The sequence below is a fragment of the Yoonia maritima genome (assembly GCF_003003285.1).
Lineage (GTDB): Bacteria > Pseudomonadota > Alphaproteobacteria > Rhodobacterales > Rhodobacteraceae > Yoonia > Yoonia maritima.
The window spans coordinates 1-55,681 of record NZ_PVTP01000014.1; the positions used below are offsets into that span (position 1 = coordinate 1).

At 51.6% G+C, this 55,681-nt stretch carries 60 protein-coding genes and 1 pseudogene; 37 read left to right on the forward strand and 24 right to left on the reverse strand.

The window, feature by feature from the left end:
* Positions 1–96: 96 nt before the first annotated feature.
* From CLV80_RS16265 to CLV80_RS16285, 6 genes and pseudogenes are all read right to left on the reverse strand, one after another.
* A pseudogene (locus CLV80_RS16265) lies at positions 97–1,245 on the reverse strand (PHP domain-containing protein); the annotation flags it as partial.
* Positions 1,242–2,336 carry a Y-family DNA polymerase gene (locus CLV80_RS16270; protein ID WP_446001704.1) on the reverse strand — a complete coding sequence of 365 codons (1,095 nt, stop codon included), beginning with the start codon at positions 2,334–2,336 and terminating at the stop codon, positions 1,242–1,244. The gene CLV80_RS16270 and the pseudogene CLV80_RS16265, both read right to left, overlap by 4 nt.
* Positions 2,306–2,644 carry a Y-family DNA polymerase gene (locus CLV80_RS18860; RefSeq protein ID WP_446001706.1) on the reverse strand — a complete coding sequence of 113 codons (339 nt, stop codon included), beginning with the start codon at positions 2,642–2,644 and terminating at the stop codon, positions 2,306–2,308. The genes CLV80_RS16270 and CLV80_RS18860 overlap by 31 nt, the downstream gene beginning before the upstream one ends.
* Before the next feature lie 31 nt (positions 2,645–2,675).
* Positions 2,676–3,269 (reverse strand): ImuA family protein, encoded by a 594-nt coding sequence (locus tag CLV80_RS16275; protein ID WP_311135535.1) that lies wholly within the window; start codon positions 3,267–3,269, stop codon positions 2,676–2,678.
* A 39-nt stretch (positions 3,270–3,308) separates the two neighbouring features.
* A complete protein-coding gene (locus CLV80_RS16280; RefSeq protein WP_106359003.1) occupies positions 3,309–4,550 on the reverse strand; it encodes a saccharopine dehydrogenase family protein in 1,242 nt (413 codons plus the stop codon).
* 27 nt (positions 4,551–4,577) lie between these two features.
* Entirely contained in the window at positions 4,578–5,672 is a 1,095-nt protein-coding gene (locus CLV80_RS16285) for a carboxynorspermidine decarboxylase (RefSeq protein ID WP_106359098.1), read from the reverse strand.
* A gap of 284 nt (positions 5,673–5,956) precedes the next feature.
* Between CLV80_RS16285 and CLV80_RS16290 the strand changes: the two genes are divergently transcribed.
* From CLV80_RS16290 to CLV80_RS16300, 3 genes are read left to right on the forward strand one after another with little or no spacing between them, the layout of a single operon-like run.
* Positions 5,957–6,940: a TRAP transporter substrate-binding protein gene (locus tag CLV80_RS16290; protein WP_106359004.1), complete on the forward strand. Its 984-nt coding sequence runs from the start codon at positions 5,957–5,959 to the stop codon at positions 6,938–6,940.
* Between the two features lie 50 nt (positions 6,941–6,990).
* Positions 6,991–7,497, forward strand: a complete 507-nt coding sequence (locus CLV80_RS16295; RefSeq protein WP_106359005.1) for a TRAP transporter small permease — start codon at positions 6,991–6,993, stop codon at positions 7,495–7,497.
* Positions 7,498–7,502: 5 nt separating this feature from the next.
* A complete protein-coding gene (locus CLV80_RS16300; RefSeq protein ID WP_106359006.1) occupies positions 7,503–8,807 on the forward strand; it encodes a TRAP transporter large permease in 1,305 nt (434 codons plus the stop codon).
* Positions 8,808–8,853: 46 nt separating this feature from the next.
* Here CLV80_RS16300 and CLV80_RS16305 read toward each other — a convergent pair whose 3' ends face one another.
* Positions 8,854–9,690, reverse strand: a complete 837-nt coding sequence (locus CLV80_RS16305; protein WP_106359007.1) for a GNAT family N-acetyltransferase — start codon at positions 9,688–9,690, stop codon at positions 8,854–8,856.
* A complete protein-coding gene (locus CLV80_RS16310; RefSeq protein ID WP_106359008.1) occupies positions 9,687–10,373 on the reverse strand; it encodes a GntR family transcriptional regulator in 687 nt (228 codons plus the stop codon). Before CLV80_RS16310 ends, CLV80_RS16305 begins: the two co-directional genes overlap by 4 nt.
* A 237-nt stretch (positions 10,374–10,610) precedes the next feature.
* Between CLV80_RS16310 and CLV80_RS16315 the strand changes: the two genes are divergently transcribed.
* The 6 genes from CLV80_RS16315 (at position 10,611) to CLV80_RS16340 (ending at position 15,890) form a co-directional block, all read left to right on the forward strand.
* Positions 10,611–11,585, forward strand: coding sequence for an ABC transporter ATP-binding protein (locus CLV80_RS16315; protein WP_106359009.1), 975 nt, complete (start codon positions 10,611–10,613; stop codon positions 11,583–11,585).
* A gap of 24 nt (positions 11,586–11,609) precedes the next feature.
* Positions 11,610–12,875: an ABC transporter substrate-binding protein gene (locus CLV80_RS16320; RefSeq protein ID WP_207766606.1), complete on the forward strand. Its 1,266-nt coding sequence runs from the start codon at positions 11,610–11,612 to the stop codon at positions 12,873–12,875.
* A 62-nt stretch (positions 12,876–12,937) separates the two neighbouring features.
* The gene (locus tag CLV80_RS16325) at positions 12,938–13,786 is read left to right on the forward strand and encodes an ABC transporter permease (protein WP_106359011.1); all 849 of its coding nucleotides are present in this window, start codon (positions 12,938–12,940) and stop codon (positions 13,784–13,786) included.
* Position 13,787: 1 nt separating this feature from the next.
* Entirely contained in the window at positions 13,788–14,624 is an 837-nt protein-coding gene (locus tag CLV80_RS16330) for an ABC transporter permease (protein ID WP_106359012.1), read from the forward strand.
* Positions 14,624–15,310 (forward strand): aspartate/glutamate racemase family protein, encoded by a 687-nt coding sequence (locus CLV80_RS16335; RefSeq protein WP_106359013.1) that lies wholly within the window; start codon positions 14,624–14,626, stop codon positions 15,308–15,310. Before CLV80_RS16330 ends, CLV80_RS16335 begins: the two co-directional genes overlap by 1 nt.
* A gap of 175 nt (positions 15,311–15,485) precedes the next feature.
* The gene (locus tag CLV80_RS16340; protein ID WP_106359014.1) at positions 15,486–15,890 is read left to right on the forward strand and encodes a hypothetical protein; all 405 of its coding nucleotides are present in this window, start codon (positions 15,486–15,488) and stop codon (positions 15,888–15,890) included.
* A gap of 17 nt (positions 15,891–15,907) precedes the next feature.
* Here the strand turns inward: CLV80_RS16340 and CLV80_RS16345 are convergent, their stop codons facing one another.
* On the reverse strand, positions 15,908–16,255 hold the full coding sequence (locus tag CLV80_RS16345) for a hypothetical protein (RefSeq protein ID WP_106359015.1): 348 nt from the start codon (positions 16,253–16,255) through the stop codon (positions 15,908–15,910).
* Between the two features lie 187 nt (positions 16,256–16,442).
* Here CLV80_RS16345 and CLV80_RS16350 point away from each other — a divergent pair, with 187 nt between their 5' ends.
* From CLV80_RS16350 to CLV80_RS16385, 8 genes are all read left to right on the forward strand, one after another.
* The gene (locus tag CLV80_RS16350; RefSeq protein WP_106359016.1) at positions 16,443–17,066 is read left to right on the forward strand and encodes a 50S ribosomal protein L21; all 624 of its coding nucleotides are present in this window, start codon (positions 16,443–16,445) and stop codon (positions 17,064–17,066) included.
* 12 nt (positions 17,067–17,078) lie between these two features.
* The gene (gene rpmA, locus CLV80_RS16355) at positions 17,079–17,348 is read left to right on the forward strand and encodes a 50S ribosomal protein L27 (RefSeq protein WP_056031912.1); all 270 of its coding nucleotides are present in this window, start codon (positions 17,079–17,081) and stop codon (positions 17,346–17,348) included.
* 127 nt (positions 17,349–17,475) lie between these two features.
* Complete coding sequence (locus tag CLV80_RS16360; protein WP_106359017.1) at positions 17,476–18,015, forward strand: GNAT family N-acetyltransferase; 540 nt, start codon at positions 17,476–17,478, stop codon at positions 18,013–18,015.
* Positions 18,015–18,530 (forward strand): GNAT family N-acetyltransferase, encoded by a 516-nt coding sequence (locus CLV80_RS16365; RefSeq protein WP_106359018.1) that lies wholly within the window; start codon positions 18,015–18,017, stop codon positions 18,528–18,530. The genes CLV80_RS16360 and CLV80_RS16365 overlap by 1 nt, the downstream gene beginning before the upstream one ends.
* On the forward strand, positions 18,523–19,020 hold the full coding sequence (locus CLV80_RS16370; protein WP_106359019.1) for a GNAT family N-acetyltransferase: 498 nt from the start codon (positions 18,523–18,525) through the stop codon (positions 19,018–19,020). Before CLV80_RS16365 ends, CLV80_RS16370 begins: the two co-directional genes overlap by 8 nt.
* A 38-nt stretch (positions 19,021–19,058) precedes the next feature.
* A complete protein-coding gene (gene obgE, locus CLV80_RS16375; RefSeq protein ID WP_106359020.1) occupies positions 19,059–20,105 on the forward strand; it encodes a GTPase ObgE in 1,047 nt (348 codons plus the stop codon).
* The gene (proB, locus tag CLV80_RS16380) at positions 20,093–21,199 is read left to right on the forward strand and encodes a glutamate 5-kinase (RefSeq protein ID WP_106359021.1); all 1,107 of its coding nucleotides are present in this window, start codon (positions 20,093–20,095) and stop codon (positions 21,197–21,199) included. Before obgE ends, proB begins: the two co-directional genes overlap by 13 nt.
* Before the next feature lie 11 nt (positions 21,200–21,210).
* Positions 21,211–22,476: a glutamate-5-semialdehyde dehydrogenase gene (locus CLV80_RS16385; RefSeq protein WP_106359022.1), complete on the forward strand. Its 1,266-nt coding sequence runs from the start codon at positions 21,211–21,213 to the stop codon at positions 22,474–22,476.
* Here the strand turns inward: CLV80_RS16385 and CLV80_RS16390 are convergent.
* On the reverse strand, positions 22,473–23,063 hold the full coding sequence (locus tag CLV80_RS16390) for a histidine phosphotransferase family protein (RefSeq protein ID WP_106359023.1): 591 nt from the start codon (positions 23,061–23,063) through the stop codon (positions 22,473–22,475). The two genes, CLV80_RS16385 and CLV80_RS16390, sit on opposite strands and share 4 nt — an antisense overlap.
* A 29-nt stretch (positions 23,064–23,092) precedes the next feature.
* Here CLV80_RS16390 and CLV80_RS16395 point away from each other — a divergent pair, with 29 nt between their 5' ends.
* The 3 genes from CLV80_RS16395 (at position 23,093) to olsA (ending at position 24,981) form a co-directional block, all read left to right on the forward strand.
* On the forward strand, positions 23,093–23,272 hold the full coding sequence (locus CLV80_RS16395) for a DUF3553 domain-containing protein (RefSeq protein WP_106359024.1): 180 nt from the start codon (positions 23,093–23,095) through the stop codon (positions 23,270–23,272).
* A gap of 100 nt (positions 23,273–23,372) precedes the next feature.
* Complete coding sequence (gene olsB / locus CLV80_RS16400) at positions 23,373–24,149, forward strand: L-ornithine N(alpha)-acyltransferase (protein ID WP_106359025.1); 777 nt, start codon at positions 23,373–23,375, stop codon at positions 24,147–24,149.
* A complete protein-coding gene (gene olsA, locus CLV80_RS16405) occupies positions 24,124–24,981 on the forward strand; it encodes a lyso-ornithine lipid O-acyltransferase (RefSeq protein ID WP_106359026.1) in 858 nt (285 codons plus the stop codon). Before olsB ends, olsA begins: the two co-directional genes overlap by 26 nt.
* Here the strand turns inward: olsA and CLV80_RS16410 are convergent.
* Entirely contained in the window at positions 24,949–25,575 is a 627-nt protein-coding gene (locus CLV80_RS16410; RefSeq protein ID WP_106359027.1) for a thiamine phosphate synthase, read from the reverse strand. The genes olsA and CLV80_RS16410 overlap by 33 nt on opposite strands.
* A 173-nt stretch (positions 25,576–25,748) precedes the next feature.
* On the opposite strand from CLV80_RS16410, the gene CLV80_RS16415 reads away from it, so the two are divergent.
* From CLV80_RS16415 to CLV80_RS16425, 3 genes are all read left to right on the forward strand, one after another.
* Positions 25,749–26,489, forward strand: coding sequence for an RNA methyltransferase (locus CLV80_RS16415; protein ID WP_106359028.1), 741 nt, complete (start codon positions 25,749–25,751; stop codon positions 26,487–26,489).
* Between the two features lie 101 nt (positions 26,490–26,590).
* Positions 26,591–27,724, forward strand: coding sequence for a heme A synthase (gene ctaA, locus CLV80_RS16420; RefSeq protein WP_106359029.1), 1,134 nt, complete (start codon positions 26,591–26,593; stop codon positions 27,722–27,724).
* A gap of 4 nt (positions 27,725–27,728) precedes the next feature.
* On the forward strand, positions 27,729–29,198 hold the full coding sequence (locus CLV80_RS16425; RefSeq protein WP_106359030.1) for a carboxypeptidase M32: 1,470 nt from the start codon (positions 27,729–27,731) through the stop codon (positions 29,196–29,198).
* Positions 29,199–29,314: 116 nt separating this feature from the next.
* Here the strand turns inward: CLV80_RS16425 and CLV80_RS16430 are convergent, their stop codons facing one another.
* A complete protein-coding gene (locus CLV80_RS16430; protein ID WP_106359031.1) occupies positions 29,315–29,542 on the reverse strand; it encodes a DUF1127 domain-containing protein in 228 nt (75 codons plus the stop codon).
* 86 nt (positions 29,543–29,628) lie between these two features.
* Between CLV80_RS16430 and CLV80_RS16435 the strand changes: the two genes are divergently transcribed.
* From CLV80_RS16435 to CLV80_RS16465, 7 genes are all read left to right on the forward strand, one after another.
* The gene (locus CLV80_RS16435; protein WP_106359032.1) at positions 29,629–31,053 is read left to right on the forward strand and encodes an aminotransferase-like domain-containing protein; all 1,425 of its coding nucleotides are present in this window, start codon (positions 29,629–29,631) and stop codon (positions 31,051–31,053) included.
* Between the two features lie 146 nt (positions 31,054–31,199).
* Positions 31,200–31,661 (forward strand): 50S ribosomal protein L13, encoded by a 462-nt coding sequence (gene rplM / locus CLV80_RS16440; protein WP_106359033.1) that lies wholly within the window; start codon positions 31,200–31,202, stop codon positions 31,659–31,661.
* Complete coding sequence (gene rpsI / locus CLV80_RS16445) at positions 31,661–32,149, forward strand: 30S ribosomal protein S9 (protein WP_106359034.1); 489 nt, start codon at positions 31,661–31,663, stop codon at positions 32,147–32,149. Before rplM ends, rpsI begins: the two co-directional genes overlap by 1 nt.
* A 103-nt stretch (positions 32,150–32,252) precedes the next feature.
* A complete protein-coding gene (locus CLV80_RS16450; protein ID WP_106359035.1) occupies positions 32,253–32,879 on the forward strand; it encodes an FMN-binding negative transcriptional regulator in 627 nt (208 codons plus the stop codon).
* A 94-nt stretch (positions 32,880–32,973) separates the two neighbouring features.
* Positions 32,974–33,846: an ABC transporter permease gene (locus tag CLV80_RS16455; RefSeq protein ID WP_106359036.1), complete on the forward strand. Its 873-nt coding sequence runs from the start codon at positions 32,974–32,976 to the stop codon at positions 33,844–33,846.
* The gene (locus CLV80_RS16460; RefSeq protein ID WP_106359037.1) at positions 33,843–34,643 is read left to right on the forward strand and encodes an ABC transporter permease; all 801 of its coding nucleotides are present in this window, start codon (positions 33,843–33,845) and stop codon (positions 34,641–34,643) included. The genes CLV80_RS16455 and CLV80_RS16460 overlap by 4 nt, the downstream gene beginning before the upstream one ends.
* Complete coding sequence (locus CLV80_RS16465) at positions 34,640–35,725, forward strand: ABC transporter ATP-binding protein (protein WP_106359038.1); 1,086 nt, start codon at positions 34,640–34,642, stop codon at positions 35,723–35,725. Before CLV80_RS16460 ends, CLV80_RS16465 begins: the two co-directional genes overlap by 4 nt.
* Positions 35,726–35,728: 3 nt before the next feature.
* Here CLV80_RS16465 and CLV80_RS16470 read toward each other — a convergent pair whose 3' ends face one another.
* The 6 genes from CLV80_RS16470 to CLV80_RS16495 are packed head-to-tail and all read right to left on the reverse strand — an operon-like array spanning position 35,729 to position 40,589.
* Positions 35,729–36,247 carry an acyloxyacyl hydrolase gene (locus CLV80_RS16470; protein WP_106359039.1) on the reverse strand — a complete coding sequence of 173 codons (519 nt, stop codon included), beginning with the start codon at positions 36,245–36,247 and terminating at the stop codon, positions 35,729–35,731.
* An 8-nt stretch (positions 36,248–36,255) separates the two neighbouring features.
* The gene (locus CLV80_RS16475) at positions 36,256–36,873 is read right to left on the reverse strand and encodes a TetR/AcrR family transcriptional regulator (RefSeq protein WP_106359040.1); all 618 of its coding nucleotides are present in this window, start codon (positions 36,871–36,873) and stop codon (positions 36,256–36,258) included.
* Positions 36,866–37,735, reverse strand: a complete 870-nt coding sequence (gene ppk2, locus CLV80_RS16480) for a polyphosphate kinase 2 (RefSeq protein ID WP_207766607.1) — start codon at positions 37,733–37,735, stop codon at positions 36,866–36,868. The genes CLV80_RS16475 and ppk2 overlap by 8 nt, the downstream gene beginning before the upstream one ends.
* A gap of 49 nt (positions 37,736–37,784) precedes the next feature.
* Positions 37,785–38,777: an alpha/beta fold hydrolase gene (locus tag CLV80_RS16485; RefSeq protein ID WP_243394604.1), complete on the reverse strand. Its 993-nt coding sequence runs from the start codon at positions 38,775–38,777 to the stop codon at positions 37,785–37,787.
* Positions 38,758–39,684 carry a homoserine O-acetyltransferase MetA gene (metA, locus tag CLV80_RS16490; protein WP_106359043.1) on the reverse strand — a complete coding sequence of 309 codons (927 nt, stop codon included), beginning with the start codon at positions 39,682–39,684 and terminating at the stop codon, positions 38,758–38,760. The genes CLV80_RS16485 and metA overlap by 20 nt, the downstream gene beginning before the upstream one ends.
* Positions 39,685–39,725: 41 nt before the next feature.
* Positions 39,726–40,589: an ATPase gene (locus CLV80_RS16495; RefSeq protein ID WP_106359044.1), complete on the reverse strand. Its 864-nt coding sequence runs from the start codon at positions 40,587–40,589 to the stop codon at positions 39,726–39,728.
* A gap of 132 nt (positions 40,590–40,721) precedes the next feature.
* On the opposite strand from CLV80_RS16495, the gene CLV80_RS16500 reads away from it, so the two are divergent.
* The gene (locus CLV80_RS16500; protein ID WP_106359045.1) at positions 40,722–41,702 is read left to right on the forward strand and encodes a zinc-binding dehydrogenase; all 981 of its coding nucleotides are present in this window, start codon (positions 40,722–40,724) and stop codon (positions 41,700–41,702) included.
* Positions 41,703–41,718: 16 nt separating this feature from the next.
* Here the strand turns inward: CLV80_RS16500 and mnmA are convergent, their stop codons facing one another.
* A complete protein-coding gene (gene mnmA, locus CLV80_RS16505; RefSeq protein ID WP_106359046.1) occupies positions 41,719–42,858 on the reverse strand; it encodes a tRNA 2-thiouridine(34) synthase MnmA in 1,140 nt (379 codons plus the stop codon).
* Positions 42,859–42,988: 130 nt separating this feature from the next.
* Between mnmA and sciP the strand changes: the two genes are divergently transcribed.
* The 5 genes from sciP to CLV80_RS18755 all read left to right on the forward strand — a co-directional run bounded on the left by sciP (position 42,989) and on the right by CLV80_RS18755 (position 48,647).
* Entirely contained in the window at positions 42,989–43,267 is a 279-nt protein-coding gene (gene sciP / locus CLV80_RS16510) for a CtrA inhibitor SciP (protein WP_106359047.1), read from the forward strand.
* Positions 43,268–43,358: 91 nt separating this feature from the next.
* A complete protein-coding gene (gene ctrA, locus CLV80_RS16515) occupies positions 43,359–44,072 on the forward strand; it encodes a response regulator transcription factor CtrA (protein ID WP_106359048.1) in 714 nt (237 codons plus the stop codon).
* A 128-nt stretch (positions 44,073–44,200) separates the two neighbouring features.
* Entirely contained in the window at positions 44,201–46,348 is a 2,148-nt protein-coding gene (gene ligA / locus CLV80_RS16520; protein ID WP_106359099.1) for an NAD-dependent DNA ligase LigA, read from the forward strand.
* Positions 46,345–48,435 carry an ATP-dependent DNA helicase RecG gene (gene recG, locus CLV80_RS16525; protein ID WP_106359049.1) on the forward strand — a complete coding sequence of 697 codons (2,091 nt, stop codon included), beginning with the start codon at positions 46,345–46,347 and terminating at the stop codon, positions 48,433–48,435. Before ligA ends, recG begins: the two co-directional genes overlap by 4 nt.
* An 89-nt stretch (positions 48,436–48,524) precedes the next feature.
* Positions 48,525–48,647: a hypothetical protein gene (locus CLV80_RS18755; protein ID WP_275425355.1), complete on the forward strand. Its 123-nt coding sequence runs from the start codon at positions 48,525–48,527 to the stop codon at positions 48,645–48,647.
* A 180-nt stretch (positions 48,648–48,827) separates the two neighbouring features.
* Here CLV80_RS18755 and CLV80_RS16530 read toward each other — a convergent pair whose 3' ends face one another.
* Complete coding sequence (locus CLV80_RS16530; RefSeq protein ID WP_106359050.1) at positions 48,828–49,274, reverse strand: iron-sulfur cluster assembly scaffold protein; 447 nt, start codon at positions 49,272–49,274, stop codon at positions 48,828–48,830.
* A gap of 67 nt (positions 49,275–49,341) precedes the next feature.
* Between CLV80_RS16530 and hisI the strand changes: the two genes are divergently transcribed.
* Positions 49,342–49,704: a phosphoribosyl-AMP cyclohydrolase gene (gene hisI, locus CLV80_RS16535; RefSeq protein ID WP_106359051.1), complete on the forward strand. Its 363-nt coding sequence runs from the start codon at positions 49,342–49,344 to the stop codon at positions 49,702–49,704.
* Between the two features lie 25 nt (positions 49,705–49,729).
* On the opposite strand, the gene gluQRS is transcribed toward hisI, so the two are convergent.
* From gluQRS to gyrA, 4 genes are all read right to left on the reverse strand, one after another.
* Complete coding sequence (gene gluQRS / locus CLV80_RS16540) at positions 49,730–50,569, reverse strand: tRNA glutamyl-Q(34) synthetase GluQRS (protein WP_106359052.1); 840 nt, start codon at positions 50,567–50,569, stop codon at positions 49,730–49,732.
* Complete coding sequence (gene trmFO / locus CLV80_RS16545) at positions 50,570–51,913, reverse strand: methylenetetrahydrofolate--tRNA-(uracil(54)-C(5))-methyltransferase (FADH(2)-oxidizing) TrmFO (RefSeq protein WP_106359100.1); 1,344 nt, start codon at positions 51,911–51,913, stop codon at positions 50,570–50,572.
* Positions 51,914–52,000: 87 nt separating this feature from the next.
* Complete coding sequence (locus CLV80_RS16550) at positions 52,001–52,759, reverse strand: hypothetical protein (protein WP_106359053.1); 759 nt, start codon at positions 52,757–52,759, stop codon at positions 52,001–52,003.
* Positions 52,760–52,871: 112 nt separating this feature from the next.
* On the reverse strand, positions 52,872–55,628 hold the full coding sequence (gene gyrA / locus CLV80_RS16555; RefSeq protein WP_106359054.1) for a DNA gyrase subunit A: 2,757 nt from the start codon (positions 55,626–55,628) through the stop codon (positions 52,872–52,874).
* Positions 55,629–55,681: the final 53 nt, after the last annotated feature.

Below are 55,681 nucleotides of genomic sequence, written 5' to 3' on the forward strand. Positions count from 1 at the left end.
CTTTCTCATCTTCCACTCCTCGGTGGCTACGATGAGCAACAAACACTCTCTTAGCAAATTGCACTATTTGAACCCATAAGCGCTGACGTCAGACAGTTCGGAAACAAATCTTTCTACAACCATAGTGATAGTTTCTGGGCTGACATCAGTAATGACAAGAAGATAACACAGGATTGAATTAGCCGCAGAACCACGCCCTTGACATAAAATACCTTTGGATTTTGCAAATTGGACAATGTCTTACACCGTAAGAAAATATGCATAAAACTTAAGTATTTCAAATAATTACAGCTCTTTATTCATCTGCTTTATTGCGTGTTCTGGGGCGCCGTTTGGGTATCGTGACTTAAGGCCAGTCCGCGCCTGCCGCGCCAGTCGTTTTTGCGGTGGTTCGTTATCCGCGATTTCATCTGGGTACTCATAGCTCAGTTCGCTGAGACAAAAGCTGGACTTTGCTGCGATTTCTACTGTGCGACTTAGGGCGGCAGGGTAGCGTTTAAACAAACGCTGCATGTCAGCCTTGCCTTTGAGGCGGCGTTCAGCGTTCGGCAGGGCGCGTGCCCCAATTTGATCTATGGTGATATGTTCGCGCATACAGGTTAACACATCAGCAAGCTGGCGTCGCGATGCATGGTGCATAATCACATCGCCAATCGCGACCATTGGCGCGGCTGTGCGCTGTGCGAGCGCGGCGCAAGCGTCAAAGTAGTGCTGATCACTGCCGTCATAACGTGGGGCTGCACCTAGAAATACGTTGCCCGGAAAGTGCTTTTTCAGTGCGAAAATATCCTGTGTGCTGTCTCGTAATGTCGCTTGCGGCAAAGCGATAAGAGACATGCCTACGCACCCCGTTATCAGATCGTTGATATCCAAAAAACATTTGCCCTTTGGAGCGCGACGTTTGCCCACAGTTAAAAGCCGCGTCAGCCGTGCGTAAGCTGTACGATCATGTGGCAACGCAATCCACTGTGTATGACTGTCGCGTAGGATTAACCTAACACCGATGATCAATTTGGGAAGTTGCGCTGCTTCGCCAAGCTCTCGGCGTAGTTCCTTGAGGGCCGAGAATGCCCGCACGACGCCTGCGAGAGAATTATGGTCGGTGATTGCAATTCCTTTTAAACCAAGAGCCGCCGCACGCGCAATTAGCTCCTCCGGATGTGATGCGCCGCGTAGGAATGTAAAATTTGAGGTCACGCATAATTTAGCATACCCAATATCCAATGAGGCGTTTTGCTGTGTCATGCGAATTCTCCATGTACAAACCAACCGGGTTTTTGCGGGGTGTAAAACAACCAAAGACGCCGCCCTTCGCGGGTTTCAATATGCCAGTAATCTCGGATGCCTGTGTGCCATGTATCGTCTGATAACCACCACTCTGGTGCTATCCGTTCTGGTCCAGTGGCACGTCCAGTCGTTAATGACATGCGCCGCCAGCGAAATTGCACAGGCGGTTGTGGGCCGCCACCTGCGATGGATTCAGGTGTGAAAATACGTAAAGGACGTGGTCGTGTGCCTGGCCATATTTCTTCTGGGTCGCTGTAGGCTGCCGATGCTATTTGAAAGCTGCGTTCGGGGATATGGCTATCTGCTGGTAAAAACCGTTGAATGTTATCCAGTCCGATCCTGTTGCCAATGCGTGTGATAAGATCGTCCAGCCCTTCTGGTCGTGCGGTTGTGTTATATGTGATTTGTTCATGAGGAAGGGGCTCTACCTGAATTGCTTCAAGTCGTATTTGATCAATGCCATAACCCGCATCAACTTCGCTGACACCGCGTTCAAATAGCGGCAACATACGTGCTGCATCGCGCATAGGGACGGCAAGGCGCAACTCAACCTGTTGTGTGCCTTGATCGACGCGGCGTAGGCTAAGCTGCAACATACGTGCGCCCATATACTGCGTTTTGAGCTTGTCACACAGCCGAATTAAAAGACGCTCTGTGCCGGCCATTACGTCTGTGTGTAACCCAATTGGATCAGGTAAGGTCATGCGCACGCCATAGTGGGGGGCGTCTTTAAGTGGTGAAATGTTTTCGTTTTTCTCACCTATTGCTTGATCTAATCTAAGCAGAACTTCGGGGCCAAACCTACGCGCAATTGTCTTACGTGGCAGTGCGGCAAGGTCTGATATTTTTCGCAGTCCTAATCGCTGAAGAGCCGTGTCCACCTTTGTGTTCAAGCGTAGGGCTGCGACTGGTAGCGAAGTAATATCTTCGTCTTGGTTTCCTAATTTGTGTGCTTTGCCACCGTAATGAGACAATGCCCAAGCTGCACCACGGGTGTCCGCCGCGGCAATACGTCCGTCTAACCCCGCTCTTTTAAGGCGGTGACGCATGTCATTGAGTAGGGGTAGTAGCGTTTGCTCCAACGTGCAAGCATCTGCAGAAAACGCTGGTCAGCAGTGGTATTGACGGGGCTACTTTGTAGGTCAGGGCAATAAGCGCGGGCATCCGAAAAAACCATGCCTTTATACAGGCCCTGGGCCTCAGCAGCGTGATTTAAACAATAGATGCGATCGGCTTTTTCACTATGTACGAGCGCAAACGGGCTGCTGTCCTGCACTGAACTGTTTATGGCACGTGCGCGCAACACCCTATCGCTGGGCAGTTTTGGAAACCATACTGATACGACGCGCTTGTGCATCCCAATTTACGATCCAAGTCCCAAGTGTTCCTTATTTGTTCTTTATAATTTCCCACCGCTGAAGAGTCGAGCCTGTAGCTTGTGATGTGGCATTAAAAACAGGGCTACAGCACCAACGTGTCTGCGCCGCGTTACTTCCCATACCTTCGGGCAAGACGCATAATCCCATCGTATTTCCCTCTTTTGCGGCCAGCTGCAGGCGGCGGCCTTCTGTAAGGCCAATAGGCTGTGAGAGCTCAATAACGACTAGCGTAATGCTGCCATCACGCAATGCTTCTTCTGCGGTAGCGAGTGCGTCTAGATGGGTATTGGCCTGTGCAAGCAAAAGACACTGAGGCGGGAAATACTGGGAAAACCCAACAGGGTTAATATGTTCGCTAGCCCATGCCTGACGTATCCACAGTATTGTTTTGTCAGTTGATCGGCACAAATGGCCTGCAAGTGAAAAAGCAAAAGCATGTGCCGCCGGACCGTATGCTTCGTGGGTGCGGCCGTTTTGAAGGGGGAAATAGGAATCAAGGTTACTCATGACGCGATCATAGACAAAAACGGCATCATTGCATTCGGTCAATTTGCCTGAACTGTTATGCTGCTTATCCACTAGGTGCAGGCAAAGCACGATCACCAGCGACGCATATATACGTCGCTGGCTTAGGGCATTTGCTTACGCTTGGTGCCAAGCTCGGTCGCCTTTGGCGTCTTTCACACGTGTTGGTAGCCCGATGTCGTCCAGCAAAGTGAAAAGCGGTTTCGGGTCCAGTTCTTCGACGTTCATCATCACGCCTTGGTCGTAGGTGCCATCTGCGATCAGCATAGCGACTGCCACAGGTGGGACGCCAGCGGTGTATGATATGCCTTGGCTTCCGACTTCGTTGTAGGCGTCTTTGTGATCGGCAACATTATATACAAACACCTCGACCTCTTCGCCGTCTTTGGTGCCCTTAACCAGATCACCGATGCAGGTCTTGCCGGTATAGTTGGGCGCAAGGCTTGATGGATCAGGTAGGACAGCTTTGACCAACTTCAACGGAACAACTTCTAAACCTTCGGCGGTGATGACAGGTTGTTCCGACAGCAACCCAAGGTTCTGAAGCACTGAAAACACATTGATATAGTGGTCGCCAAAACCCATCCAAAACCGAATATCTGCCTGCGGATAATTCGCGGCTAGCGAATGAACTTCGTCATGGCCGGACATATAGGCCTTTTGTTTGCCAACGACGGGCAGGTCCCATTCGCGACCGACTTCGAACATTTTATTCTGCTGCCATGCGCCTTGTTGCCAGCTATAGACCGTGCCGGTGAATTCGCGGAAATTGATTTCGGGATCAAAGTTCGTTGAGAAATATTTGCCGTGGTTACCTGCGTTGATATCGACAATGTCGATGGATGTGACTTCATCCATGAATTCATCAATTGCGAACCGTGCAAACGCATTCACCATTCCCGGATCAAATCCAGCACCTAAGATCGCCGTGATGCCTGCTTTGGCGCAATCATCGCGGCGTTTCCATTCGTAGTTACCGTACCACGGTGGGGTTTCACATATCTTGGTTGGATCTTCGTGAATGGCGGTGTCGATATAGGCCGCGCCCGTTTGAATACAGGCCTCAAGAACGGTCATATTCACAAACGGAGAACCCACGTTGATCACGATCTGTGCGCCTATTTTGGTGATCAATGCGGCAACCGCTGCGCTGTCCATGCCATCCACGCTATGTGCTTGAAATACGCCATCTTGTTTCATCGCGTTCTTATCATGCACGCTTGCGATTATTGCCTCGCACTTTGAAATAGTCCGGCTGGCAATGTGTAATTCGCCCAGCACATCGTTATTTTGCGCGCATTTATGCGCCACGACCTGTGCGACGCCACCAGCGCCAATGATAAGAACATTGCGTTTCATGTATCCAAGAGACCTCTTCTCAGTTTGTTAGGATAGAGCAGCAGCAAAATCGTCGTAGTCGAAATCGCGTACTAGTTTTACGGTTCCATCAAGTTCACGGATCGCGATGCTGGGCATCTTAACACCATTGAACCAATTTTTCTTTACCATCGTGTATCCGGCAGCATCTTGAAACGAAAGCCGATCACCTGATTTAAGCGGTGCATCAAAGCGGAATTCGCCGAAGATATCGCCAGCAAGGCACGATTTCCCACAGATCATCCATTCATGATCACCCGTGTTTGGGGTAATCTTTGCTGGTTCACGGTAGATTAGCAAATCCAACATATGCGCCTCGATTGAACTATCAACAATCGCAAGGTTTTTACCGTTATGCATCGTGTCCAGAACGGTAACTTCTAGCGTAGCGGCACCCGTGATCGCGGCTTCTCCGGGTTCAAGATATACTTGTATATCATAGGTTTGCGCAAAGTTCTTTAACCGGTTTGCCAGTTGATTAATCGGATAATCGTCGCCGGTAAAATGAATGCCACCGCCAAGGCTGACCCAATCCATATTATGGATGATCGTGCCAAAGCGGTCTTCAATCAGGGTAAGCATCGTATCAAAGCGTTCAAAGCTGTCGTTTTCGCAGTTATTGTGGAACATCAGGCCGCTAATTTGATCCGCGACTGCTGCAATATCGGCCGGATCATGTTCGCCCAGACGGCTAAAGGGGCGGGCAGGGTCTGCAAGGTCAAATTCGGATGTCGACACGCCGGGGTTCGCACGCAACCCACGCACATGCCCCTGCGACGCCTTTGAAAACTTGGTAAGTTGTCCGATAGAATTGAAGATGATCTTGTTCGAATAAGCCAACACATCATCAATTTCGTCATCCGCGTAAGCAACTGAATAGGCGTGCGTTTCACCGCTGAATTTTTCATGCCCCAAGCGTACTTCGTATAAAGATGAAGACGTTGATCCGTCCATGTAATCGGCCATGAAGTCGAAGACAGACCATGTCGCAAAGCATTTAAGAGCAAGCAAAGATTTTGCGCCGGATGCGTCGCGCAGCCACGCTATCTTTTCAAGGTTTTGCAACAAACGGGACTTGTCGATCAGATAATACGGTGTCTGCATCTGTGAACCTCTGCGGTAGGCAAGCATTGTAACTGTGCCATTAAATCTATCACGGGGCAGGCGCAAACAAATTGCGGTTTTTCTACGCATCAAGCAGCATAACGAAGTGACGCGATTATGATTTCTGCCTTTGCGAAGTACCTTACACGAAGGCAATTTACATTTTGTCAGCCTAAATAAGCGGCATAAGTCATTGACGCTGCTTTTGTTCTGACAGCTTCTATTGCTGCATACTGCGGCGGGCGAACACAGTTATTTTGAAATTTGAGGAATAGGATCACGCTATGAATGTTTTTTCGAAGATTACACTGACGGCATGCGCGGCAATTTCATTTGCGGCGTCGGCATCCGCCGAGACAACTTGGATTATGGCATCGGGATATCCAGAGGATAGTTTCTTCACTCAAAACATCCGCATGTTCATCGAGGAAGTAGAAGAGGCCAGCAACGGTGAGCTGTCCATTGATCTGCGTTCAAATGGAGAACTGATCAAATTGGACGCAATCCGTCGCGCTGTTCAGGCCGGTCAAATCCAGTTGGGTGAAATTCGGTTTGGGGTCTACGGGAACGAAAGCCCGATGTATGTGCTTGATAGTCTTCCAAATGTCGCGGGCGATTATGAATCGTCGGTACGATTGATGGAGGCACAAAAACCTTGGTTTGATAGCGTTTTCGAAGAAGATGGCATGAAGATCCTCGCTTATCAGCCGTGGCCGGGGCAAGGGTTTTACACAAAGTTCCCAATTGAATCAGTTGAGCAGTTCGATGGCGTAAAAATGCGTATTTATTCCACGTCGACCCAACGGATGGGCGAATTGCTTGGCTTTGACGCAACGATCTTGCCTTATGCAGAGGTGCCGCAAGCGTTTTCAACCGGCCTAATTGATGCACTATTTACTTCGGGCCAGACAGGTAACGATATCCAAGCATGGGATTATGTTTCGGATTTCACTTATACTGGTTCAATGCACAACAAAAACGGTATCATCGTGAACCAACGTGCGCTTGGGGCCTTGCCCGAAGACTTGCAAGCCGCGATCGTTGCCGCCGGTGAAGCCGCGACATTGCGCGGTTACGAGATGAGCCGTATCGCCGGTGAAAATAGCGTCGTAGTCTTGAAAGAACACGGAATGACAGTGGCTGATGCATCGCCAGAATTGCTGCAGGCGCTTGAGGAAATTGGTAAAGTAATGATTGAGGAATGGAGCGCCGAAGCGTCTGAAGACGAGCTTGCCGTTCTTGAAGCCTACCGAGCATCGAGCGAATAATTGACGGTTGGCTGGCGGTATTCTGTCGGCCAAATTTTCAGGATCATTATATGCGGAAAAACCTCAATAGGCTGTACTCTGTTTGCGGTTTTGCCGCGGCATTCTTCTTGGCATCTATCGCTATGGTTACGATTGTTCAGATCGTCGCGCGGCAGTTTCATGTCGCAATAGAAACCACTGAAGTTGCAGGGTTTTGCCTTGCTGCTTCGACCTTTCTTGGACTCGCGTATACTTTTGCGAATGGGGGACATGTGCGCATTAGTCTTGTGTCGCAATTTTTGCCCAAAGGGGCACATCGGATCATTGAATTGTGGTGTTGTTCGATCGGGATCGCAATTTCAGGGTATGCTGCTTGGCAGATGACGCTGTTCACAATTCAATCATTTGATTTCGGCGATCTTAGTCCTGGAATGGTCGCCATGCCGTTGTGGATACCGCAAAGCGGCGTTGCGTTTGGTTTGATCACGTTAACCATTGGTATCGCCGAACAGGCAACGCTGATTTTTGCGGGAAAAACAGCAGGCTATGAGGTGAATGTCGATGGAACAGCAGAGTAACACTGATGGATAGCATCACAATAGCCACTATCGTTCTGATCATAAGCTTGCTTGTATTATTGGGAACTGGCGTGTGGATCGCGTTGTCGTTGCTGTCTGCAGCTTTGATTATGTTTACCTTTTTTGCGCCGCTTGATCCCGGTTCGATCATGTCAGCGACGATGTGGGACGCAAGCTGGGGCTGGGCTTTGACTGCGTTGCCGTTGTTTGTTTGGATGGGCGAAATTCTGATGCGGTCAGGGTTATCATCAAGCCTGTTTCGCGGCTTATCCCCGTGGGTTTCGGGGCTTCCAGGTGGGCTAATGCATGTCAATGTTATCGGTTGTGGCGTTATGGCTGCGGTATCTGGATCGTCGGCGGTCACATGTGCAACGGTCGGCCGAATGAGCATCCCTGAACTGAGCGCACGTAACTATGATAGGCGCATGATGATCGGGTCATTGGCTGGTGCTGGAACATTTGGTCTACTGATCCCACCGTCCATTATCATGATTGTCTATGGCGTGATTGCCCAACAATCAGTTGCCCGTTTATTCATTGCTGGAATTGTCCCCGGGGTGATGTTGATCGTTCTTTTTTCTGGCTATATTGCGATTTGGTCGCGCCTGAATCCCGATAAGCAAGGTGATCAGCCCCCGCGCATACCATTCACCGAAAAGCTACGTGCCTCGAAAAAACTGCTGCCTGTTGTCGCGCTTATCATTGCGATCATCGGGTCGATCTATGGTGGGATTGCGACACCGACCGAAGCGGCATCCATTGGTATCGTTGGCGCACTTATTCTTGCGTTTGTGAATGGCACGATGAGCAAAACAATGTTCATGGATAGTCTGCTGTCTGCGACGCGAATTTCATGCATGATTTCATTTATTATTGCATGCGCTGCCTGTCTTTCGATTGCGGTTGGCTTTGCAGACCTTCCGCGTGCGGCGGCGAATTGGGTAAAACAATTTGACCTTTCAGCCACAGTTCTGATTGTCGTTCTGACATTCTTTTTCTTGATATTGGGCTGTTTTTTGGAAGGCATATCAATTCTCGTGCTATCGAGCTCCGTCGTCTTGCCAATGATCAAAGCTGCCGGCATCGACCCGATTTGGTTCGGTGTTTACGCTGTTATCGTGATCGAATGCGCGCAGATTACGCCACCAGTCGGTTTCAACCTAATCGTTCTAAAGTCAATGACGGGCAGGGGTATTGGGGAAATCGCACTGGCAACATTCCCATTTTTGTGTGTCTTGCTTTTGGCGATTGTTCTAATCGTTGTGTTTCCGCAAATTGTAACGTTCTTACCTGACTTGATGCTAGGTTGAAGTCTAAGCCGCTAGTTACGTGCAGGTAAGCATTGTCCGCTGGGTATTAGCCAAGTTCCATCGTCGCGATTGCAAAAAGGGTCTCGTTCTTTTTGGGGGGCCTGCCGCGATACATGCGCGCCGTCTCAAATGTCGTTTCAAACCCGAATGTGATCAGCCGATCTTTGAACTGCGGTTGCCCGTCCGCCATGTCGATGATGACTTGGTGCGCTGACATCAGTCTTGCTGCTGCCGACACTAATTTTATTGCGATGTCCGAATTGGGCGCAATGACCGGGCCGACTTTATGTCCGCTTTTACACCGGCGTATCGTAGCGAAACCCGTTACAGCGTTATCCGTTTCGTAAACCACGGTCTTTCTTTCATCGGTGTCTTTGGTCCAACCGGAAACGAAGGCTTCACGTGCATACCCATTCGCCGCAACATCCAGCTTGGTAACAATTTCGACGTCCAATTCATAGCTGATTGGCCTTATGCCGTTGAAATCCATCTGCGGCATACAGCCTTGCATTCTTGTGCTCGCCCCAGCAAGAGTAAAGCCAGAGCGGGCATAGTTCGCCTGCTGCTCTTTTACACCATCCAGCCCGACTGTGCGCGGTCCAGCATGCGCCATCGCATATTTCCAAAGACCATACCCAATCCCTTTGCCACGATACATGGGATCACAAAGGTAAAGACCAAGAAATGCCATGTGGTCACTATGGTTTACGACTGAGATTGCGGCAACGATAGCACCGTCTAGTTCGGCGACGAAAAAACCGTGCATGTCAGTTTGGAAAAAAACCAATGCATCATCAATGCCGGGATTCCATCCTTCTGCGGCAGCCCAATCGAGCGTGGTATATATCTCTGCTTGGGTGGATGTCCGGAATATTGGTGTCATGACTTTAGCGCTTCATGCAACGAGGAGGGGGCCGATTTCCGTGAGCGAAGGTCAAGAGATGTAAGTAGGTCGATAAGGTGGCTTTTCATTAACTCTTCGGCTTGGTCGCCGTCTTGATTTCGAAAGGCTTCGATCAACGCGTGATGGGCATGGCTTTCACATAAGGCCGCCCGACGTTCCCAATATAGCGCAATGATTAACGATGAACGCGAAATCAGTTGTGTAATAAATGCTGCGATTGTTTTTTGGTCTGCAATACGGGCAATTTCGATGTGAAAAAGCCCCGATAGGTAAAGCGCGCGACCGCTTTCGCCGTTGTCGATTGCTGTATGTTCAGCATCGATATGGTTTTGCAGTGATAATATGTCTTGCTCTGTCATGCGTTCGGCGGCTGATCGCGCTGTGCGGGGTTCTAGTAGCGACCGCGCTTCAAAAACCTCGATCGCCTCGGCGACGGATGGCTGCGCTACAAATGCACCGCGGTTTCGCTTAAGTTCGATCAGACGGTTGTGCGATAGGCTTTGGAGCGCGGCGCGGATGATTGTCCGACTGACGCCATATACTTCACTCAGCTCGTCTTCGCCCAGTTTCATTCCTGGGATAAGGCGGTGCTCGTGGATCGCGAGTTCGATGGCCTCTGCAACATATTCGGCGGACCCTGATTTGACCTGAGTGTCTTTCATGACTGCATACTCCTCAATTTGATTCTGATCGGGTCTGGTTGGAAGGCCAAGGGGCGGAACGTGTTTATCTGCTGTGATCTAAATTGTATACAATATTGTGATTAAAGTTGCGCACATGATGATCGCGATTGCTGAAAATTTACGCATCCCCATGATGTGAGGGCGTGAGCGTCAAAAAACGCTGCACAGATTTCGATGTTTCGCTGAACGTGAGGGTGCAAACATTTTGGAGCGGCAATGCGCACAGGATATGATCTCGAACTTGTCCATCTGACCAAACGCTACGGGGAAACCGTGGCGGTGCGGGACTTGAACCACATCTTCAATGCAGGGAGTTATGTCTGCCTGTTAGGGCCCTCTGGATGTGGCAAATCTTCGACTTTGCGGATGATTGCGGGCCACGAAAGCGTATCGGATGGCTCTATCGTTCTTGATGGCCTGGATGTGTCGCATTTGCCCCCAGCTAAGCGGGGAACAGCGATGATGTTCCAAAACTACGCGCTGTTTCCGCATCTGTCTGTACGTGACAACGTCGCATTTTCCTTGCGAATGAAGGGCGTTGATAAACCCACGCGTTATGGTCAAGCGAACGAGTTGCTCGAACTTGTTGACATGAGTGACTACGCGGATCGTCTGCCGGATCAGTTGTCTGGTGGGCAGCAGCAGCGGGTGGCGCTGGCACGTGCGTTGATCACTAAGCCGAAGGTCTTGTTGCTGGACGAGCCGCTATCTGCGCTTGACCCGTTTTTGCGGGTTCGCATGCGTGCAGAGCTGAAACGGATACAGCGCGAGCTTGGGATTACATTTATTCACGTCACGCACGGACAGGACGAAGCGCTCGCATTGGCTGATGTCATGGTTGTTATGAATAACGCGGTCATCGAGCAAGCCGGGTCTGCGCGTGATATTTTCAATGCCCCCCGTACCGAATTTGTCGCCCGTTTTATGGGCGGGCACAATGTTATCTCATTGGATGGCAGCAAAGTTGCGTTGCGTGCTGATGCGGTTGCTATGGCTGACCACGGATTGTCAGCCACTGTTACTGGGGTGGAGTTCCAAGGCGCACATGTTGCCATGACTGCCACCACAGAAGGTGGTGAGGAGATCCTCGCCCTCCTGCCGGAAGAGACATTTTATCACTCACCAAAAAATCCAGGCGACGTGGTTTCGCTCGCTTGGGACGAGGGGCGGCTACACCGCCTCCAAGCATAAATCTAACAACAAGGGACAATAGATATGTCTAAAATGCGTTATAGCCGCCGTGCGGTTTTGAAAAACGGGGCTGCGGCCGTCGCTGCGTCGACCTTGCCAGCCCCAATGGTTTGGGCCCAAGAAATCAAAGACATAACACTTCGCCAATTTGGCACAGGCGTGTCGAACCTGAATGACGTTGCCAATAAGGTGAAAGAGGACCTCGGTTTCACGCTCGCGATGACCGCGCTGGATAGTGATAGCGTGACACAGCGCGCCGCGACCCAACCTGACAGCTTTGACATTGCCGATATCGAATATTGGATTTGTAAAAAGGTGTGGCCGACAGGCAATCTGCAAGCGATGGATACGTCAAAAATCGCGAACTACGACAAGATTGTTGGCATCTTTAAGTCTGGAAAACTGACGCCTGAGAGCGAAATCGCGCAGGGTACCGCTCCGCATAGCGTTGGCTTTGTCGATGGTCCCGATGGCAACTCATTTGCCGACGAGGAAACCGGTTGGATGACGCTTATCCCGACGATCTATAACGCAGATACGCTGGGTATTCGCCCAGATCTGATTAATCGTCCGATCAACAACTGGTCCGAACTTTTGAACCCTGAATTCAAGGGTAAGGCTTCGATCCTCGATATTTCTTCAATCGGGATCATGGATATGGCCATGGTTTGTGAATCCATGGGCGAAATCCAGTACGCGGACAAAGGAAACATGACCCGTGAAGAGATCGATAAAACCTTTGCGATCTTCACAGAGGCCAAGCAAAACGGCCAATTCCGCGCATTCTGGAAATCATTCGACGAAAGCGTAAACCTGATGGCCGCAGGAGAGGTCGTAATCCAGTCGATGTGGTCGCCTGCAATCACCGCTGTTAAATCGCGCGGTATTCCATGCGTCTACCAGCCGCTTGAAGAAGGTTACCGCAGCTGGGGTGGTGGCATCGGTCTTTCAAAGTCCCTGTCCGGCATGGAGCTGGACGCGGCTTATGAATACATCAACTGGTACCTTGATGGCTGGGTCGGTGGTTACCTGATGCGTCAGGGCTACTATTCTGCCGTGCCTGAGACGTCGAAAAACCACATGTCTGAAAACGAGTGGGGCTATTGGTTCGAGGGCAAGCAAGCTACCGGCGATATTACGTCTCCGACAGGGGATGTGTTGGCTAAGGCCGGTGAAACCCGCGATGGCGGATCGTTCTATGACCGGATGGGGTCAGTCGCTTGTTGGAATGCCGTGATGGATGAAAACCAATACATGGTCCGCAAATGGAATGAATTCATCGCATCGTGATGAAAACGCTGCGAAGGGTGTTCGCCATCCTTCGCGGCAGCCGTCCTTGATTGAGAGCAGCCATGCATCGAACACTTATAACCTGGCTTCAGGCCGCGCCGCTTGCTGTAATCCTGTTAGGGTTTCTTGTGGCGCCGATCATCATGATCGTCATCGTTAGCTTTTGGGGGGCGACAGAGTTCTCAATTTATCCTGATTTTCAGCTTGAGAACTACAAGTTTTTATTTTCTTCTCCAGTGACTTACAAAGTGTTCTTCGTAACCTTTAAATACGCGTTTATCACTTGGGCCCTTACCCTAACAATTGGTTTCACCGTCGCATATTTTTTGGCTTTCCATATTCGCAGCCAAACCACACAAATCGCGCTTTTTTTACTATGCACCATTCCATTTTGGACATCGAACATCATTCGCATGATTTCGTGGATTCCGTTTTTGGGGCGTAATGGTATCGCCAACCAAACCTTGATTTCATGGGGTGTAATCGATGCACCGCTTGATTGGCTGTTGTACTCGGATTTCTCGGTGATCCTTGCGTTCGTACACCTTTACACGTTGTTCATGGTTGTCCCGATATTCAACACTATGATGCGGATCGACAAATCATTGTTAGAGGCAGCACGCGACGCAGGTGCAAGTGGGTTTCAAACGCTGTGTCATCTGATCATTCCACTGACAAAGCCGGGCATTATGATTGGAAGCATCTTCGTCTTAACACTGGTGATGGGTGATTTTATCACTGTGCGTTTCATGTCCGGATCGCAAAAGGCCAATGTCGGACGGTTGATTTCGAATGACATTGCATTGCTTCAGTATCCTTCCGCCGCTGCGACAGCCGTTGTTTTGTTGTGCACTGTGCTCATCATGATCGCGATCATGTTGCGGTTCGTGAATATTCGAAAGGAATTGTAAGATGGAAAAACGACCACGGTCCTTTTACGTCCTTGCCAGCTTCTTTGGGTTGTTCATTTTGTTCCTTTACGGGCCAACACTGACAATTGCCATTCTATCGTTCCAAGGACCAAAAGGTGGCCTGACATTCCCAATGAATGGCGTGTCATTGCATTGGTTCCGTGATCTTTTTGAACAGCAAGCCGTCGGTGATATTTGGGGGGCATTCCGAAGGTCGCTACTCCTTGGCTTTATGGTCATGATCACAACCGTGGTCGGTTCTGTGATGGCTGGGCTGGCTTTCCGCAAAAGGTTCGCGGGTTCTTCGGTGCTGTTTTATCTTGCGATTACGTCATTGGTGATCCCGTCGATCTTAATATCCTTGGGCGTTGGCTTGATCTTTAACCAACTGGGATTTCGGGTGCACTGGGCCACGTCTGGTTTTGGAAGCCAGCTGACGTGGACATTGCCCTTTGGCCTGTTGATTATGTTTGCGGTATTTAACCGTTTCGACAAAAGCTATGAGGAAGCCGCACGCGATCAAGGGGCGTCATCATGGCAAACGATCCGCTTTGTCGTCGTGCCAATCATTGCGCCGTCTCTGATCGGGGTGGCGCTGTTTGGGTTCACCTTATCCTATGATGAATTCGCGCGTACGCTGCTCACGGCTGGGTCATATAACACTTTGCCACTCGAGATATTTGGCATGACGACCAATGTGACCACACCGGTTATCTACGCTCTTGGCACGCTTACAACGCTATTCTCACTCGGTGTCATTGGCTTCTTTCTTCTGACATTTTGGCTTATTGGTAAGCGCCGTGCCCGATTTGGTTCCGATGCAGGGAAGGGGCTTTGATGAAAATTGCCCTGATGAATCCGAACGCCACGAGCGCGATGACGCAAAGCATGTTGGCAGTAGCACGTGCAGCCGCACCCGCCGGAGTTCAGGTATCAGGCTGGACTAACAGCGATGGTCCGAAGGCGATACAGGGACGCGAAGACGGAGAGGCTGCGATAAAAGGATTGCTTGCAGGTCTTATGTCCGAAGATGTTAAGAACGCTGACCTGATTATTATTGCTTGTTTTGACGATGTTGGGCTGACCGAAATGCGGCGCACCGCCCATTGTCCAGTGATTGCTATTGGTCAAGCTGCCTATACGATGGCCGTACTTATGGGGCATTGCTTTTCCGTGGTCACATCGACTGAAGTATCAATACCGATCATCGAAGAAAATATTGAGGCACTTGGATTTGCCAAAAACTGCAAGTCAATTCGCGCCAGCGGTCTCCCCGTCCTTACGATCGAGCAGGCTTCTGAAGCTACTTGTAATACGCTGTCCAAAGAAATCTTAATAGCGAAACATGAAGACGGAGCCTCTACTGTTATCTTGGGGTGTGCTGGCATGGCAGCATTACACAAAGACCTAGAGGCAAAAACTGGGACGGTCCTTATCGACGGTGTCAGAGCCGGGGTTAACCTTGGAGTGTCTATTATAAAGAACACAATTACATACGAAGTTGAACAAACCTCGATATTGTAAGCGCCTTAATCCTGTATTCAGAAGACTCTGAGGACGTTTTGCAATTCGTGAAGGGATACACACGACGTAATTCAGAATGCTTTGTTGGGGCGCGACAATTTGGTGGCGGCGCGGGTCTTGGATTCTAAAGTACACGTCGTATGGTGGCAGCATAATAAGAAAGAAGGAAAGTGACTTGTCACCATTAAAGACAACCGTGATTGCATTATGTTTGCTTGCAGCCTGTGATCAGACACCTTCGATTGTGGTCGAAGACAATTTACCAGCGGATGATCCGCGTCAGCAGGCGCTTGTGTTGAGTGAATGCGCGATATATTTTGCTGCGGTGACCAAAATCGAAGCTGATGGCGGTGCGGTTGCAGGCAATCCGACCAAAGACTGTCCTGTTGAGGCGCGTGCTCGTGCGGCAGATATCAACCCGATGGTCAGCGTTCCGCCCGTCACTCCAGGATATCCACAGACATTGTATCAGCGTATGATTGCACGAGGCATTCCAGCCGCTATGGCGACAGATATTTCAAAGTCTAAGGCATTTTGGGATCTCGTAGCACAGCGCGATTCAGCTTACGCTAATTTTTAGCGCTCAGGCGTGCACCGTTATGATGCATAAACCATGAGCGCCACAATAAGAGCATCAGGGCTGTTTTGGTAAATACCAATATCAGACTTGAGTTGGATCAATCGGGCAGGGCGATCTCCTGCCCGAATTTGTGCGATATCCATCGCTTCGTTAACAGTTTGCCCACCGCCATTTTGTATGTCGTTCACAATGGCCGGGTGGTTGGTCTTCACAAATATCTCGACTTGGCCGCGTCGCTGATTATAAGCGGCGTTCCCAATCCCAGTGAATATCCCTGAAACTGGCAACATCAGCGGATTACCAATGTGATTGGCATTTGTACTGCATGCGCTAAGCAGACTGAGGGCGATAAGTACGCGGTGCATAGGGTTTTCCACCTTCTTATGGGTTGACTTACAAAGGTATTGGTCAGATAAGCCGCCATCCGTACAAGGGTTTTGTGCGGTGATATGCGAAATTACGCCCAAGTGGGCGCGCTGTTTACAGGCGGCAATAGCCACTAACGCCGGGATGTCCGGGGCCTCAGAGACGCGAAAAACGAAGGAAGATCATATGTTTGCGGTTTTGAAAACCGGCGGCAAGCAATACAAAGTCGCTTCTGGCGACGTGCTCCGCGTAGAAAAGCTGGCAGCTGCTGCTGGCGAAACAGTTCAATTCAACGAGATTCTGATGGTTGGCTCCACTGTGGGCGCACCTTTGGTTGAAGGCGCAGGCGTGCAAGCCGAAGTCATCGACCAGATCAAAGGTCCAAAGACTATCAATTTCGTAAAGCGTCGTCGTAAGCACTCGTCTGCACGCAAAAAAGGCCACCGTCAGCAACTGACACTGGTACGTATTGGTGATATCCTTGAAAAAGGCGCTGATAAGTCTGGTGTAAAAGCTGCTGTAAACGGCGCTGCGCCTGTTGCTGCTGCACCTGCTGCGAAAAAGCCTGCTAAGAAAGCTGCTGCACCTAAAAAGGCTGCTGCGACTACTGGTGGTGACGACCTAACAAAAATCAGCGGTGTTGGTCCCGTGATCGTGAAAAAGTTGCACGCACTTGGCGTGACAACATTTGCACAGATCGCTGCATGGACACCTGAAGAAGTGGCTGACATGGATGAAAAGCTTTCGTTCAAAGGCCGCATCGATCGCGACGAGTGGCTGAAGCAAGCCGCTGAATTCGCTCAAAGCTAAGGAGAGACACCAATGGCACATAAAAAAGCAGGCGGTTCATCCCGTAACGGACGCGACTCAGCTGGTCGTCGTCTTGGCGTTAAGAAATTCGGTGGCGAAGTTGTCATTCCTGGCAACATCATCATGCGTCAGCGTGGCACAAAGATGTGGCCAGGCGCAGGCGTTGGCATGGGTAAGGATCACACGATCTTTGCAACCGTCGAAGGCAACGTACAGTTCCACAAAGGCCTCAAGGGCCGTACCTTTATTTCGGTTCTCCCAGTGGCGGAGGCCGCTGAATAAGCCGATTACCTCAGGTAGCAAATTTCAGGGGATCGGCGATAGCCGGTCCCTTTTTTTATTCATACTCTTGCCACGTTATGATTTTAGACGTGCCTCGGGGTGATCATGTTTTCGAGGAGGGAAAGCTATGATTCATGAAGAGATTACAGTTCAAGATGCAATAACCGCAGAGCGCTTTGTTCTGCGCCCTTGCCGCAAGTCTGATGCAGGCTTGATTGCGATGTACGCTGCCGACGAACGCGTCGCGCGTGGCACGCGTAGCATTCCGCATCCGTTGCCGCCCGGTACCATCGAAGCCATGATTGATCGTGCAGGGCAGCCAGATCGGACAGAGGATATTTGGGTTATCGACGGATCAGCGCAAGGCCATGTAGAGGCTTTGGGTCTGATTAGTCTTGAGCGGATGGACCGCCAGCAATCCGAAATTTTTTATTGGATAGCACCTGCGTTCTGGAACACTGGCTTGGCGTCAGAGGCTGTCCGCGCTCTTATCGCTGCCAACCCGCATAAATCTGAACGTGTGTTTGCCGAAGCCTTTCAAGACAACCCTGGTTCCGCCCGCGTGCTGACGAATTGCGGTTTCGATTATCTTGGTGATGCAGAGGCGTTTTCTGTCGCGCGTAATGCTACGGTTCCCACATGGACATATACGCTTAAGGTAGAGTAATGACCGTCCCAATCTTGCGCACGCAACGGCTTGTCTTGCGTGCGCTTACCTCTAAAGATCTTGAAGATGTGCTGCGATACGCTGGCGATTACGAGATATCTCAGTGGTTGGTTGTGGTGCCGCATCCATACACATGGTCCGATGCCGAAACCTTCCTTCAGATGGATTTGGCAGGCGAACTAGGTAATCTTTGGGTTATCACAAAAGATGACGCGTTTATTGGTGTCGTTTCAACCGGTAAAGGCCTTGGCTACTGGCTTGTACCGTCGTGTTGGGGGCAGGGGATTATGACCGAAGCTGTGCATTCGGTCCTCAGTTTTCATTTCTCGGATTCTGAAGAAACCGAGATCAATTCCAGCTATTTCGTTGGGAACCATGGTTCGCGTCGTGTTTTGGAAAAGCTCGGATTTGTGGATGTTGGGGCAAAGGTTCAATTCTCTGTCTCGCGCGGTGCAAATGTTGATTCCCGAGTTGTGAAATTGAGCCGCGCACGGTGGGGCCAGATGAATGGATAATCTAACATATCGCGATCTGCGCTCTGAGGACACGGATGCATTGCATGCGATTGTCAGTGACTGGGACGTCGTCCGTCAAATGGGAAGCTGGCCTTGGCCGCCGCAGTATCGCTTTACTGAATCGCGTTGTACCACTTATAAAGGTGTTGGGTTCGTTTGGGGGTTATTTGCTCCTAAACTCATTGGAATGGTTGCGGTCACTGAGGGCGAGCTTGGGTATCTTCTTGCCCGCGAATATTGGGGGCGGGGTATCGTGACCGCGATGGCACGTACTGCGATTAATCACGGGTTTCGCGAGCCTGTACTACAAGAAATTACCGCGAGTATTTGGGGCGACAATGCTGGATCAAGGCGGGTCTTAACGAAACTTGGGTTTACCAAGACGGCGGATGGTATCGAACATGCTCTTGCCCGTGGTGAAGACACGTCGTCACACTATTATAGTCTATCGCGCGATGTCTGGCACCGCTTGAGGTGTGACGCACAATAGACTATCGGCACATCTGAACAGCGCGGAAAGCAAAACCTATGAAATTTCTTGATCTCGCAAAGGTCTATATACGATCCGGCGCCGGTGGTGGTGGCTGTATTTCTTTCCGCCGTGAAAAATTCATTGAATACGGTGGCCCAGACGGTGGTGACGGCGGTAACGGCGGTGATGTGATCGTCGAGGCTGTCGACGGCCTGAACACGCTGATCGACTTTCGTTATCAGCAGCATTTCTTTGCGGGCAATGGCCAGCACGGTATGGGCAGTCAGCGGACTGGTAAAGACGGTGATGACAAGGTTTTACGTGTTCCTGTTGGTACTGAAATCATCGACGAAGACGAAGAAACCGTTATTGCCGACCTGACTGAGGTAGGCCAACGCATTATTATCGCCAAAGGTGGTAATGGTGGCTGGGGTAACTTGCACTTTAAGTCTGCCACGAACCAAGCCCCGCGTCGGTCGAACCCCGGCCAAGAATCCATTGAGCGAACAATCTGGCTGCGGCTCAAACTGATCGCTGACGTTGGTTTGCTGGGGATGCCTAATGCGGGTAAGTCGACATTCCTTTCGGCGACGTCTAATGCGCGCCCCAAAGTGGCCGATTACCCGTTTACGACATTGATCCCAAACCTTGGTGTTGTTGGAATTGATGAAGTCGAATTCGTTGTTGCCGATATCCCCGGTTTGATTGCCGGTGCATCCGAAGGACGTGGTTTGGGCGATACGTTCCTAAGCCATGTTGAACGCTGCGCGGTATTGTTGCATTTGATTGATGGCACTTCGGGTGATCCAGCTGGTGACCTGACGACGATTATTGGCGAACTCGAAGCCTATGGCGGTGAATTGGCTGAAAAGCCTCGGATTACGGTTCTGAACAAGATCGACGCGCTAGACGACGAAGAACGTGCGTTCTTGAAAGAAGAGATTGAGGCCGTTGCCGCCGGTCCTGTGTTGCTGATGTCTGGTGTAAGCCGCGAAGGTATTCCCGAAGTTCTGCGCGCCTTGCGTTCAGAAATCGACGATAACCGTCTGCGCCATCGAAAAGCTGCGGAGGAAGCGGAAGAGGACGCCCCATGGCAGCCTTAACCGAAGCAAAGCGGCTTGTTGTTAAAATCGGATCTGCATTGCTGGTTGATGCAGATACCGGTGCGCTGCGGGATAAATGGCTAACGTCATTGGCTTCTGATGTGGCGCGTATTCGTGCACGTGGCACAGATGTTGTGTTGGTGTCGTCAGGTTCAATCGCTTTAGGTCGTGGCGTGTTAGGATTGCCTGCCGCCGCACTACCACTAGAGCAATCACAAGCTGCGGCAGCAGTCGGCCAAATTCGCCTTGCACGCGCCTATGAAGAGGCGCTCGCGCTTCACGGCATTATCGCAGGGCAAGTGCTTGTTACTCTTGAAGATTCTCATGATCGCCGTCGCTATTTGAATAGCCGGGCGACGATGGAAACCATGCTTTCGCTAGGCGTAACACCCATCGTGAACGAGAACGATACGATTGCGACGGACGAAATTCGATACGGTGACAATGACCGGTTGGCTGCTCAGGTCGCTGTAACGATTGGTGCTGATCAGCTAATACTTTTGTCCGATGTCGATGGTTTGTATACCGCCAATCCGCGCCTTAACGTCGACGCGAACCACATTGATATTGTTCAAAAAATAACGCCTGAAATTGAAGATATGGCGGGTGACGTCGGCTCTGGTCTTTCTAAGGGAGGTATGATTACAAAGATCATGGCGGCCCGTATGGCGACTGAGGCAGGTTGCGCTATGGCCATTGCCTTAGGGACCGAAACCAGTCCGCTGGCTGCATTAGAAAATGGTGCGCGTACGACTTGGTTCTCCGCACAAACAGATCCGCAAGCGGCCCGCAAGCGTTGGATCGCTTCGATGAAGGCGGCTGGTACGATCAGCATAGATGATGGTGCAAAGACAGCGTTGAAGCGCGGAAATAGTCTATTACCTGCGGGTGTTACACAAGTGTCCGGGCGTTTTGGACGTGGGGATGTTGTGGCAATTATGGATGCGCAGGGCGTGCAATTGGGGCAGGGTTTGACCCGCTACACAGCAGCAGAAGCACGCCAGATAATGGGCTGCCGGTCAGGTGAAATTTCAGCAGTATTAGGCTATGAAGGTCGATCTGCATTGGTGCACCGTGATGATATGGTGCTTTAAGAGGTCTAAAAATGAACGAGCAAACGCAAATCGCGACGATGATGACCGAAATTGGCGCGGCTGCCCGCGCTGCGGCTACCGTGCTTGCAACTGCTCCGGCGGCGTCGAAAGAAAAGGCGCTGAATGCCGCTGCAGATGCCGTTTGGGATCAGCGTGATGTAATTATTGCGGCGAACAAACAGGACATGGCTTTTGGGGCGGACAAAGGGCTGTCGCCATCTATGATGGATCGTTTGATGTTGAACGAAGATCGGATTGCAGGAATTGTGTCTGGCTTGCGTGCGATTGCTGGCCAAGATGATCCTATCGGTGCCGTCACCGAAGAATGGACCCAGCCGACTGGTCTGAACATTAAACGTGTGCGTACCCCGATTGGAGTGATCGGTGTGATTTATGAAAGCCGTCCGAATGTGACGGCAGATGCTGGTGCACTTTGCTTGAAATCTGGCAATGCCGTGGTGTTGCGCGGCGGCTCTGAAAGCTTTCATTCAAGCCAAGCGATTCATGCCTGTCTGGTTGCTGGGCTTAAGGCCGCTGGTCTGCCAGAGGCGTCAATTCAATTGATCCCAACACGCGACCGCGCTGCCGTCTCTGCAATGATTCAAGCGACAGATTATATCGATGTGATCGTACCGCGCGGTGGTAAGGGGCTTGTTGGATTAGTTCAGCGCGAGGCCCGCGTGCCGGTGTTCGCCCACCTAGAAGGTATTTGCCACATCTACGTTGATGCAAGCGCCGACTTAGCAAAAGCACGTGCGGTTTTGATTAATGCTAAAACACGTCGGACTGGGATTTGTGGATCGGCGGAATGTTTATTGGTCGATCAGGCGTTTTTCGACAAACACGGGGATGTTTTAACCCGCGACCTTTTGGATGCTGGGGTTGAGGTGCGCGCGTCTGGTACGCTCGCTGAAACAGCAGGCACAGTTCAGGCAAAGCCTGATGACTTTGGACATGAGTTCTTGGACATGATTATCGCGGCGAAAACCGTGGATGGCATCAATGGTGCGATTGCACACATCCGCGAATTCGGTTCAAATCACACGGATGCGATCATTGCAGAAGATGATAGTGTCGCCGATCAGTTTTTCCGTGACCTTGATAGCGCGATCTTGATGCGCAATGCGTCGACCCAATTTGCGGATGGCGGTGAATTTGGAATGGGTGCTGAGATTGGGATTGCGACTGGCAAACTGCATGCACGTGGTCCTGTTGGTGCAGTACAGCTAACCAGCTTCAAATACCTTGTGACAGGTGACGGAACGGTGCGTAGCTAAAACTGCGCGTTGAGCATGGTATCGCCAGCGGTGAAAGTAAGCTGGCGATCTGCCTCAGCAAGGGCCGTTGGCAACAGCGCAAATTGGACCTGCGCGGCAGTGTGAACAAGGTTGGTATTGGGGGCGGTAATACTACCCCATAGATCGGCGTCAAAGTTCACGCGTTTTGCACGAGCTTCAAAGAACCAAGCATCCCCGTCCTGCTTGATGACCACGTCACCGCCAACAGGAAGCGCAGTTTCAAAGCAAAGCAAGACCAACAGCGCTGATCGCACACAGCGTCGTTGCTGATCACCTTGGATATCCCAATGAAAAGTGTTGCGACCCCCTTGCGATATTGCTGCGAGAATGCTGCGTATCTCGGTGCTGCTGATGCGTTGGCCATCGGCCGCAGCACCAAATGCAATTCTGAATAATCTGATTCGAGCGTTGGCATTTTCTACGCTGTCGTTAATCAACGACATTTCGGGAGCTGTGTTGCCGCTGGTTAACGTCAAAAGTTCAACCCCATTGCCGATTGCCCCAATAGGGCTGATAAGGTCGTGGCAAATACGTGAACCCACAAGTGCGGCCAGATCTGGTTGCATGGCGCGGTCTCCTTTTGGAGGGAAGTTGAATGATAGGCATGAATGCCATTTTAGAACCGGGAATGTTGGTACGTAATCCTACCCAGCCAGATTGGGGCGTGGGGCAGGTACAGTCAAACGTTGGCGGGAAAATTACGGTAAACTTTCGTGAAGAAGGCAAGGTTGTGATTGATGGGGCACGACTGGGTCTCATCTTGGTTGATCAATAGTTAAAGTCCGTTGTTTAGACGTATCGTCACAATGGTTGTCAAATCGTTAATGCCGCAGTAGAAACCGCGATCTAAGCCAGAGGCTCTGACACAGATATATATGTCTTACCACGCACCACAGTTTCAGATTTCGTTGGCTCAGTCTCATGATGACATCCAAGCTGCGCAGCGTCTGCGCTACGACGTGTTCGTGCGTGAATTGGGGGGTGGCGGTGATATGGTGGATCATGACGCCCAGCTTGAAAAAGATAGCTTTGACCTTTTTGCAGTCCATCTATTGCTACGTGATCTTGCGCGCCCGGCAGAAGATCAGGTTGTCGGAGTTTATCGTTTGTTGACCGAAGACCGGGCTGTAGATGCAGGCCAGTTTTACTGCGAAGATGAATTTGATCTGTCTGTGCTAAAGGCAAGCGGCAAGCGATTGCTCGAATTGGGTCGATCGTGTTTGCACCCAGATTATCGTGGCGGAACGGCGATGATGCATCTGTGGTGCGCGCTTGCGGATTACGTGCACCGCGAGAAGATTGATGTCATGTTTGGCGCCGCATCATTTCACGGCACCGATACGCAGGCTTTGGCGGGACCGCTGAGCTTGCTCTATCATCGGCATCTCGCGCCAACCGAATTACGCGTCACAGCAACAGGACCCAATGCCGCGTTGATGAATCTGCTGCCGGAAGATCAGATCGACCGGGTTTTAGCGATGCGTGATACACCGGCATTGATCAAAGCGTATTTGCGACTTGGCGGGGCTGTCGGCGATGGCGCGTTTGTTGATCATGCATTCAATACCATCGATATTTGTTTGATTTTGGCAGCAGATAGGGTCTCTACTTTGCAGAGCAATTTCTATGCTAAAGGCAATTCCCGTGTCTAACGCATGGACAAGCACTGATATGCCGCCCCGATTACATATCGGCTGGGCAGGATGGCTGCGGGTTATTGCCCGTGCCGTGCCGTTGATCGTTTTGGTATTTGGTGGATTGGTTGTGTTACTGTTTGTCCGGCTGATTGAACGCCCCATTTGTGGGTTAGGTCGGCCTGTGACCCCATATATTACGCAATTCGTGTGTCGTGGTGCATTTGTTTTGCTTGGCATCCGGTTCAACAGTGTTGGTATCCCCATGAAAAACGGAGGCGCAGTGGTCGCGAACCATGCGTCATGGCTTGATATTTTTGCGCTGAATGCGCGCAAACGGATCTATTTCGTTGCAAAGAAAGAAGTGTCGGCCTGGCCCGGCATTGGTTGGCTTGCGCGGGCAACAGGGACGTTGTTTATTAAACGGTCGCGTACTGCCGCTGCAGAGCAGGTCGCAATGTTCAAAGAACGCCTTGCCGTCGGGCACAGGTTGTTGTTTTTTCCCGAGGGCACATCGACAGATGGACTGCAGGTTTTACCATTTAAACCGACGCTATTTGCGGCATTCTTTGACCCAGCCCTACGTGATCAATTGTCGGTGCAAGCTGTAACTGTCATCTATCATGCCCCAACCGGAGAAGACGCGCGGTTTTACGGCTGGTGGGGGGATATGGATTTTGGCCCACATTTGCTATCGACATTGGCTGCAAAACATCAAGGTGGTGTGACTGTTGTCTACCACCCGCCAGTTCAGCTTAGCGATTTCGAAGACCGTAAGGCTTTGGCTAAAACGCTGGAAAATACGGTGCGCGCGGGTCTAGACCGCCATAGCAAGACGCAGATCGGATAGGGCCTTCGCCGGATTTTCTGAACGCCAGATTTCTTCTCCGATACCAAAGAAATCTGTGTGCGGCGCAAGCGCGCGAATAAGTTCAATATCCAATGCGCCTTCTGCGACGACCGGTACTTCGATCATCATTGACCACCATTCGAACAAATCAAGACCTGCTTGTTCACCTGCGCCCAGCGTGGATTTTCCAATGGGGCCAAAGCTAACGTAATCAGCACCCATTTCTCCGGCAGACATCCCTTCGTGGCTGGATGTGCCACAGAACGTGCCGACGATCGCGTCTTCGCCCAGTTCTTTGCGCGTCTTGATGACTGATTTGGCCGCGTCCAGCAGGTGTATGCCATCAAGGCCAAGCCGTTCAACCATCATAATATGGCTATCGATCACAAGCGCCACATCACGGGCATGTGTGACTTCGCGAAGGGCGTCGGCGGCTTTACCGATCCGAGTTTCATCTTTCGTGCCAATCGCAAGGCGTACACAGGCAACTTCGGTGCTATCGAGGCATGCCGCAAGTTGGTCTGGGTAGGTTGACAGATCGAACTCTGATGGGGTGATCAGGTAGATTTGTGGCTGTTCAACGGCGTCTGACATGGGCGTGTGTTCCGAATTAATCTTGGTTCATGGCGTTCTAGCTGGGTTTGTGACGCTTGGCTATGGCTTCGGTTAGGCTCTCAGTCATAATCAACGCACGCCCAAGCCATAGGGTTTCCTTGCGTTGCGATACGCGCCGTCGTATCACGCCAGCCGATATCAAAGGAAGTCCGATGCCAAGCTCTGATCCGCAACCTGCTTTTGTCTTGATCCGCCCACAGATGGGTGAAAACATTGGTGCGGCAGCGCGCGCAATGTGGAATTTTGGGCTGGACCGCATGCGGATCGTTGACCCACGTGATGGATGGCCAAATCAAAAAGCCGTTGTCATGGCCAGCGGTGCGGGACGATTGCTTGATGAGGCGCAGTTGTTTGAGGATACACCGAGCGCCATTGGTGACTGCGATTTCGTATATGCGACAACTGCGCGCCCGCGTGATTTAACAAAGCCGATTTTCACACCCGAGGCTGCCATGAAAGATGCGCGCGCACGTATTGCTGCGGGCGGTAAGGTCGCAGTGTTGTTTGGTCCGGAACGTGCGGGCATGGAAAACGACGATATTGCGCGGGCGAATGCAATTATTTCAGTGCCTGTTAATCCAGAATTCGCCTCACTGAACCTTGCGCAATGTGTATTGTTAACGGGTTATGAATGGCGCCGCGAGGCAGTACCAACTGACGATGTGACCAATTCCGCAGTTGGTGAATGGGCTGAGCAGGTCGAGATTGAAAAGCTGAGCGAACACTATGAGCAACGTCTTGACGATGCGGGGTTCTTTTACCCAGAACATAAGGCCGCGAGCATGAAGGTGAACCTGCGTAACCTTTGGTCGCGTATGCCGCTGACGCGTGCTGATGTGCAGATGCTACATGGTGTTATGCGCCAAATGGTGCGCTGGAAAGAACGGGGGTAGGTGGATCAAGATCCACCCTACGTGGTCTTGCGGCATCCTGCCGCTTGCAGAGGCCATGTCACAGCCCTAGTTTCCAATTCAAGACATATCCGGAGGCCATAATGGCAACAAAGCGTTCAATTTTCGAAGAAGTCGGAGATACCCCAAAGCAAGTCGCAGCGCCGGGGGCGATTGATCGCGCCGGGCAGGGTGCGCGTGGCGGCGTTCGCGCGTGGTTGTTAGCCCTTTTGGTGATGGTCGTCGTTATGATTGCCGTTGGCGGTTTGACCCGTCTGACGGATAGTGGCCTATCAATTACTGAATGGAAGCCCGTCACAGGGGCCGTGCCACCGATGGGCGAGGCCGCTTGGGCGGAAGAATTCGCAAAGTATCAGCAAATTCCCGAATACCAGTTGCAAAACAAGGGCATGTCGCTTTCCGAGTTCAAATCTATCTACTGGTGGGAATGGGGGCATCGCCAGCTTGGTCGTTTGATAGGGTTGGTATGGGCTGTCGGTTTCGTAGTCTTTGTTGCGATGCGCAAGGTCCCGACCGGTTGGACTAGGCGCTTGTTCGGTATTGGTGCCTTGATTGGTGTGCAGGGTGCAATTGGCTGGTGGATGGTGTCTTCGGGCCTTGGTGAAGGCATGTTGGACGTCGCATCATATCGATTGGCAACCCATCTAGGGTTGGCGTTTGTCATTGTCGGAATGATCTTCGTTTATGCGTTACTGTTGGGGCGTTCGCAGTCTGATTTGCTGCAAGCCCGTCGAAGTGCCGACTTAGGTATGGTGCGCCTGTCGACGTTTCTTGTTGGGTTGGCGTTTATCCAGATTATCCTTGGCGCGCTGGTTGCGGGTATCGATGCCGGCCGGGGATACCCTGACTGGCCGCTTATGGCGGGTGGTTTTCTTCCGCCAAATCCACTGGACATTACACCAATATGGCGCAACTTTTTCGAAAATGACGGTCTGGTTCAGTTCATGCACCGCATGGCTGGGTACACGTTATTTGCTTATGGCCTGTTCGTGTTCTTACGCGCGCGCAAATCCGCGAACCGTAAAATTCGGGCGGCATTCCATGGCGTATTTGGGATGATGTTTCTGCAAATGGTTTTAGGCATCTTTACCGTTATTTATTCAGCGCCGTGGCATATTGCCATTGTACACCAGATCGGTGCTGTCGCCCTTTGGGCGCTGATCCTCCGTGGCCGTTTCTTGGCGCAATATCCAATTTCTCAATCTGTCCGAGGCTGACAACATGACCGCATATGATGACTTGATGCAATTCCAACGTGAGACAGAAGCCTTGGGGCAAGTCGCAGGTCGTCTCGGTTGGGATCAAGAAACAATGATGCCGGAAGGTGCGACGCCGCAACGCGCCGAAGAACATGGCGCGATGGCGAATGTTTTACATGCGCGCCGGATTGATCCACGTGTTGGCGATTGGCTGGCAGCCGCTGAAGCGCTTGATGATGTTTCTGCTGCTAATTTGCGTCATATTCAACGAAACTTTGAACGCACGACCAAAGTCCCAGCTAAGTTGGCTGCAGAGCTGGCAAAAACGACATCGCTTGCACATCGGACTTGGGCGCAGTGCCGTGCAGATGAAAATGTCACAGGTTTTTTGCCCGTGCTGCAAAAAGTTGTCGATTTACGCAAGGAAGAAGCGGCAGCCGTTGCGGGGAATGCAGATCCATATGACGCGCTTTTGGATGACTATGAAGCGGGTGCAACAGGCGCCAGCATTGGCGCGATGTTTGACGCGCTTCGTCCGCGATTGGTTGCGTTACGTGCTGCGATTCTCGATAGCGACGCACCCCAAGAGCTGTCAGGCAATTTTGACGAGGCCGCGCAGCTAGCACTGTCGGAAAAGCTAGCGCTTGCCTTTGGATATACGCTGAATAATGGGCGCATTGATAAGGCGGTGCATCCATTTTCGTCGGGTTCTGGAATGGATGTACGGATTACGACACGTACGAATCCCACAGACCCGTTCAATTGTTTTTATTCAACAATCCACGAAGTCGGTCACGCGGCCTATGAACAGGGGATTGATGGTCAACATCTGTTAACGCCATTGGGCGCGGGCGTCTCGATGGGCGTTCATGAAAGTCAAAGCCGTATTTACGAAAACCAATTGGGGCGCAGTCGTGCGTTTACCGGTTGGCTTTATGGCCAGATGCGTGAAAGCTTTGGTGATTTTGGTATTCCGGACGAAGATTCATTCTTTGCGACGGTGAACCGGGTCAATAACGGCTTTATCCGGACCGAGGCGGACGAGGTCCAGTATAACCTGCACGTATTGCTGCGCTTTGATTTGGAGCGCGCACTGATTTCAGGCGACCTAGCCGTCAATGATCTTGAGGCCGCATGGAATGATCGTTTTGCTGCTGATTTTGGATATGAAGTCGATAAACCATCCAATGGTGTACTGCAGGATGTGCATTGGTCCGAAGGATTGTTCGGGTATTTCCCGACCTATACGCTTGGCAATGTTTATGCAGGCTGTCTGAATGTAGCTTTACGCAAAGCAGTACCTAACTTGGATGATGATTTGGCGCGGGGTGATACGTCCGCTGCTACGCATTGGTTGCGTGCGAACCTACAACAATTCGGTGGTTTGCGTTCGCCGATTGATACAATCACACATGCGACTGGGGAAATCCCTTCAGAAGTACCGTTACTTGACTATTTAGAGCAAAAATTCCGTGGAATTTACGACCTTTGAGGTGGTGGGTCACGTAATTGTATCAATATGATTGGGGTGTATTGGTACAAGTGATGTAATTTGGACCAAAAAAGGGGCCGGAGAGTATCCGGCCCAGTCAGGAAGATGCAAACGTGTCAGGCCTGCCAGAAAGGTTTGGAAAGTTCTGCCTGGGCGGTAGACGCATCCAAACCAATATCGTTCAATAGATGCGGTGTTAAGTCTTTGAGGTGGCGGCGGGTTTTTCGCAGCATATCCCATTTTGTCACGGCCACGGCAAAGCGTACCGCCGCGCGTGCCATCAATGGCATGCTAGGTTGGGAGCTAAGTGCGGCGAACTGCGCCGCTGGGAGCGCGTGTGACATATGGAAATTCCTTCAATTGTATTGACACAATATAGCTAATTGCTATACGTGGATTGATACAAAGTGTTTTTGTGTAGGTCTAGAAAATGATTGTATCCGATACAATTTGGCAGCCAAATCTTGCCGAGTCCGGAAAGCCGAAATATCAGGCGCTTGCTCAGGCGATCCGCGAAGGCGTCACTACTGGTCAGTTATTGCCGGGAGAAAAGCTGCCACCGGTCCGCGATTTGGCTTACCGCGTCAGTGTGACGCCGGGAACCGTTGCGCGCGCTTACAAGCTGCTGATTGACGAAGGGCATCTGCACGCAGGTGTCGGTCGTGGCACATTCGTTTCGGAGCCCAAGGTTCAGCCCGTGCGTAGCCTGCCTTCGGCAGATCGGTTTTTTGATCCAACACTCGACCGTGATGGTCAGGCACATCTTCTTAGCCCAAAAATGCCAGACGTCGGGCAGGGCGAAATCATCCGTGCCGCAATGCATGAACTGGCCGATACGACTGCGCCCGACATGTTGTTGCGTTATCCGACCCGCGACACCGATCTCCCTGCGCGAGAGGCCTTTGCGGGAACTCTCGACCCAAAGCATATTGGCGCGTTTGACATTCATAACATCGTTGCAAGCCATGGTGGCCAGAACGCTATTCTGATGATTTTGCAAAGTGTGCTGGAGGGCGCTAACCCCGTTATCGCCGTTGATGAACTTAGCTATGGTGGGTTTCGGTCAGCCGGTGTTTTGTGCCGCGCCGAGGTTATCGGTATTCCGTGGGACGATGATGGCCCGATGGTTGATGCGTTGGAAGTCGCAATTAAAGAGCATAAAATTCAGGTGTTCTGCACCTCTGCCGAGGTATGCAACCCGACAGTAAAGCAGACGACCCCAGAACGGCGTGAACAGATTGCTACGCTTGCGCAGGCGTATGGCGTACATATTATTGATGACGACTGCTATCGGTTAATGAACACAGAACGTGTTGGTCCAAGTTACCGTGCTCTTTTGCCGGGTTTGGGGTGGTATTTAACGTCACCGTCGAAATCTATCACGGCTTCTTTGCGGATTGGGTTTGCCGTTGCTCCGAAGGGGTGGAGTAAAGCATTGACGCGCACTGCTACATTTACGTCGTTTGGTGTGACGCGGATTGTAACCGACCTGTATGCTGCGATCATTCAGCACCCGGATTTGAATGTGATCGTCGATCGCGTAAAGGCGCGTATCAGCGATGATATTCTCGCAGCGGTTCGGATATTGGACGGTTACGACATGCGTTATTCTGAAACAGTTCCGTTTTTATGGCTCGATCTTCCAATGGGCTGGCGCGCAGGCGAGTTCTGTCAGGCGGCAGAAGCTGCGGGTGTTTTGATTAAATCTGCTGATGATTTTGCGCTGCGTGAAAGCCGTTCAGTGCATGCAGTGCGCATTGCAGTGAATGGTTTGGTTCCGCACGCCCATTTCGTGCAAGCGATGGAGCGTTTGCGGGACTTATTGGACCATCCGCCTGAAAGGATTGCAATTTAACTGGGGTAAAATAATACCTAATTTATAAGCCATTGTTTTTTAATGATTAATCATTACTTTGAGTGCTTGACTGCGTTTGTAGCCGCTATATAACGCCCCAATCCGAATGACTGTGGCCTTGTGCCACCCCAAACTTCTGGTGAGATATGAAAACCTTTACCGCTACCCCAGCGGATATCGACAAGAAATGGATCCTGATCGACGCTGAAGGCGTTGTTCTTGGTCGCCTTGCTTCGATCATCGCTATGCGCTTGCGCGGCAAGCATAAACCGTCCTTCACTCCACATATGGACATGGGCGACAACGTTATTGTCATCAACTGTGAAAAAGTACAGATGACTGGCAACAAGCGTGACGAAAAATACTACTGGCACACTGGTCATCCCGGCGGGATCAAAGAAAAGACCAAAGCCGACATTCTTGAAGGTAAGCACCCAGAGCGCGTCGTCATGAAAGCTGTTCAGCGCATGTTGCCAGGCGGCAAACTGTCCCGTCAGCAAATGACTCACCTGCGTGTATTCGCTGGTACTGAGCACGGTATGGAAGCGCAGAAGCCTGAAGTTCTGGACGTTAAGTCTATGAACAAAAAGAACACGAGGACTGCATAATGACTGATCAAGTGAATTCTCTCGAAGAGCTGGGCCAAGTCGCTGAAGCAGCTGAAGTTGTTGTAGAAGTTGCTGCACCACGTGAGCCAGTTCGTGACGAACTGGGCCGTTCTTATGCAACTGGTAAGCGTAAAGATGCGGTTGCTCGCGTTTGGATCAAGCCAGGTTCTGGTAAGGTCACAGTGAACGGCAAAGAAATGAACAAATACTTTGCACGTCCGGTTCTGCAGATGATCCTGCGTCAGCCTTTCCAGGTTGCTGGTGTTGTTGATCAGTTCGACGTCATGGCAACTGTTGCTGGTGGTGGTCTTTCTGGTCAAGCTGGTGCGGTTAAGCACGGTGTTTCTAAAGCACTGCAGCTGTACGATCCAACACTGCGCGCAGCCTTGAAAGCTGCTGGCTTCCTGACACGCGATAGCCGTGTTGTTGAACGTAAGAAATACGGTAAGCGCAAAGCGCGTCGTAGCTTCCAGTTCTCTAAGCGTTAATCGCTGCTACATGTTTTCGAAAGGGGCGGTCCAGCGGGCCGCCCTTTTTGCATTGTGTTGGTCCACATTGCATTGCAGGTTTGGCTGCAGAAAAGGAAACCCGATGTATATTCCTGCACATTTCAATGAAACTGATACGGATGCGGTGCAGGCATTAATAACCGAGTTTCCATTGGCGACTTTGGTGGCGCACACGGATCAAGGTTTGGTTGCGAACCATTTTCCATTGATGGCGGTCGGTAAAGATCGATTGGTGGGCCATTTGGCCTTAGCGAATGACTTACATCGTTTTCTGCCAAGTGGATCAGATATTATGGCTATATTTCAATCGGATGACGCCTATATCTCACCTAATTGGTATCCATCAAAAGCCGAGCATCACAAGGTTGTTCCAACATGGAATTACCAAACAGTTCATATCCACGGCAAGATTACGTTCCAGCACGACGACAAATCCAAAATCGCCGCTGTCGGTCGTTTGACCCAAAAACATGAGCGCGACGCAAATGGTGCTGAAGCTTGGAAGATGTCGGACGCGCCAAAGGAATTCATGGCGGGCATGTTAGACAATATAGTCGCGTTTGAGATCGAGGTTACCAAAGTCTTAGCCAAATCGAAGCTAAGCCAAAATAGATCGTCCGATGACATTGAAAGCGTCGCATCGCAGTTAAATACGGCCGGCAAAGTTAGGCTAAGCCGCAAAATGCAGCCAGCTGACAAACAAGCATAAATTCTGCACGTTTTGTCCGGTGATCTGTAAAGCCGGTGGCTAGATTTCATTTTGGATATTGATCTTTTCCGTGCTTCAGTGAAAGCATCGGTCCATGCTGAGTAAATTCCTCTCTTCTGAAAACGGTCGCGGGCTTTTGATGGTGAGCCCGCCATTTCTTTACGCCTTGTTGCTTATGGCGTTCCCATTGATCGCGATCTTCTTGTTCAGCTTTTGGACGCAAGATTTTATGACGCTGGACACGACATTCACGTTGAATAACTACCGCGAAATAGCCGAAAAGCCGATTTATGGCGCACTGCTACAGCGGTCACTGTTCGTGTCGGCGTCGGTCACGGCTGTGACCGTGTTGCTGGCCTTTCCGGTGGCATATTTCCTGTCTTTCCATGTGCGTCCAGATCGCAAGTCGCTCTGGCTGTTCCTGATCACGATTCCCTTTTGGACGTCCTATTTGATCCGGGTTTTTCTTTGGAAAGTCATCTTGGGCTATAATGGCGTGATCAACACTGGGCTGATCAATGTGGGGCTGATTGACGAACCACTGACGTTCATTCTGTATAACGTGAATGCTGTGATCATCACGCTTGCGCACGCATTTGCCCCGTTTGCGATCCTGCCCATTTTCGTGGCGCTTGAAAAAATCGACCGCTCGCTGCTTGAGGCTTCGCAAGATCTTGGTGAAAGCAAATTCATGACGTTTATGCGTATCACGCTACCACTGGCGATGCCGGGTGTGGTTGGTGCAGTGTTGATCGTCTTTATCCCGACCATCGGGGATTACGTAACACCAGAACTGATGGGTGGTGCTGGTGGTAAGCTGATTGCGAATATGATCCAGACGCAGTTTTTGGCACTGAATAACGCGCCACTCGGCGCCGCGCTGGCTATTGTCGCAATGTTGTGTGTCACAGCGATCAGTCTGACCTTTGTGTTAATCAACCGTCGCTGGCTAAAGGGGCGTTCATGAGCCTTCGTATCTATGCCATCGCTTATCTGATCTTTCTTTATGCGCCCATCGTCTTGCTGCCGATCTTTGCGTTCAACGACGCAACGATTATTGCGTTTCCGCTAAGTGGCTTTACGACCGATTGGTTCACAGAACTGGCAAGCAACAAATCCCTTCATGCAGCAGTTAAGAATTCGCTGTTCATCGCATTGGTGTCGGCGGTGACGTCAACAATTCTGGGTGTTTGTGCCGCGCGGGCAGGGGCAATGCATCGCTTTCGATTCAAGGCGGGGATCATGGGCTTCATCATGTTGCCATTGGTTTTGCCCGAAATTATCGTTGCCGTGTCATTGCTGGTTGTTGTGGTGCAAATCCTTGATCTGGGCCTGTCGAATTGGACGATCATCGCGGCGCACGTGCTGATCTGTACGCCATTTTGTATCGCAATCCTAAATGGCGCGTTCCAAAACCTTGACCCCGCAATGGAAGAAGCAGCTATGGACCTTGGCGAAAGCCGGTTTTCCGCGTTCCGCCTAGTGACCTTGCCGCTCGTGATGCCAGGGATCATTTCGTCGATGCTGATTGCGTTCACGATCTCGCTGGATGAATTCATCATCGCATTCTTCTTATCCGGGTCCAGCCCGACGATGCCCGTCTATATCTGGGGCTTGCTACGCTTTCCTGCATCATTGCCGGTCGTGATGGCGCTTGGAACGATCTTGGTGGCCTTGTCCATCGTGCTTTTGACTATTGCAGAGCTTTTGCGCCGCCGGGGATTGGCCCGCGCAGGTGTGAAAGACGAAGGGGGCTTTCTGTGACCGCTTTGATCACGCTTACGGGCGTTAACAAATACTACGCCGATTACCACGCGTTGCGTGATATCAACCTGACCATCAATACCGGAGAGTTCTTTTCCCTGCTAGGGCCTTCGGGCTGCGGTAAGACCACGCTACTCCGCACTATTGCAGGTTTTGAAAGCGTCTCGGACGGTGTTGTGATGATTGGTGGAAAGGACATGGCAGATGTTCCCGCCAACCTGCGCCCCACAAATATGGTGTTTCAGTCTTATGCGATTTTCCCGCATTTGACTGTGGCCGAAAACGTGGCCTTTGGGCTTCGGAAATCTGAAGACCTTGATAAGCCAACAAAGGCCAAGATGGTCGAGGAAGCGCTAACGATGGTTGGTCTTGCTGGCTATGGTAACCGCGCGGCACACGCGTTGTCAGGTGGGCAGCGGCAGCGGGTAGCACTGGCGCGCGCCCTGATCTTGAAACCTAAGGTGTTGTTGCTGGACGAGCCGCTTTCAGCCTTGGATAAAAAGATGCGCGAACAGATGCAGGTCGAATTGATCCGGCTGCAGCGTCAGGTCGGGATCACCTTTATTCTGGTCACCCATGACCAAGAAGAAGCGCTGGTTATGTCTGACCGTATCGCAGTCATGTTCGAAGGAGAGATTGGGCAGCTGGCCGACCCGGAAACGCTTTACCGTCGTCCAAATTCGCGTCGCGTAGCAAGTTTTATAGGTAAAATGAATTTCTTAGATGCTGAAGTTAAAGCGGTAGTTGAGGAGATCGACGTGACGGTTCAGGGGCTAGGCCGTCTGAAAATATCGGCGGAACAAGCACCTGAAGAAGTTTCGGTTGGTCCTGCAGTTGCGGGTATTCGCCCCGAGACATTGGGTATTCTGTTTGAAGGCGAAACCACTGATCGTAAGTTGGTCGATGGCGTCGTGGATGAGGTCGTCTATTACGGTGACATGACCTATTATGACGTCCGAGTAGATGGTGTCGCGCAACCGTTGAATATTGCAATGAAAAACCTGATCGGGCGCCCCGTATTAGATGTTGGCGCCAAGACGCGTGTGATCTGGGATGAACGGTCTTTGGTTTTGTTGAAATAACGGTCAGTCGATCACAAACGCATAACGGATCGCGATTGTCTCTAGTCCTGGGTTCAAATTTTGGGTGTCGCCATTTGACCGATGGTCATAAAGCAGCGCCAGTGTTCCACCGTTGTCGAACCTATAGCCAAGCCCCAAGGCCGACCGAAAATGCAGGCTGCCCCCCAGATCGGGCCCGTTTCCACGTGCATAGAGGCCGGGCATCAACGATGTTTCCAAAAACAGGGGGCCTGCGATCATGTCTTGGCTTGTCCACTTGAAGCCCGCGCCAACCCAAAGCCCGTTTTCATCCGTAAGTGACGCACCAATCGTTGGCTGAAACGGGCCGAACTGACGCGGCATATCATAGTCAAAGTAGACTTCTTCGCTTTGCTGTTCTTCTTGAAACAGTACTTGTCCACCTTGCAAAGAGATACGCGCAGTGGCGTCGTATTCTTGCAAGCAACGACCGGCCTTGCAGTCGTTTAATCCCATATCTGACAGGCTAGTGATGAGGAAAATTAGTGCTAAAGAACCGTCCATTGTCGTCCCTAATTATCTGCGTCAAGCAGCCCAAGGCCGCGTAAGTAAATACCGATTCCGCTTTCAAGCAGGTCTTCAGGTGCAAAGGGGCTTTTGGTGCCAGGGCTGCCACGCGCGAATAATTCAACTACGCCATGTGATAGTGCCCAGATATGTGCGCTAAACATTTGCGGCGGTGGGCGACGGTCGGCAGGGATGTGCTGGCTTAGTTCCTCGGCGGCTTTTTCCAAAACGCCCATCGCACGGGTCGCGACGGCATTCAGTTCCGGTGAACGGTTCATCGAAATGCCAGATTCAAACATAGCAATGTAGTGCCCTGGATGATCGCGAGCAAAGGTAAGATAGGCGCGACCGGTCGCCTCAAACGCGGCGAGTGCGGACGGTTGGCCGCTGCTATATGCAACATCCATTGCATCCCCGAACATTTCGTACCCTTGATGGGCAGCCGCGGCGATCAAGTCTTCGCGACCTTCAAAGTGACGGTAGACGGCTGCCGGGGTTACACCTGCCTCGCGCGCGGCCTCTGATAGGGTGAAACCTGTGGGACCACGTTTTTCGATGAGCGTCAGGCAGCCGCTTATCAATGCTTGGCGTAAGTTGCCGTGATGATAACCGCGTTTAGACATTCCAGAGGTCCGGGCCTCCTGCGACATTCGGGTCGACCCTGCCCAGCGCCTTTGCGTCTTTGTTGGTATAATCCAACTGGGTCAAAATACTGCGGATCGCATTGACCCGAGCACGTCTTTTATCGTCAGACCGTACGATGGTCCAAGGTGCGATATCTGTATGTGTACGATCCAATGTTTCATCAATCGCATCGCTATACGCGTCCCATTTCGCCAACCCTTTGACATCGATTGAGCTGAGCTTCCACTGCTTTAGCGGGTCTTTTTCGCGATCAAGAAAACGCTTTAACTGCGTTGCCTGCCCAACGTTCAGCCAAATTTTAAAGATTTTTATACCTTCGCCGACAAGCATTTGTTCAAATGCCGGTACTTGATGGAACCAGCGTTCGCGCTGTTCGGGCGTGCAAAATCCAAACACATGTTCTACGACACCTCGGTTATACCAACTGCGGTCAAAGATTGTGATCTGCCCTTTATGTGGCAGATGTGCGATATAGCGCTGGAAATACCACTGTGCGGCCTCAACATCGGTGGGTTTAGCAAGTGCTACAACGCTGGCCACACGCGGATTGAGGTTTTCACGCAAGCGTTTGATCGTGCCACCTTTGCCGGCCGCGTCACGTCCTTCAAATACGATGGCGATGCGCTGGCCCGTATCACGAACCCACGCCTGCATCCGTACTAACTCGATCTGAAGTGCGGCAAGCGCGTCTTCATATTCGTCTTTGTCCCAGCGTTTGTCGTAGGGGTAATCGGGGTTTAAAATATCAGATTTGCCAGCGGTTTTGATCGCTGCGCGCACGTCATCTGGCGCGCCGTCACGATAGAACTGGCTGATGCCGCCATCAAAGGGCAAATCCATGATGTGTCTCCCGATATTTCTTCTGCCCTACTATGGGCTTAAGCGCAGCCTAGTGCAATCCGGCCCGCGCTGCTGCGCGGTCGATTGCTGCGATGATCGCGTCAGGATTGGTTTGTTGCGGCATATGTCCGACGCCGTCCAGCCGTGTCAGATTTGCTGATGGCACGATCTTAATGACCTCTTCTGCATGGATGTGCAGCGGAACAGTTGTATCAGCGGTGCCGTGCACGATTTCAATCGGAAGGGTGAGCTCGGGGTAGCGCTGTGAAAGGGTCACAACATGCGGACGTAGGGTGTTCACTTGTCTAACATTGGCGCGAAAACTGTCAGGGCGCAGGGTGAGCCCAGCACCGATGTAATCTGCATATCCAACCGGCGCTGTTTGGGGGGCAAAGGTTGCTTCGATCCGGTTATTCACAACGCCACGGGGAACGAGCGCGGAAATCATAGGTACGGTAATTGCGCCACCAAATGCACTGCCGTTGATTGTGTAATATGGATCAAGCTTACCAGGCCAAGGCATGGTCACACCCGCCATCGATACGATACCACGGGCATTCACGGTACTTGGCGTGTCTAGCCCTTCGACGGCCCACGCATATGTTACGATCCCGCCATAACTGTGCCCTGCAACAATTGGGTGTTCGATCCCAAGCATTTCAGATGCGATCCGCAACATACGTGCTTGGTCTTGGGGGCTATCGCCTGTGGTGGCTGTCGGCGCTGTGGAAATTCCGGGGACTTGATCGGTGTATCCAAGCCCCGGACGATCAAACGCGGTCACAGTATACCGGTCGGTAAGCTGATCCATCAGTGAGAAGGTGAAATCACGTAAGTTGCCACCTGCGCCATGTAGCAAAATCAGGTGTGGGCCTTGGCCCGATTGCACATAGTGAACCCGTCGCCCCTCAACGCTCACGAAATCCCCCAACGGAGGGTAGCTTTGTTCAGCCTTCGTCGCGCGGTTTTGCGCGCCGCAACCGGTAAGCACTGCGCCAAATCCCAGTGCCAACGTAGCAAGTTTAAGCGTTTTGCGTCCCAATTTTGTCCAACTCAAAATGTGTGGTCTGATAGATCTGGTTGATCCAATTACCATATAAGAGATGCGCGTGACTTTTCCACCGATTGAGTGGCTGTTTCGTTGGGTCATCATCGGGGTAATAGTTCAAAGGCACGGTAATGGCGGTACCTGCTTCGACATCCCGATCATATTCTTGCTTTAATGTGCCGCTGTCGTATTCATAGTGGTTAAAAATATAAAGCGCGCGATGCGCAGGATCTTCAACCAAACAGGGGCCGGCCTCATCGCTGGTAATCAGCGTCTTTAACCCGTTCGCTGCATCGATTTCATCTTGGCGCATTTCGGTCCAACGACTTACTGGAATGACGCAATCATCCGAGAACCCCATGAGATAAGGTGACGCGCTATCAATTAGGTGATGGCGGTAGCAACCAAATAGCTTTTCGTCGAGAATATGCTTTTGTACTCCGTGGAAGTAGTTGATCATCGCCATCCCCCCCCAACAAACGCCAAAGGTAGAATGCACATTGGTCTGTGTCCATTCGAACACCTGCTTGAGTTCATCCCAATAGGTCACATCCGTGAATGGTAGATGCTCAATCGGGGCGCCGGTGATGATCAAGCCGTCAAATTTTTGATCGGTGACCTCGCTGAACGGCACATAGAATTCTGCCATGTGCTCGGCTGCGGTGTTTTTCGTCTGGTGCTCGGACATCCGGATCAGTGTCAGCTCAATCTGAAGTGGGGTTGCCCCAATTAGTCGGGCAAACTGATTTTCGGTCTGAATTTTCTTGGGCATCAGGTTCAACAATGCGATCCGCAGCGGGCGGATATCCTGACGAGCGGCCTGTTCTTCGCCCATGACGCTCACACCTTCGCGTGACAAAACGTCAAAGGCGGGCAGGGCGGAAGGCAGTTTGATTGGCATAGTATTCGTCCTAAAGCAGCAGGGATTAAGAAATATGGTTCTTACCCGCGCATCTCAAGTGCGTCAGCGATCATGCCAACAAAGCCCTCCGATTCTTTGACCGATGCGACTGCATCCATCGGTACCGTAATGCCCCAGCGTTCTGCCATGGCGCGATAGCGCGGCTGACGGTGCGCGAGCGCCTTTGCAAAGGCCCAGCGGATAAAGTCATCTGGGTTTACCTTGTCAGGGGCAACGTTAAATTCCACCAGATATGCGTTCCATGTGTTCAGTAAGAAAACAGGATCATAGGACATTGGTTTCGGTTCGCGATCAAAGCGGCGCACGAGTTCGGCCGTATGCGCGTCAGAACCTTCGATCCAAACGATCAGCGTTTTTGAAGCCAGATCTGTCATGATCGGATCGTTAGGGTTATTGGCATCAACCCATTCACAAATCGATCCACCTGTATCGCAGATGAAATGTGGATACTGGTAAAGGTCGTGCGATCGTTCAATGAAATGCCCGGTATCATGTAATGCGGCGACTTCGGCCTGCTGGAATTGGTCTTGGCGTCGGGTATATTCATCCCAAGGCAATCCGCCTTGATCAGGGTCGCCGGGTTTACCCAAATACGAAGACATCGGTTTCAGATCGTTGAACGAGATGTTTGACCCGATATAAATGCTGTCAGAGCGCAGAAGATCGCGCAGAAATGGCACCTTCATTGCTTCGCGTTTGGCGTTATCCGCAATCAGTTCGCCCATGTAGCGCGTACCGATCCGATAATCGATGGAATAGTGAAACCAATCACCCTGTTCGCGCAGCATGGAAGACAGATACGTCTTGCCCAAGCCTGACATAGCAAACAGTAAAACACGTTTTTGCGGCGCGGCGCGCCACTCGGATGCGGAACTATAAATCATGAACTCTGGGTAACGGGATATGTGCTAATCTGCCAGTAATAAATTTACGTCGCTTTTGGGAAACCCCTGCGCTTGTTTAGGAAACGCGCCATGACTAACTGACGTTTAACAATATGAAACAAAGGACAAAATATGCGTGCCGTTATTCATGATACATTCGGTGAACCCGCTGACGTGTTAAAGCCCGCCGACGTTGAGACGCCTGCGCCTGCAGCGGGCGAATTGTTGATCAAAACGACCCTGTCACCGATCCATAATCATGACCTTTGGACAATCCGTGGCAACTATGGCTACAAACCGGAACTGCCCGGGGCCATCGGCGGGTCAGAGGCTGTGGGTGTCATCGATGCCGTAGGCGATGGCGTTGATGATGCGATGATCGGCCAGCGTGTGGCAATCGCAGGGGTGCACGGCACATGGGCCGAATATTTTGTCGCGCCAGCGGCTGGTGTGTTGCCGTTGCCTGATGTGATTTCAGACAGTCTAGGTGCACAATTGATTGCAATGCCATTCAGCGCGATTTCACTTCTCGAAACGTTGAAAGCCACGAAGGGTGATTGGATCATTCAAACCGCTGCTAATGGTGCGGTTGGTAAGATTATGAACGTGTTGGCCAAGGCGCGTGGGATCAATCTTTTGAACCTCGTGCGCCGTCCTCAGGCCGCACAAGAGCTGGCGGACATGGGTATCGAGAACGTGCTTGTCACAACCGATGCCGATTGGAAAGAAGCGGCAAGCGCCATCGTCGGCACGTCAGGTGCTGTTTCCGCGATTGATTCTGTTGGTGGTGACCTTGCAAATGACCTAACCGACCTCCTCGCGGTTGACGGTGAACTGGTGGTTTTTGGTACAGCAACAGGCGCGCCTCTGACCTTGTCATCGGGCACCTTGATTATGAAGCACATAGCGGTCAAAGGTTTCTGGGGCTCGCGCGTCAGCGCAGACCTGCCTGAGGAAGACCGCAAGCGCCTTATCACCGAATTGGTGACGCTTGCTGCAACTGGTAAACTTACCCTTGCAGATGGCGGTTCATTTGGCTTGGATGCTGTCACCGATGCAATCCAGGCCGCATTGAAGCCGGGTCGTAAGGGTAAGGTAATGATCCAGCCCTAAGTCATCGCGCGGCGTATTATGCGCCGCGCCAAATCCAACCACCACCCAAAACACGTGTGCTATCAGGGTCGTAGAATACACAGGCTTGCCCTGGTGATACGCCTTGTTCGGCAACCATCAGTTCCACTTCGGCTTCGGTTTCTGAGATAGGGCGCAATATCGCATCGGTTGGTGGACGCGTTGACCGCACGCGCACCATAATATTGCGTTCTTTCATATCGCTGAACTTCTCGTCGCCCAGCCAGTTAATTTCACGTATCGGAACACGTCGGGTAGCCAGCATATCACGCGGGCCGACGATGACGTGTTTTTTGTCGACGTCGAGTTTGACCACGTACAGCGGATCGGCCAAGCCACCAATGCCTAAGCCGCGGCGTTGTCCGACAGTATAGTGGATCACGCCCTTGTGGGTGCCCAGCACGTTACCGTCCACATCAACGATATCGCCAGCTTCGGCAGAACCGGGGCGCAGTTTTTCGATCAGCTTTGCGTAGTTGCCATCGGGCACAAAGCAGATGTCTTGGCTGTCGGGTTTGTCCGCGACGCTCAGACCATATTTTGTGGCAAGCGCACGGGTTTCGTCTTTGGATTTCAAGTGGCCTAGCGGAAACCGCAGATAGTCCAGTTGATCCTGAGTAGTCGAAAACAAGAAATAGCTTTGGTCGCGGTTACCGTCAGCGGCTGAATGCAGTTCTGCTTTTGTGTCGCCCATTTGACGTTGGATGTAATGACCTGTTGCCATGCAGTCAGCATCTAAGTCTTTGGCGGTTTCCAGCAAGTCTTTGAATTTCACGCGCTCGTTGCAGCGAATGCATGGCACTGGCGTCGCACCCGCAAGGTAGCTGTCAGCGAATTCATCAATCACAGCCTCGCGGAAAGTGTTTTCGTAATCCAGCACATAATGCGGAAAACCCATTTCTTCTGCGACGCGGCGGGCGTCGTGAATATCGCGGCCAGCGCAGCAGGCACCTTTTTTAGCCAAGGCTGCACCATGATCATAAAGCTGCAATGTGACGCCAACCACATCATAGCCTTCTTCGGCCAGTTGCGCCGCCACAACAGAGCTATCGACGCCGCCAGACATGGCAACGACAACACGTGTTTGCGCGGGTGGCTTGGCAAAGCCGAGAGAGTTCAACGCCGAATCAAGGGGCATGGTGCGTCCAATTAGATAGAGTTTGATATGAAATATAGGAAAATGCGCCGTACTCTCAAGGGCTGGTTATACGAAGCGTTAAGTCATTTTGCAGATAACCTTGTCCGGGAGTAATCTAAAGGGGTGTGAAATGTATTTACGCAAAGTTGAAGGACCGAGGTCTGTTACCTTGCCTGATGGATCAGTGATGACACGCGCGGATTTACCAAGCGAGCAGACGAGGCGTTGGGTGGCGTCGCGCAAGGCGGCTGTTGTTCGGGCCGTCGCCGCGGGATTAATCCTGCGCAAAGAGGCGTTGGAACGGTACGGATTATCAGATGAGGAATTTGCCGAATGGGAGAACGCCGTCGCACATCACGGGGAGGGGGCATTGAAGGCGACAGCGTTACAACATTATAGACAACTTTGAGTTGAATTGCTACGGGAGATTATGTGGTAACGGGTGGTTAACCATTCGGTGTTTAGGTTAACAAGACAAACGATAGAGCGGAGAACCCCAAATGCGTGTCTTGCTGGTCGAGGACGACCCAACAACATCCAAAAGCATTGAACTGATGCTGACCCATGCGAACCTGAACGTCTACGCGACGGATCTTGGTGAAGAGGGGATCGATCTTGCGAAGCTATATGATTACGATCTGATCTTACTTGATCTGAATCTGCCGGATATGAATGGCTATGAGGTATTGCGTCAGCTGCGCCTAAGCCGGATTGATACGCCAATTCTTATCCTGTCGGGCGATGATGGTACAGAGAGCAAACTCAAAGGGTTTGGCTTTGGTGCGGATGATTATCTGACGAAACCTTTCCACCGCGAAGAACTTGTTGCACGCATTCATGCGATTATTCGACGCTCCAAGGGGCATGCGCAGTCCATCATCAAAACGGGTCGCATTGACGTTAATCTAGATGCCAAAACGGTGAGCGTGGGCGGAAGCACGGTGCATCTGACAGGCAAGGAATACCAGATGCTCGAGCTTCTGAGTTTGCGTAAAGGGACGACGCTGACAAAAGAGATGTTCCTTAACCATCTTTACGGCGGGATGGATGAACCTGAACTTAAAATCATCGACGTTTTCATCTGTAAGTTGCGCAAGAAGCTGAGCGAGGCCACCGCAGGTGAAAATTATATCGAAACCGTTTGGGGGCGTGGTTATGTTCTGCGTGATCCTGAACCGGTTTCACAAGTCGAACCAATAGCGGTGAGCGCGTAAAACGCGTAGCCGTTTCTAAAGCTCAGGTTTTATTTCGGCGCTGATAGGCTCTGGACGACAAAGAGCTGGTTGCCTAAGAATTGCACCGTTCGCCGGCCGATGCCGGTTGTGAAATTCCGGGGGCCTACGTGGTACAAAAAACGCATACTCAGCAGAATGATACAGCCCATTTATCGGTTGATAAACTGTCTGCTGAGCAAGCTGAAAAAGAACTTTTGGTATTGGCCAAGCAGTTAAGCGCAGCCAATACCGCGTACCATCGCGACGATACGCCGGATATTTCAGATGCAGAATACGACCAACTAAAGCGACGAAACCTAGCGATTGAAAACGCGTTTCCAGCCCTGAAACGCTCTGACAGCCCAAGCGATCAAGTCGGTGGCGAGGTCGCAGATGGGTTTGGTAAAATTCAGCATGTGATACGCATGTTATCACTGGGTAATGCGTTTACCGATGAAGACGTCGATGATTTCGATGGTCGCGTCCGAAAATTTCTTGGTCTTGGAAGTGATGCGCCACTTTTATACACTGCAGAGCCTAAAATCGACGGGCTGTCATTGTCTATACGATATGAACATGGGCGTTTGATACAGGCGGCCACCCGTGGGGATGGTGCCGTTGGGGAGAATGTTACTGCAAACGCATTAACGATCGCCGATATTCCACAGGAAATCCAAGGTGCACCAGACGTTTTGGAGGTCCGTGGCGAAGTTTATATGAGCCACGCCGATTTTGAAGCTTTAAACGAACGCCAGGCAAGTATCGGCGCGAAGGTTTTTGCAAATCCACGAAACGCCGCCGCCGGATCTTTGCGGCAGCTTGATGCGACGATTACAAAAACAAGGCCACTGCGATTTTTTGCATATGCGTGGGGTGACTTGTCAGCGCCACTTGCGGATACACAGTTCAAAGCAATTCAACGGCTCTCTGAGCTTGGGTTTTCAACAAATGACCTGACAGCGAAATGCGATGGTCCCAAGGACATGGTTGCGCATTACCACAAGATCGAAGAGCAGCGCGCGACTTTAGGCTACGATATCGATGGTGTCGTTTATAAGGTCGATGACCTGGACTTACAGCGACGGTTGGGTTTCCGGTCTACCACACCGCGTTGGGCAATCGCACATAAGTTTCCTGCCGAATTGGCGTGGACAAAATTGGAAGCCATCGACATTCAGGTCGGCCGGACAGGGGCATTGTCGCCAGTCGCGCGGCTGGCACCAGTCACGGTTGGTGGTGTGGTCGTGTCAAACGCGACACTTCATAACGAAGATTACATACTTGGTGTTGGCGGCGACGGTAACCCGATCCGTGATGGTCGTGATATTCGGGTGGGCGATTGGGTGCAGATCTACCGTGCTGGTGATGTGATCCCGAAAATCAAAGATGTGGATATTGCGCGGCGTGATCAGGATGCAGAACCATATGTGTTTCCTGATACCTGTCCTGAATGTGGGTCTGCCGCAATTCGCGAAGAAGGTGATGCAGTTCGTCGCTGTACCGGGGGCATTATTTGCCCCGCGCAAGTCGTTGAAAAACTAAAGCATTTTGTGTCTCGGGGCGCGTTTGATATCGACGGTCTGGGCGCAAAGCAGGTTGAACAGTTTTATGCTGACAGTTGGATCGAAACACCTGCTGACATTTTTACCCTGCGCGCGCGTTTTGGTGACGGGATGCAACAGTTAAAGAACCGCGAAGGATGGGGCGAGAAGAGCGCGAATAACGTATTCGATGCGATTGATGAAAAAAGAAAAATTCCTTTGGGTCGTTTGATTTTTTCACTAGGCATTCGGCATGTGGGCGAGAGCTCTGCGAATTTGCTTGCCAATCACTATTCGTCGTGGGGCAACTTCGAAACGGCTATGACAAGCGCACAAATCGGCGAAGGTGCTGAGTGGGATGAACTGACTGGTATCGATGGTGTTGGTGCAGTAATGGCGACGTCACTCATTACTGCAATGCAGCAAGATGCAGAGCGGGCATCAATTGATCGATTGGTGGCAGAGATTGAGGTTCAAGATGTGGTCGCTGTGAAAACAGATAGTCCTGTCGCCGGAAAAATTGTTGTATTCACGGGGACGCTGGAAAAAATGACGCGTGCCGAGGCAAAGGGCCGTGCCGAAGCCTTGGGTGCTAAAGTTTCGGGATCCGTTAGCGCCAAGACTGATATCTTGGTTGCGGGTCCCGGTGCCGGATCAAAAGCAAAGAAAGCGGCTGATTTGGGGGTTGAAATAATGGACGAAGATACCTGGCTTGCCCTGATTGGCGACGCATGACGGGCCGGCCAGAGGTTCTTTTCCCGCTCTTTGGTGCATTAACCAAATTGGATGGGATTGGCCCAAAGACGGCCCAAATACTTGATGCCGCGGGGGTAACGAAACCCCGCGATCTGTTGATGACCCTGCCTATGTCGGGCGTTGACCGACATCGCCGGGCGTCAATCCGAGAAGTTGTTGCGCCTGCGGTGGCGACAGTCGAAGTGACTGTCGGAGAACATTATCCCCCGAAATCGCGTGGTCGACCATATCGGGTGAATGTCTCGGATGCGCAGACCTCATTTCAGCTAGTTTTTTTCCATGCTCGTGGGGATTACCTGCAAAAAATCCTTCCGACTGGGCAAAAACGGGTCGTTTCAGGCAAGCTTGAGATTTTCGATAGCGTTGCACAGATGGTCCACCCAGACCACATCGTGACCTTGGAAGAGGCTGAAGAGATCCCGGCGTTTGAACCTGTTTATTCTTTGCATGCTGGCATTACGCAAAAACTGATGTACCGCGCGACGCGGTCTGCTTTGGATATGGCCGGAGATTTACCAGAATGGATCGACCCAGAGCTGAAAAAGCGTGAAAACTGGCCCGATTGGCATGATTCATTGGTTGCTGTTCATAGTCCAAAGGCCGCCACTGATCTTTCTCCACATGATCCAGGTCGCCAGCGATTGGCCTATGACGAATTGCTTGCGCACCAGATGACGCTCACGTTGGCGCGTGCGGTGACGCGGCGGGCAAAGGGGCGGCAGTCTACGGGCACGGGTGCGCTTGCGGCTAAGGTCTTGGCGAATTTACCGTATAAACCGACCACTGCCCAAACGAGGGCCGTTGCGGAAATTAACGCGGATCTTGCTTCGGCATTTCGGATGAACCGTCTTCTTCAGGGTGATGTTGGCGCAGGAAAAACGCTGGTCGCGTTTTTGTCGCTGCTGACTGTGGTCGAGGCTGGCGGGCAGGGCGTCATGATGGCCCCGACAGAGATTTTAGCGCGCCAGCACCTTGAAGGATTGCAGCCACTTGCCGAAAGCGCGGGGATAAGGCTCGAGGTTTTGACCGGGCGGGATAAAGGCGGCGAACGTGCGGCCAAGCTAAGCGCGTTGGCTGATGGCGAAATCGCGATTCTGGTTGGTACACATGCGGTGTTCCAAAAAGACGTCGTTTTCAATGACTTGCGCTTGGCCGTCATCGACGAACAGCATCGTTTTGGTGTGGCGCAGCGCATGGAGCTTGGTGAAAAAGGTATCGCGACCGACGTTTTGGTTATGACGGCGACACCAATTCCACGGTCATTAGCCTTGGCACAATACGGCGACATGGATGTGTCGGTGTTGGATGAAAAGCCGCCCGGTCGAACGCCAGTACAGACCGCATTGGTTTCCACATCGCGCATGGATGAAGTGGTTGAAAAACTACGTCACGCGGTCAGCGAAGGGCGACAGGCTTATTGGGTTTGTCCGTTGGTCGAAGAAAGCGAATTTGTCGATATGACCGCCGCCGAAGAGCGGTTCAAACATCTTCGGGCAGCACTAGGCGAAGGTGTCGTCGGGTTGGTGCATGGCCAAATGCCGCCCACTGAAAAAGACGCCGCCATGGCGCGGTTCGTGTCAGGCGAAACAAAGGTATTGGTCGCCACGACAGTGATTGAGGTTGGGGTGAACGTGCCGAATGCATCAATCATGATGATTGAACGGGCCGAAAGCTTTGGTTTGGCGCAGCTGCACCAGCTACGTGGGCGGGTAGGGCGCGGGGCAGCGGCATCGACCTGTTTGCTGCTGTACCAAGCACCGCTGAGTGAAACCGGACGACGCCGGTTAGAGATTTTGCGTGAAACGGAAGATGGCTTCAAAATATCTGAAGAAGACCTTGCCATGCGTGGGGCGGGTGACGTGATTGGGACGGCACAATCGGGTATCCCGCGTTTCAAGATTGCAGATCTTGAACGGCAGGCTGGACTGATGGCGCTTGCCCAAACAGACGCGCGTAAATTGTTAAACGACGATCCAAAACTTGAAACAGAACGCGGGCAGGCGGCCCGAACACTGCTTTGGCTGATGGAACAGGAAAAAGCTATTCGTTTAATATCAGTTGGTTAGCTGTTTTGTTCGCAAATGTTCTCAAAAAGTTCTTTACGGAGGGTTAATTGTGTGAGAACAAAGTAGAAACAGAACAAAGGAGCAACAGAATGGCTAAGGAAATCAAAGACGTTATTGTCCGGTCCCGTGACACGATTATCTCTGATGCGCTTGGCGTTGTTGCTTTGATGGTCATGTTGTTTGTCGGATTATCCCTGCCCGGATTAGTCTGACGTGCCTGCGCGACGCGGGTTTGGTTTCCCTCACATTGCACTGTCCCACATACGCAATGCTGAATGACCTGCCTGTCTAATATCCTGAACGGGGTTTTGCCTCTCCCGAAGGAAGTTTAACCGAACCCGTGTCGCGAAAAACCTGCCGCCGCCACTCTGTCCCGGGTGTGCGGCGGTTTTTTATGCGTCTGTCTTAGAAGCCTCGAGCGCATCAAGCGTTGCATCAAACGCAAGTAGGATTGAAGCGTGGCGGTTCTTGTAGTCTTTTGCAGGCTGTAGAACCTCAAGATCGTTGAACGGGGCAGCAGGGACCGCACCGTCGTTCTTGAGCATATCAAATAGCTGATCACGTCCCGCTTTGATCTGCCCGGGTGTTAGGCCAACGATATTTGCCCCAACCACCGCCGCTGCCGCCTGACCAAGCGCGCATGCTTTTACGTCTTGGCCGTAGTCGGTGATAACCCCGTCGTCTAGTTGGACATCTACCGTCACCGTCGATCCACAAAGTGGTGCGCGTTTCTTTGCGGTTGCTGTCGGCGTATTGAGCCGGGTCGTTCGTGGCATATCCGCTGCCAACGCCAGAATCCGACCGGAATAGAGTTTGATCATATCTGTTTCTGCTGACATGGCGTTTGCCCTTCTGAACGGTTCCCCTTAGATAGTCCGAAGACATTCAGTTGCAAAGGGTTTCACCATGTCATTTGATCCAAACAGTTTGAAATACAATGACGCAGGTCTGATCCCGGCAATTGCCCGAGACAGCGTTTCAGGTGAAGTGCTGATGATGGCATGGATGAATGCAGAGGCGGTCGTTAAGACATTGGAAACCGGTCGAGTGACCTATTGGTCCCGTTCGCGCCAAGAGTTCTGGATTAAAGGCGAAACCAGCGGCCACACGCAGGAATTGGTTGCGTTCAAAATTGACTGTGATCGTGATTGCCTGTTGGTCGAGGTCAAGCAGGTGGGCGCGGCCTGTCACACTGGTCGCCGGACATGTTTCTTTACCACGGTTGTTGATGGTGAAGAAATGGTGACCGAAGCGCCAATGGAGGAGTAGTTACGCGCTCCGCGCGGGAGTATTTTTAGCAAGATGATGGTGGAAGTCCCACAAGGCGACGAATGTCGTCTGGTGTGGCCCCTTCGGCGCGATATTTTGACAGGGCTTTTGATTTATCTATCTTCGCCAATCGCTTACCGTTGCCATCGGTTATCAATGGGTGGTGGTGATACTGTTGCATTGGCCATCTCATGATGCTTTGGAGAAGCACCTGAAATGGTGTCTGTGCCCAAAGATCCATGCCGCGTACGACATGCGTAACGCCTTGCAACGCGTCATCGTGAACGCAAGCGAGATGATAGGCCGGGTCGCCCGTGTTTTTTCGGATAAGGACAGTGTCACCAATGTCTGTGAAAAGATGATCAGGGTCGATATCATGCCTAATGGATGCGCCCGATGAAAGCTCAGTAAACGTTATCGGCTGATCGAGTTGTTGCAAGGTGGCGCTGATGTTCAGCCTGACCGCATCACCGGGCTGTGCGTCATTCATTGGGCGGTGCCGACAGGTTCCTGGATAGACGAGCCCTTCGACACCGGGCACAGCCCCAGCATCTTGGATATCACGTCTAGTGCAAGAGCAAGGGAATACCAACTGGCGCTTTGCCAGTTGTTCAATGACGCGGTTATAGTCGGGGGTGTGATCTGATTGTCGCCGTACAGGCAACGGCCAATCTAACCCCAGCCAGCGCAGATCATCATAAATTGCTTGCTCGAACTCGGTGCGGGCGCGGGTGCTGTCGGTGTCTTCAATGCGCAGCAGCGCGGTCCCGCCGAGTTTTGCCGCAATATCCCAAACCGTCAGAGCGGAATAGGCATGCCCCAAATGCAATGGACCAGTGGGCGATGGGGCAAACCGCGTGATCATTTACACGGTCTGAGCTAGCCACGCCTGCCAATCCAACTTGGCGCGATCTGTGTAGCCTTTGTAGCGGTCTTTACGGTTGCGACGCCCATTCTTCGCACCTTCAAGAGCTGGGAACAGGCCAAAATTGACGTTCATAGGCTGGAATGTCTTCGCTTCTGCGCCGCCCGTAATATGCGTAACCAGCGCGCCCATTGCTGTCGTGTTTGGAACTGCAGGCAGTGTTTTTCCAGTTAGTTCTGCGACGGCTAGCCGCCCGGCAAGAAGGCCCATAGCAGCGCTTTCTACATAGCCTTCAACGCCTGTAATCTGTCCTGCAAAGCGGATATTCGGGCGCGAGCGCAGGCGCATTTGTTCATCAAGCAATGTTGGCGAGTTGATGAATGTGTTCCTATGAATACCGCCAAGTCGCGCAAATTCGGCGTTTTCAAGCGCAGGAATTGTTTTAAAAACAGCCTTTTGTGCGCCGTACTTCATTTTTGTTTGGAACCCGACGATATTGTATAATGTGCCAAGGGCATTGTCGCGACGCAGCTGAACAACCGCATAAGGTTTGTTCTCTGGATCATTGGCGTTGGTTAGGCCAACAGGTTTCATCGGTCCAAAACGAAGCGTTTCGCGACCACGTTCTGCCATTACCTCAATCGGCAAGCAGCCGTCGAAATAGCCGGCGGTTTCGCCTTCTTTGAATTCGGTCTTTTCGGCCGCAAGGAGCGCGTCAATAAAGGCCTCGTACTGGTCTTTATTCATCGGGCAATTGAGGTAGGCGGTACGCTCTTCTTCGGTCTCACCTTTATCGTAGCGTGACTGCATCCATGCCACATCCATATTGATGCTTTCATGGTAAACAATTGGAGCAATAGCATCAAAGAACGCGAGCGCCTCGGCGCTGGTTTCGGCTTGGATGGCCTTTGCCAAGCTACCCGATGTCAGCGGCCCGGTCGCGATGATCCAATTGCCGTCGGTAGGTAGGTTGGTGATTTCATCATATGAAATTGAGATGTTCGGATGCGATTTTAGCGCAGCGGTCACGCTTTCTGCAAATGGGTCACGATCCACGGCCAATGCGCCGCCGGCAGGCAAGCGGTGCTTTTCAGCCGTTTGCATAATCAACCCATTGGCTTGACGCATTTCCCAGTGCAGCAAACCAACGGCATTTTGTTCGTGATCATCTGACCTGAATGAGTTGGAGCACACCATCTCGCCCAAGTTGCCAGTACGGTGCGCAAAGGTTTCTACCTTCGGGCGCATTTCGTGAATGACAACCCGTAGCCCTGCGTTTGCAGCCTGCCAAGCGGCCTCTGATCCGGCCATGCCGCCGCCGATGATGTTCAGTGTATTTTTCATGATTGTCATGTAGAGCGCGACGTCAATAATTAAAAGGCCCACAGTAACTAAACTGCGGGCCCGTTAAAAATGGTAATAATCGCGGATTTAGTAAGAGAAGAATGCGTCGCTAATTCCGCGTGTAGGAAGGACTGTTCCGCCACCGTTACCATGGTTAACGCGTATGCCGACTGCGACAGAATCGACAGATCCATAATCATAGAAGTAGTCATCGTCGCTACCTGATCGCCCGCTAGACGCAAGGTCGGCGTATGCTTCAACGCCGTTACCAAATGAATACATTCCACCGATAGATGCGGTACTGTAAGTATCTGAATAGTCGTCGTCTGTAAGTGACGATCCGGTTAGGGCATCAAATCCTATTGTGAAGAAAAAGCCGTTTGATACATGGAACTCACCTGAAGCACCCCATATAGTAACGTCTTCAAATACAGCAGTTGCGTAGTCGTCTACAAAACCGACATAACCCTGAATCCGTGATCTAGCCGTGCTAGAACCGCTTTCAATTCCGAAAGCTGTGTTGGAATCGTCGCCATACGAGTCTTGTGATACAAATGCGCCAATCGTCGTGTTTGTATTTACACGGTACATTGCACGTAGTGTTGCGTTGAGCGTGTCATCGTCCAAGTCATCCCGCTGATAGAGTGAAAGTGCACCGCCAAATGCGAATTGTGGTGCGATCGAAAATGCGCCGCTGGCATCGAACGAATTACCGGAAACGTCTGTATCATCGTCGGTAACAGTTGCAAACTTTGCACCAAAGCTCGCACCAGTAAATTCTTGAGCAAATGTCGGGAATGCAGTGAGTGCGACGAGCATCGCTGCTGGAATGGATTTAGTTAGCATCGCTCAACCTTGTATCATATGAAAACATAATGGGGTTATGCGCCACGCTTTACAGTTGCATAACCCTCAATGCTCGTTTTAGGAGAGTGTGTGTTTTTGCCGTCACAACAATCTAATCAGATGCGTCCGTTGTATCCTCGGCGTCTGCCTCGTCGCCTTGATCGGCAATCCATGCGACACTTACCACGGTTTCACCTTTGCCAGTATCGAATACTTTGACGCCGCCAGCGCCGCGTGACCGGAAGGAGATACCCTCGATTGGAACGCGGATAGACTGACCTGTCGACGTGACAAGCATGATTTGATCCGACATCTCGACCGGGAACGATGTCACCAGTGGACCGCCGCGCATCGCTTTGTCCATTGCTGCAACGCCCATGCCGCCACGTCCGCGAACGGGGTAGTCATGGCTGGATGACAGTTTGCCAGAGCCTTTGGCGGTGATCGTTAGGATCAGGTTTTCGGCGGCGGACATCTCAGCATAGCGTTCTTGGCTGATTGCACCTGCGACTGCTTCTTCTTCGTCATCCGTTTCCGCATCATCGGCCAAGCCAGCCATTGCACGGCGCATTTTCAGATATGCAGCACGCTCATCGGCCTCGGCCTTGAAGTGGCGAATGATTGACATGGAAACGACCTTATCGTCGCCTTGCAGCTTGATGCCGCGCACACCAACAGAAGCGCGCGAGTTAAAGACGCGGACATCTGTTGCTGGGAAGCGGATTGCACGACCTGAATCAGTGACCAGCATCACGTCATCATCGTTTGATGCGATACGTGCGTTAATCAGTGTTGTCTCAGCGTGATCATCCTCAAACTTCATCGCTATCTTGCCGTTACGCATAACGTTCGTGAAATCTGACAGTTTGTTCCTGCGAACGGTACCGGCGGAGGTCGCAAAGACGACTTGCAGATCGTCCCATTCGTCCTCGGGGCGGTCAACGGGCATGATCGCCGCGATGGATACACCTTGCGGAATAGGAAGGATGTTAACGATGGCTTTGCCTTTGGCAGTACGGCTGCCAAGCGGCAGGCGCCAGGTCTTAAGCTTGTAGACCATTCCGTCTGTCGTAAAGAACAACAGTTGCGTATGCGTGTTGGCCACAAAGAGGGTGGTCACCACGTCCTCTTCTTTGGTCTGCATGGATGACAGACCTTTACCACCACGACGTTGTGCGCGGAAATCGGCAAGGGCTGTACGTTTGATGTAACCGCCAGACGTGACCGTCACGACCATGTCTTCGCGTTCGATTAGGTCTTCGTCGTCCATGTCGCCAGCCCAGTCGACGACTTCGGTGCGGCGAGGCACAGCAAACTGATCGCGTACTTCGTGTAGCTCATCACGGATGATCTGCATGATGCGATCGCGTGAACCCAAAATTTCTAGGTATTCCCGTATCTTACCTGCCAGTTCTTGAAGTTCATCTGTCACTTCTTTGACGCCAATTTGGGTCAAACGCTGAAGGCGCAATTCAAGGATCGCACGGGCCTGTGTTTCGGACAGGTTATATGTGCCGTCTTCGTTGGCGGTATGGGTCGGATCGTCGATCAGCGCGATATATTCGAGGATCGTTTCAGCTGGCCAACGACGTGTCATCAGTTTTTCACGCGCAGTCGCGGCGTCAGCAGATGAACGGATAGTCGCAACGATTTCATCGATGTTTGTGACGGCGACAGCCAAACCACACAGGATATGCGCGCGTTCACGCGCCTTGCGCAGTTCATATGCGGTGCGTCGCGCAACCACTTCTTCGCGGAAGTCGATAAACGCGGTCAGGAACGCGCGTAGCGTCAGCTGTTCTGGCTTGCCGCCGTTCAGCGCAAGCATGTTACAGCCGAAGTAAGTTTGCATCGGCGTAAAGCGGAACAGCTGGTTCAGAACGACCTCGGCCGTGGCGTCGCGCTTCAGTTCAACAACAACTCGAACACCATTACGGTCAGATTCGTCTTGAACATGTGCAATGCCTTCGATCCGCTTTTCACGGGCGGCTTCGGCGATCTTGTCGATCATCGCGGCTTTGTTCACCTGATAGGGAATTTCGTCGATGACGATTGCGTAGCGATCTTTACGAATTTCTTCGACGTGCGTTTTTGAGCGCACAACGACAGAACCACGGCCTTCAAGATAGGCTTTGCGCGCACCGCTGCGGCCTAGAATAATCCCACCAGTTGGGAAATCAGGGGCAGGGACATATTCGATCAATTGTTCAGATGTCAGGTCTGGTTCGTCAATCAGTGCCAATGTCGCATTGATCACTTCGCCCAAGTTATGAGGCGGAATGTTGGTCGCCATACCAACAGCAATACCGCCGGCACCGTTGACCAGCATGTTCGGGAACCGTGCAGGTAGAACAGTGGGTTCACGGTCTTTGCCGTCGTAGTTGTCTTGGAAATCAACCGTGTCTTTGTCGATATCAGCCAGCAAGAATGCAGCAGGCTTATCCATCCGGACTTCGGTGTAACGCATCGCAGCGGCGCGGTCGCCATCCATCGAGCCAAAGTTACCTTGTCCATCAAGCAGCTTTAGCGACATTGAGAAATCTTGGGCCATCCGGACCAATGCGTCGTAAATCGCACTGTCACCGTGAGGGTGATATTTACCCATAACATCGCCAACAGAACGCGCTGATTTTCGGTAAGGTTTGTCCGACGTGTTACCGCTTTCGTTCATACCATAAAGGATGCGGCGGTGTACTGGTTTTAGCCCATCGCGCAAATCGGGGATCGCACGACTTACGATCACGCTCATGGCGTAATCAAGATAGCTGGTTTTCAGCTCGTGCTCGATGGTAACCGCTGGCCCGTCATAAACATAACGTGCTGGCGTGTTTTCGTCATCGTTTTCAGGGGTTTCTGGAGTATCGTTCACGTGGACCGCCTGTTGTTATTCTTACTGCTATATCTCGTTCAGGATACCTTATC

Excerpts from the sequence above, each read along its gene's own strand:
- CLV80_RS16300 (WP_106359006.1), top strand. The coding sequence starts at position 7,503 with ATGGATAGCATCACAATAGCCACTATCGTTCTGATCATAAGCTTGCTT.
- CLV80_RS16425 (WP_106359030.1), top strand. The coding sequence starts at position 27,729 with ATGACCGCATATGATGACTTGATGCAATTCCAACGTGAGACAGAAGCC.
- CLV80_RS16350 (WP_106359016.1), top strand. The coding sequence starts at position 16,443 with ATGTTTGCGGTTTTGAAAACCGGCGGCAAGCAATACAAAGTCGCTTCT.
- CLV80_RS16430 (WP_106359031.1), bottom strand. The coding sequence starts at position 29,542 with ATGTCACACGCGCTCCCAGCGGCGCAGTTCGCCGCACTTAGCTCCCAA.
- rplM (WP_106359033.1), top strand. The coding sequence starts at position 31,200 with ATGAAAACCTTTACCGCTACCCCAGCGGATATCGACAAGAAATGGATC.
- CLV80_RS16305 (WP_106359007.1), bottom strand. The coding sequence starts at position 9,690 with ATGACACCAATATTCCGGACATCCACCCAAGCAGAGATATATACCACG.
- olsB (WP_106359025.1), top strand. The coding sequence starts at position 23,373 with ATGTCTTACCACGCACCACAGTTTCAGATTTCGTTGGCTCAGTCTCAT.
- CLV80_RS16395 (WP_106359024.1), top strand. The coding sequence starts at position 23,093 with ATGATAGGCATGAATGCCATTTTAGAACCGGGAATGTTGGTACGTAAT.
- CLV80_RS16385 (WP_106359022.1), top strand. The coding sequence starts at position 21,211 with ATGAACGAGCAAACGCAAATCGCGACGATGATGACCGAAATTGGCGCG.
- CLV80_RS16390 (WP_106359023.1), bottom strand. The coding sequence starts at position 23,063 with ATGCAACCAGATCTGGCCGCACTTGTGGGTTCACGTATTTGCCACGAC.
- CLV80_RS16365 (WP_106359018.1), top strand. The coding sequence starts at position 18,015 with ATGACCGTCCCAATCTTGCGCACGCAACGGCTTGTCTTGCGTGCGCTT.
- CLV80_RS16345 (WP_106359015.1), bottom strand. The coding sequence starts at position 16,255 with ATGCACCGCGTACTTATCGCCCTCAGTCTGCTTAGCGCATGCAGTACA.
- CLV80_RS16460 (WP_106359037.1), top strand. The coding sequence starts at position 33,843 with ATGAGCCTTCGTATCTATGCCATCGCTTATCTGATCTTTCTTTATGCG.
- CLV80_RS16410 (WP_106359027.1), bottom strand. The coding sequence starts at position 25,575 with ATGTCAGACGCCGTTGAACAGCCACAAATCTACCTGATCACCCCATCA.
- metA (WP_106359043.1), bottom strand. The coding sequence starts at position 39,684 with ATGCCAATCAAACTGCCTTCCGCCCTGCCCGCCTTTGACGTTTTGTCA.
- recG (WP_106359049.1), top strand. The coding sequence starts at position 46,345 with ATGACGGGCCGGCCAGAGGTTCTTTTCCCGCTCTTTGGTGCATTAACC.
- ctaA (WP_106359029.1), top strand. The coding sequence starts at position 26,591 with ATGGCAACAAAGCGTTCAATTTTCGAAGAAGTCGGAGATACCCCAAAG.
- obgE (WP_106359020.1), top strand. The coding sequence starts at position 19,059 with ATGAAATTTCTTGATCTCGCAAAGGTCTATATACGATCCGGCGCCGGT.
- CLV80_RS16435 (WP_106359032.1), top strand. The coding sequence starts at position 29,629 with ATGATTGTATCCGATACAATTTGGCAGCCAAATCTTGCCGAGTCCGGA.
- ppk2 (WP_207766607.1), bottom strand. The coding sequence starts at position 37,735 with ATGGATTTGCCCTTTGATGGCGGCATCAGCCAGTTCTATCGTGACGGC.
- CLV80_RS16530 (WP_106359050.1), bottom strand. The coding sequence starts at position 49,274 with ATGTCAGCAGAAACAGATATGATCAAACTCTATTCCGGTCGGATTCTG.
- CLV80_RS16450 (WP_106359035.1), top strand. The coding sequence starts at position 32,253 with ATGTATATTCCTGCACATTTCAATGAAACTGATACGGATGCGGTGCAG.
- olsA (WP_106359026.1), top strand. The coding sequence starts at position 24,124 with ATGCTAAAGGCAATTCCCGTGTCTAACGCATGGACAAGCACTGATATG.
- proB (WP_106359021.1), top strand. The coding sequence starts at position 20,093 with ATGGCAGCCTTAACCGAAGCAAAGCGGCTTGTTGTTAAAATCGGATCT.
- CLV80_RS16295 (WP_106359005.1), top strand. The coding sequence starts at position 6,991 with ATGCGGAAAAACCTCAATAGGCTGTACTCTGTTTGCGGTTTTGCCGCG.
- ctrA (WP_106359048.1), top strand. The coding sequence starts at position 43,359 with ATGCGTGTCTTGCTGGTCGAGGACGACCCAACAACATCCAAAAGCATT.
- CLV80_RS16270 (WP_446001704.1), bottom strand. The coding sequence starts at position 2,336 with ATGCGTCACCGCCTTAAAAGAGCGGGGTTAGACGGACGTATTGCCGCG.
- CLV80_RS16415 (WP_106359028.1), top strand. The coding sequence starts at position 25,749 with ATGCCAAGCTCTGATCCGCAACCTGCTTTTGTCTTGATCCGCCCACAG.
- CLV80_RS16325 (WP_106359011.1), top strand. The coding sequence starts at position 12,938 with ATGCATCGAACACTTATAACCTGGCTTCAGGCCGCGCCGCTTGCTGTA.
- CLV80_RS16310 (WP_106359008.1), bottom strand. The coding sequence starts at position 10,373 with ATGAAAGACACTCAGGTCAAATCAGGGTCCGCCGAATATGTTGCAGAG.
- rpmA (WP_056031912.1), top strand. The coding sequence starts at position 17,079 with ATGGCACATAAAAAAGCAGGCGGTTCATCCCGTAACGGACGCGACTCA.
- CLV80_RS16335 (WP_106359013.1), top strand. The coding sequence starts at position 14,624 with ATGAAAATTGCCCTGATGAATCCGAACGCCACGAGCGCGATGACGCAA.
- CLV80_RS16320 (WP_207766606.1), top strand. The coding sequence starts at position 11,610 with ATGTCTAAAATGCGTTATAGCCGCCGTGCGGTTTTGAAAAACGGGGCT.
- rpsI (WP_106359034.1), top strand. The coding sequence starts at position 31,661 with ATGACTGATCAAGTGAATTCTCTCGAAGAGCTGGGCCAAGTCGCTGAA.
- CLV80_RS18755 (WP_275425355.1), top strand. The coding sequence starts at position 48,525 with ATGGCTAAGGAAATCAAAGACGTTATTGTCCGGTCCCGTGACACGATT.
- CLV80_RS18860 (WP_446001706.1), bottom strand. The coding sequence starts at position 2,644 with ATGCACAAGCGCGTCGTATCAGTATGGTTTCCAAAACTGCCCAGCGAT.
- sciP (WP_106359047.1), top strand. The coding sequence starts at position 42,989 with ATGTATTTACGCAAAGTTGAAGGACCGAGGTCTGTTACCTTGCCTGAT.
- CLV80_RS16285 (WP_106359098.1), bottom strand. The coding sequence starts at position 5,672 with ATGCAGACACCGTATTATCTGATCGACAAGTCCCGTTTGTTGCAAAAC.
- CLV80_RS16550 (WP_106359053.1), bottom strand. The coding sequence starts at position 52,759 with ATGCTAACTAAATCCATTCCAGCAGCGATGCTCGTCGCACTCACTGCA.
- CLV80_RS16495 (WP_106359044.1), bottom strand. The coding sequence starts at position 40,589 with ATGATTTATAGTTCCGCATCCGAGTGGCGCGCCGCGCCGCAAAAACGT.
- CLV80_RS16470 (WP_106359039.1), bottom strand. The coding sequence starts at position 36,247 with ATGGACGGTTCTTTAGCACTAATTTTCCTCATCACTAGCCTGTCAGAT.
- CLV80_RS16455 (WP_106359036.1), top strand. The coding sequence starts at position 32,974 with ATGCTGAGTAAATTCCTCTCTTCTGAAAACGGTCGCGGGCTTTTGATG.
- mnmA (WP_106359046.1), bottom strand. The coding sequence starts at position 42,858 with ATGCCCCTTGATTCGGCGTTGAACTCTCTCGGCTTTGCCAAGCCACCC.
- CLV80_RS16370 (WP_106359019.1), top strand. The coding sequence starts at position 18,523 with ATGGATAATCTAACATATCGCGATCTGCGCTCTGAGGACACGGATGCA.
- CLV80_RS16500 (WP_106359045.1), top strand. The coding sequence starts at position 40,722 with ATGCGTGCCGTTATTCATGATACATTCGGTGAACCCGCTGACGTGTTA.
- hisI (WP_106359051.1), top strand. The coding sequence starts at position 49,342 with ATGTCATTTGATCCAAACAGTTTGAAATACAATGACGCAGGTCTGATC.
- gluQRS (WP_106359052.1), bottom strand. The coding sequence starts at position 50,569 with ATGATCACGCGGTTTGCCCCATCGCCCACTGGTCCATTGCATTTGGGG.
- CLV80_RS16360 (WP_106359017.1), top strand. The coding sequence starts at position 17,476 with ATGATTCATGAAGAGATTACAGTTCAAGATGCAATAACCGCAGAGCGC.
- trmFO (WP_106359100.1), bottom strand. The coding sequence starts at position 51,913 with ATGAAAAATACACTGAACATCATCGGCGGCGGCATGGCCGGATCAGAG.
- CLV80_RS16280 (WP_106359003.1), bottom strand. The coding sequence starts at position 4,550 with ATGAAACGCAATGTTCTTATCATTGGCGCTGGTGGCGTCGCACAGGTC.
- CLV80_RS16475 (WP_106359040.1), bottom strand. The coding sequence starts at position 36,873 with ATGTCTAAACGCGGTTATCATCACGGCAACTTACGCCAAGCATTGATA.
- CLV80_RS16330 (WP_106359012.1), top strand. The coding sequence starts at position 13,788 with ATGGAAAAACGACCACGGTCCTTTTACGTCCTTGCCAGCTTCTTTGGG.
- CLV80_RS16290 (WP_106359004.1), top strand. The coding sequence starts at position 5,957 with ATGAATGTTTTTTCGAAGATTACACTGACGGCATGCGCGGCAATTTCA.
- CLV80_RS16315 (WP_106359009.1), top strand. The coding sequence starts at position 10,611 with ATGCGCACAGGATATGATCTCGAACTTGTCCATCTGACCAAACGCTAC.